We start from the raw sequence: 57,671 nt of genomic DNA on the forward strand, positions 1-57,671 counted from the left end.
CCGTCAGCACCGTCTCCAGCGCCCCAGCACCGCCTCAGCAGCGCCGGTGAAGGGGTATTTACGGATTAGGTCTGGAACCTGCAACCCCCATTTTGAAAAAACTTTGAACTTCCAAGCAGAAACTTATTTAATTTAACAAAAACAACAGACTAACTTTAATAATCGCGTCGAAAACCCGCCGAACAGAGTGTCACAGTAGAGGATGCATACCCCTTTCGCAGGAATCGTACCCAATGCTTGGTAGCCGTTCATGACTCGCAAATAAAACGCCGCCCAAGTTTCCCTGCGCGGCGTCGTATTGTGAGTGATGGTGGTCTAAGTTACTTCAGGTCGAACCGGTCCGCGTTCATCACCTTGGTCCAAGCGGACACAAAGTCGGTGGTGAACTTGGCTTCGGCCCCGGCCTGACCATAGACCTCGGCCAGCGCCCGCAGTTGCGAGTTCGAGCCAAAGACCAGATCGACACGGGTCCCGGTCCACTTGACCTCACCGCTGGCGCGGTCGCGGCCTTCATAGACGCCCTTGCCTGCGGGCTTCCATTCGGTGCTCATGTCCAACAAGTTGGTGAAGAAGTCGGTGCTGAGCGTACCGACCCGGTCTGTGAACACGCCATGCTTGGTATCGCCGAAATTGGCGCCAATCACGCGCAGCCCACCAACCAGTGCGGTCATTTCAGGCGCGGACAAGGTCAATAGTTGCGCTTTGTCGACCAGCAACTCTTCGGGTGAAACGGTATAGTCACCTTTCTGATAGTTGCGGAAGCCATCAGCGATGGGCTCCATCACCGCAAAGCTATCGACATCCGTCTGGTCCTGCGACGCATCAGTGCGGCCCGGAGTAAACGGAACCTCGACATCCTGACCGCCAGCCTTGGCCGCCTGTTCGATGCCTACGGCGCCGGCCAGAACGATCACATCCGCCAGCGAGACCTTTTTGCCGCCCGACTGCGCATCGTTGAACGCGGCCTGAACACCCTCGAGCGCGGACAGCGCCTTGGACAATTTCATCGGCTCGTTCACATCCCAGTCTTTCTGCGGCGCAAGACGGATACGGGCACCATTGGCACCGCCACGCTTGTCCGACCCGCGGAAGGTCGAGGCCGAGGCCCAAGCGGTCGAAACCAGTTCCGACACCGACAGACCGGTTGCCGCGATCTTGGCTTTCAGGTCCGCCACATCCGCATCATCCACCAGATCATGATCTATGGCGGGGACGTTGTCCTGCCAGATCAGCTCCTCGGTCGGGGCCTCTTCACCGATATAGGCCGAGCGGGGGCCCATATCGCGGTGGGTCAGCTTGAACCAGGCGCGGGCGAACGCATCTGCGAATTCTTCGGGGTTCTCATGGAAGCGCTTCGAGATCGGGCCATAGATCGGGTCCATGCGCATCGCCATGTCGGCGGTGGTCATCATGGTTTTGACCTTTTTCGACGGGTCATGGGCCTGCGGGGCCATGTCTTCTTCTTTGACGCCGACCGGCTCCCAGATCCATGCGCCCGAGGGGCTTTTGGTCAGGTTCCAGTCATATCCGAACAGCAGGTCGAAATAGCCGTTATCCCATTGGATCGGGTTCGCGGTCCATGCGCCTTCGATTCCCGAGGTTGTGGTGTCGTCACCTTTGCCCGAGCCAAACTTGTTGATCCAGCCAAAGCCCATTTCCTCGATCGCGGCAGCTTCGGGTTCGGGGCCAACCAGATCGGGATCGCCCGCGCCATGCGCTTTGCCAAAGGTATGACCACCCGCAACCAGAGCCACGGTTTCCTCGTCATTCATCGCCATCCGACCAAAGGTGTCGCGGATGTCACGGCCCGAGGCCAGCACGTTCGGCTCACCATCGGGGCCTTCTGGGTTCACATAGATCAGGCCCATCTGCACAGCGGCCAGCGGGTTTTCCAGATCGCGTTCACCGGAATAGCGGCTGTTCGGGTTGTCGGTGGGGGCCAGCCATTCGGTCTCAGTGCCCCAATAGATGTCTTCCTCGGGGGCCCAAATGTCTTCGCGGCCACCGGCAAAGCCAAAGGTCTTGCCGCCCATGGATTCGATGGCGCAGTTGCCCGCAAGGATCATCAGGTCAGCCCATGAAATCTGGTTGCCGTATTTCTGCTTGATCGGCCACAGAAGGCGGCGCGCTTTATCGAGGTTGCCGTTATCCGGCCAGCTGTTGAGCGGGGCAAACCGCTGGTTCCCGGTCGAAGCACCACCCCGGCCATCCGCCGTCCGGTATGTCCCGGCGCTGTGCCACGCCATACGAATGAACAATCCGCCGTAATGACCATAATCCGCTGGCCACCAGTCCTGCGAATCCGTCATCAGCGCATACAGGTCTTCTTTCAGCGCCTTCATGTCCAGTTTCTTGAACTCTTCAGCGTAGTTGAAATCGGCATCCATCGGGTTCGAGGCCGGTCCGTGCTGATGCAGGATCGACAGGTTCAGCTGGTTCGGCCACCAGTCCCGGTTAGACCGGGTTCCTGCGCCGTGCATGACAGGGCATCCGCCTGCTTTGGGGTTATCACTTCCGTCCATGTCGATCTCCATTCCTGGCAAAATTCCGGCGCAGGTGCGCCGCTAAAAACTCGGTCGATCAAGAGCACATATAGATGACACTTTTATCCATCCTAAAAGCATGACGAAAAATCGCGCAGTCGTGATGGGCAGTAGCGACTCGGTAGGTCTTGTCTAGAACCGTTCTAGCAAAGACAATCCATGCGAATAAGTTTTGTTTATGGATGATTGTGATAACTAAAAGCTATCACAATACAATCATTCCGCGCGCATCAGAGACGTCAGCCCGACCCGGTAGTCTGGATAAAGCAGCTTTACCCCCAACTCATCCTTGATCCTGTCGTTTCTGACCCGCTTGTTCTCGTTGTAAAAACTGCGGGCCATCGGGGTTAGGTCGGCCTTGTCAAAAGAAACGGCGGGGGGCAGAGGCAATCCCTGCAACTCAGCCGCATAGGCAATGACATCCTGTGGTGGAACCGGTTCATCATCGCAGACATTATATATGGCGCCGGGATTTGGCGCGGCCATCGACGCCGCCAATACCTGCGCGATATCGGCCACGTGAATGCGCGAAAAGACCTGACCCGGCTTTATGATCCGCCGCATCCCAACGCGTTTCAGCTTGGAGAACGGACCGCGACCGGGGCCATAGATCCCCGCCAGCCGGAAAATATGCGTGGGCAGACCCGGAATGGTCAGCCATTGCTGTTCCGCCTGCACCCGCCATCTGCCCCTTTGGGCCGTGGGTGTTGCAGGGGTAGTCTCATCTACCCAATCACCCTGATGATCGCCGTAAACGGCTGTGGTCGACAAGTACCCGACCCATTTGAACTGCGCGGCGCGCTCGGTGATTTCGTCCTTCAAGGCCGCCAGAACCGGGTCACCTTCGGCATTAGGCGCCGTCGAGATCAGCAGATGCGTCACCCCGTCCAAATCAACCTGCTGTCCAGGCCAAACAACCGGCTCTGCCCCCGAAGCCCGCAGGGTTGGTGATTGCGCGGGGTCACGGGTGGTTCCGATGATGCGCCAGCCCGCGGGTGCCAAAAGCCGCGACAATTCCTGCGCGGAATAGCCATGGCCGAATGAATAAAGAGTACCAGTCATGCCGCCATTGATGATCCCCAAATCAGCCGGATGCAAGCGCGGGCGACGGGATACTTGATTCGAATCCCACAATGGGCCTTTCTTTTAGGCATGAGCGATAAAACCCCTGATCTGCATGCGGCCTATGCGCTGGAAACGCCGGACGACAACCGGCGGCTTTATGCGGAATGGGCCGGGGATTATGACACAGGCTTTGCCACGCGTGAGGATTATCAGCTCCACATCCACACGGCGCGCGCCTTTGTAGGGGCGGGAGGACAGGGCCCGGTGCTGGATGTGGGCGCGGGGACCGGTCTGTGCGGTGATGTCCTGGTCGGGCTGGGCGTCGGTCCCATCGACGCCACCGATATCAGCGCCCAGATGCTGGATCAGGCCATGCGCAAAGACATCTACCGCGATGCAATCGAGGCCGACCTGAACGAGGGCATCCCTGTGCCGCGCGAAAGCTACTCGGGCATCGTGTCATCGGGCACCTTCACCCACGGCCACCTCGGCCCCGAGGCGCTGTTGCCCTTGCTGCGCGTCGCGCGCCACGGTGCGCAATTCGCCCTGTCGATCAACGCCCAACATTATGAGGCACTTGGCTTTGCCGAGGCGCTTCACAAGCTGGCTCAGGGACAGATCAGAAACCTGTCTCTGCCCGAAGTACGTATCTATGGCGACCTCGCAGTTGGTCCCAACAAGGACGACACGGCGCTCATCGCCTTGTTCGAACGAGTTTAGCGCCCTTTCCAGACCGGGTCGCGTTTCTCGGCAAAGGCGCGGGCACCTTCAAGATTATCCTCGGACCCATACAGAACATCCACGGTTGGCAACTGCCGCCGTGTGATCCGGTTCATCACGTCCTGAAACTTGGAATCCTCGGCTTCGCGCACAATCTCTTTGATCGCGGCATAGACCAAAGGCGGCCCGCTGGCCAGCAAACGCGCCAGTTCCCATGCGCGGTCCATCAGTTGATCACCGGGCACGATCTCGTTGATCAAACCCCATGCCTTGGCCTCGCCTGGATCGAACCAGCGTCCGGTCAGCAGCAGTTCCATCGCGATATGATAGGGGATGCGTTTGGGCAGTTTGACACTGGCGGCATCCGCAACGGTGCCGGATCGGATTTCGGGCAGGGCAAAGCTGGCGTGATCTGCGGCGATGATCATGTCCGCGCTCAGCGCCAGTTCCAGCCCGCCACCACAGGCGATACCGTTCACGGCGGCAATCACCGGCTTGTTCATATCGCGCAGCTCTTGCAACCCGCCGAAACCGCCCACGCCATAATCGCCATCCACCGCGTCGCCATCCGCCGCAGCCTTCAGATCCCAGCCGGGGCAAAAGAACTTGTCGCCGCCACCGGTGATGATTGCCACGCGCAGGTCCGGGTCATCGCGGAAATCCCGAAAGACCTCGCCCATCACCCGACTGGTCGCCAGATCAATCGCATTCGCTTTGGGACGGTCCAGAGTGACCTGCAATATCGCGCCCTCGCGCTGGGTTTTGATCGGGTTCATGTGCGTACCTTTCGGATCAGAGCATCCACCGCCACAGCACCTTTAGGGCCGCAGATAAGCGGATTGATTTCAACTTCGCTGACATGAGTTGCATTGGCAATAACATAGGCCTGAACAGCCTCGACCGTGTCCAAAATCGCGTTCATGTCAGCTGCGGGTTTGCCGCGATAGCCAGCCAACAACGGCGCACAGGCCAGCCTGCCCAGCGCCTTTTCAACTACATTCCGAGGCGACGGGATCAGCAGAGACACCGAGTCCCGCAGGATTTCCGTCAATACCCCGCCCGCGCCCAAGGTCAGAACATATCCATGGGCCGGATCGCAGGTTACACCGACCAGCAACTCTGCCACGCCTTCGGCGGCCATTTCCTCGATCAGAACCTCAGAGGTGCCGATCTGGGCCGCGACGGCCCGTAAATCGCCCGCGCTGACCCCTAACTGAACCGCCCCGTGGTCCGACTTATGGGCCAGTCCAACGCCCTTGACGGCGAAAGGGCCCGCCATGTCACCTGCACAGGCGGCATCGGCCTGCATCACCCGCCTTTTCGGAGTGGGCACGCCGAAGGCTGCAAGCTGGTCCTTGGCCTCCGCCTCGGTCAGAGTGACGTTTGGATTGGCAGTACTGGGAAGGACCACCGGATCAGAGTCCTGACCTGCAGACCGCGCCGCCGCTTCGACAGCCGACAGTGCCTCATGCAGCCCGGCGAAGGGAATAACCCCGCCATCCATCAGTCGCTGCGCGACGTCCTCAGGCATCAGCTCGGGCAGAGTCGCTGTCACTGCAAAGGGCTGCCCGGTTTGTGCCACGCAATTAAGCGCGGCCTGCGTTGCACAGCTCCAATCCGTCTGATCGGTGTGCGGATAGTCCACAATGGCCATAGTCAGTGCCTGTTCTGGCCCCATCATCGCCGACCAGGCGCGCGTCATCGCCTGCGTGTCGCGCCAGATATAGGTGTGGTAGTCCAGCGGGTTCGCCAGCGCCACCATCGGCCCCAATGCCGCGCGCAGATCGGTGCGTTGCGTATCCGTCAACGGCGGAAAGTGCAGATCGCGCCCCTCAGCCATATCCGCGGCCAAACTGGCCTCGCCCCCCGAGCAACTGATCGTACCAAGCCCGTTGCTGTCCAGACGCCCGGTCACATGCAACAGCTTGAGGCATTCCAGAAAGCTGGGGATGTCATCCAAGCGGGCAATCCCCAACCGATCCAGAAACGCCTGCGCACCCGCGTCTTGACCCGCCAGCGAGGCCGTATGCGAAATCGTTGCCGCCTGGGCATGGACCGACCGACCCATCTTCAGCGCGATGATCGGGACACCGCGCTGACGAGCCTTATAGGCCAGCGCCTCCCATTTGCGCAGGTCCCCGAACCCTTCGATATGCACGCCGATGGCCGTAATGCGGTCGTCATCCAACAACGCCGAGGCAATCTGGGCCTGATGCGTCTGCGCCTGATTTCCACAGGTCAGCATGAAGGCCAACGGCAAAGCGCGGCGCTGCATGGTCATGTTGATGGCAATGTTCGAGCTTTGCGTCAGGATCGCCACCCCGCGATCCACAGGCCGCATGCCGTGCTGATCAGGCCAGACAGCCACACGATCCAGGCCATTGACGAAACCGTAACAATTCGGCCCAAAAATCGGCATGTCCCCTGCGGCGGCGATCAACTGATCTTGAAGGCCCGCGCCTGAATGGTCTTCAGCCTGTGCCTCGGTATAGCCCGAAGCGAAACAGACCGCACCGCCCGTCCCCATCGCAGACAGAATCCTGACAGCCTCAATTGTGGCGTGGCGGTTGATGCCGACAAAGGCCATGTCGGGCACATCAGGTAACGACTCGAGTGTCGGGTAAGCACTTTCCCCCGCGACATCGGTTGCTTTGGGGTGCACAGGCCAAATTTCGCCCTCGAATCCAAACTTGCGTGCCTGCTCGATAACAGACGTACACCACGCGCCACCGCCGATCACGGCGATGGTCTTTGGGTTCAGCGCTCGGGCCAGCGCTGTCGTCATGCGCCCAGCGCCCGCAAGAGATCGCGGCTGATGATGTGGCGCTGAATCTCGCTGGTTCCGTCCCAGATGCGTTCGACACGCGCGTCACGCCAGAATCGCTCCAGCGGGTAGTCATCCATCAGACCCATCCCGCCATGCACCTGAATCGCCGCATCTGTCACCCGGGCCAGCATTTCCGAGGCGTACAGTTTGGCCGACGCGATCTCACGGTTGGCGGGCAGCCCTTTGTCCAGACGATCGGCGGCGGCGAGGGTCAGCAAATCGGCGGCATCAATCTCGGTGATCATGTCTGCAATCTGGAATGAGACGCCCTGAAACTTGCCGATCTTCTGGCCGAATTGCTCACGCGTGGCGGCATAGTCCAGCGCATAGTCGAACGCTCGGCGCGCACGCCCAACCGACATTGCGGCAACGGTGATCCGGGTGGCGTAAAGCCAGGTGTTCATCACCTCGAACCCGCCATCAACCTCGCCCAGAACCTGCGCATCCGGCAGGCGGCAATCGTCGAAATCCAGCACCATGTTCTTGTAGCCGCGATGACTGACCGACTTGTATCCATCCCGGATCGTGAAGCCGGGGGTCCCGCGATCGACCAGAAAGGCAGTGATGCGCTTCTTCGGGCCTTTCGGCGTCTGATCTTCACCGGTTGCGATGAAGACGATGATAAAGTCTGCATGTTCCGCGCCCGAGATGAAGTGCTTGGTGCCATTGACCACCCAGTCGCCCCCATCGCGCACGGCAGCGCATTTCATCCCCCGCACGTCCGAGCCCGCACCCGGTTCAGTCATCGCCAGCGCGTCCATCTTTTCACCCCTGACGGCCGGCATCAGGTAACGGTCGATCTGATCCCCCTCGCACGCCATCAGGATGTTTTGCGGCCGTCCGAAGAAATGGTTCAGCGCCATGGATCCCCGGCCCAACTCGCGCTCGACCAGCGCAAACTCCAGATGGTTTAGCCCGGCACAGCCGACGCTTTCGGGGAAGTTGCAGGCATAAAAGCCCAACTCGATCGTCTTGCGTTTGATCTCGGCGGCGATCTCGTGCGGAACCTCGCCAGTGCGCTCGACCAGCTCTTCATGCGGGTAGATTTCGTTTTCGACAAAGCTGCGAACGGTCGCGGCGATCATCTCTTGTTCGTCGGACAGGCCATATTGCATCTGGGGTCTCCACATCTGGGGTTGCGGATATCCTGACGTGGCTTGCCAAGCTGAACATGCAGAAATAGACCTAAATCATGCAAAGATGGATCAAATCGCCTGCTGCGCCGCAGCAATTCGGAGTGCTTCTGTTCGACGGCTTTTCCAACCACTGCCTTGCGAATGCGGTCGAACCCTTGCGGGCGGCGAATTCCATCGCGGGGCGCAAGCTGTATGACTGGCAATTTCTGTCACTGGATCGCGCTCCCGTCACGTCATCTTCGGGGCTGCAAGTCGCACCGCACGACATCTTGCAGAATGCACGCGGCGATACTTTACTGGTCATGCCCTCTTACGGGTATCGGGCCCATGGCGGGTGGCGGACGCTGGCGGGGTTGCGGTCCGCAGCGAGGCGCTACAGCATACTGGCCGGGCTGGATACCGGAAGCTGGTTGTTGGCGTTGGCCGGATTACTGGACGGGCACCGCGCCACAATCCATTGGGAGGAGCTGGACGGTTTCACCGAACGATTCCCCGAAATTGACGCACAGCGCGAACGCTACGTGATCGACGGCGACCGCATTACCTGTTCTGGTGCGATGGCGGCGTTTGATCTGGTGTTGCACCTGATTGGGCAAGATCACGGACAGGCTTTAGCGCTGGAGGTCGCGCAGCTTTTCATGACTCGCGATTCCGCCAGGTCTCATTCCGGCGGGGCGGGTGCGACCAGCAGCTATGTGAACAAAGCGCTGGCCCTGATGCAGGAACATCTGGAAATGCCCTTGCCTATCCCCGAGATCGCCCGCCGGGTTGGACGATCGCAAAAGGCGCTGTCCGTGCGAATGCAAACCGAACTGGGCGCAGGCCCCGCACAGGTCTATCGCCGCCTGCGCCTGAACCTGGCCCGGAAATTGGCAGCCGAGACCGACCTGACCATCGCCGAGATCGCCCTGCGCGCAGGCTATGACGACCCAAGCGCCCTGACCCGAGCCTTTCGGACCGAGTTCGGGACCACCCCGCGCGCAATGCGATCCGGCTAGGTATACATCTGCTTTTTATAGGCCCGCGTCCGCGTCGTCGCCTCGGCAGACCCATCGTGATAGGTGCCAAACCACTTGTCGAAGGGGATTTCCGAGGTGCCGTAGTTGCACTCGAAATACCGGTGATGAAGCTGGTGGAAAAAGTCCCCCGCACGGGCCGCTTCAGTTTCTCCGGCTTTCAACTTTTCAAACCCTGAATGGGACAGAACCGGGCTGATCTGCTGAAAATACGTGTGAAACAGAAGATGCAGAGGGTGGGACGGCACGATCAGATGGATGAAATAGGTCGTGAAATACAGCAGGTTTTCATACCAATGGTTCGATATCCCCGACCACGGGCCGATATTGACGTTGCGATGATGCACGGCGTGGACGTGTTTATAGAGCTTGGGGTGATGCTCCAGCCGATGCACCCAATAGAAATGCAAGCCAGACCACATCGGGATGAACAACATCCAGACGATAAACCAAATCGGCGCGCTGGCCCAAGTGACTGTCGGCACATATCCGTTGGCCATCGCCCAATAGATCACCCATTGATACACGGTTGCCACGGTCATGGCGCTGCCCAGCGTCCACCAGATATTGTCCCAGACCTGATTGCGGAAGGTGAAATTGCCGTTGTCCCGGGTCAGGTCGCGACGGTCGAACTTTTTGTACATGCCCTGCCCCTTGCGCATGTAAAGCCACCAATGCAGCCCGCCCGCCACCAAGATCTGAGGCACCATGTTCAGCAGCCAAATGCGGAACATCCACCCCGGAGCAAAACTCTTCATCGACTCTATCGCAGGGAAGAATATGGCATAGGCAATGATCGCCAGCCCCATACACAGGGTCAGCGAGGTAATCTGCAGCCAAGCTCCACTGTACCACTTCAGCACAGAGGCGGGGCGCGGAGGCCACGCGAACAGCGGGTTCAAACCCACCGGACCTTCGGGGTGATAGTGCCAGCGGGCGGCTTCGGGGTCTTGTGCAGTATCAGTCATGGAAATCCCTTTAGCTGGCGTAGTCCGAACCCTCTGCATCCAGCAGAGCCTTGATTTCCCGCAGATGCGCCTCGGCCTGATCAGGGTAGTCATCCAGTTCATGTGCGGTCTTCTCGGCGATCTCATCGGACAAGACACGCAGGGGCTGGCCGGTTTGCAACGCGCGGATATATGTCTCGGCCGCACGCTCGAAATAATAGAGGCGGTTGAACGTATCCGCCGGATCGCTGCCCGTCACCAACACGCCATGGTTGCCCATGATCATGACCTTCTTCTTCGGGTCCGACAGCATTGAGGCACAGCGCTCACCTTCGCTTTCAAAGGCCAGCCCGCCGAATTCCTGATCTACAACATAGCGGTTGTAGAAGGTGGCCGTGTTCTGGTCGATCGGCGGAAGGGTGCTGTCCGCCAACGAGGCCAGAACGGTCGCAAAGATCGAATGCACATGCATCACACAGCGCGCATGCGGGCAATGGCGGTGGATCGAGCCATGCAGACCCCAAGCGGTCGGGTCGGGCGCACCGGGCTGGCTCATAACGTCGGGATCATTGGCATCCAGCAGCAGAAGGTTCGATGCTTTGATCCGTGCGAAATGCATCTGGTTGGCGTTCATCAGGAACTGCGTTCCGTCCTCGTTGACCGCCAAACTGAAGTGGTTGGCCACGGCCTCGTGCATGTTCAGGCGTTCAGTCCAGCGGAAGGTAGCAGCCAGGTCGACCCGCTCGGGCCAGTGGTCGATATTGGGACGCAATTCGGTGACGGTCATAGCGGGCTCCTCCATCTGGTTTCTCAAGAAGGTGGCGACGCGAGGCGGATTTGACCAACGAAAAATTCTCGCCTATCTCATAAGCTCAGCTAATGGTGAGGTTATGCCAATGCAGACATCGCTTCCTCCGCTGGGCTGGCTGCGCACGTTCGAGGCCGCCGCGCGACACTTGTCGTTCACCGGTGCGGCGCGTGATCTGAACATGACGCAAAGCGCGGTCAGTCAGCAGATAAAATCGCTTGAGGGCTATCTGGGTCAACCCCTGTTTCTGCGCCGTCCCCGCGTGCTGGAGCTGACCGAGGCCGGAATCACCTATCTGCCCGTGGTGCGTGAGGCGTTTCGCACGCTGGTGCGTGGCACGCAGGCCGTCACCGGCGCGCAGCAGAACGCGGTTCAGGTTCAAAGCAACATCACTTTTGCCGTCAACTGGTTGGGACCGCGCCTGCCCCGGTTCCGCGCCGCGCACCCGGATGTGCATTTGAACATCTTCACCGAATTATGGGAGCCGCGCGAAATGGCCGAGGGCGCGGCGGTCGAAATCCGCTATTCCCTGCGCCCGTCCGACACAGTACGCACCGAGTTGCTGTGTACGGATCACTATTACCCGGTCTGCGCGCCGGGCTATGAAGTGCGGCTGGAAGATATTCAGGAACAACCCCTGTTTGACTGCTCGAACCTGCTGTCGAACTGGCAGAACTGGATCAGTGAACAGGGTCTAAATTGGGAAAATTCGCCCATTACCTATTCAACAACCTATCTGGTTAGCCTGTCTGTTGCGATGGCCGGGGGTGGGTATTGTCTGACCCATGACACTATAGCCCGCGACCTGATCAAGCGCGGGCAGCTGGTAGCACCCTTTGAATACCGCGCGCAGATGCCCGAGGCTTATTACCTGCTGCTGTCGCCTCAGGCCGAGGAAACGCCGGGTGCCGTCCTGTTCGCCGATTGGGTAAGGCAGGAAATTGCCCGCGATCTGGCGGGGTAGGCGCTCCCGCCCATCGTCAGGGGCGCTTGCGCGCCCCCTCCTCTGGTTGGGCCGGGCAGCGCTGACGCGCTGCGTGACGGTTTGATGATAGATGTTCGGCAGGGGTTGCACCTTCGGACACATTCAGAAAAGTTGAGCCATGGAATATACGCCTTTCCCAAGTTGGCCCGATACCGCCCCCCGATTGATCGCTGTTGCCGCTGGACGTGATCCAGCCGACATGGTCGTGCGCGGGGGGATCTGGGTGAATGTTCACACACGTGAGGCGCTGCCGGATCACGACATCGCCATTGCCAACGGGCGCATCGCCTTTGTGGGACGGGATGCCGGACATTGCATCGGGCCAGATACACAGATCATCGAGGCCAATGGGCGCTATATGCTGCCCGGTCTGTGCGACGCGCATATGCATATCGAATCGGGGATGCTGACCCCGGCGGAGTTTGCCCGCGCGGTCATTCCTCATGGCACGACGTCGATGTTCACCGACCCGCATGAGATTGCCAATGTGCTGGGACTGGACGGCGTGCGGATGATGCATGACGAGGCGTTGATGCAACCGGTCAACATCTTCACCCAGATGCCATCCTGCGCGCCATCGGCCCCAGGGCTTGAAACCACAGGCTATGAAATCACCCCTGAGGATGTGGCCGAGGCGATGAACTGGCCCGGCATCATCGGGTTGGGTGAGATGATGAATTTCCCCGGCGTGATCCACGGCGACCCCAAGATGCTGGCCGAGATCGCGGCGACTCAGAATGCGGGGAAAACCGTGGGTGGGCACTATGCTTCGCCTGATTTAGGGCCTGAATTCGCGGCTTATGTGGCCGGGGGCCCCGCTGACGACCACGAGGGAACTTGCGAAGCCGACGCCATAGCTCGGGTGCGGCAGGGGATGCGGTCGATGATGCGGCTGGGCTCGGCCTGGTATGACGTGGAAAGCCAGATCACAGCCGTGACCGAGAAAGGGTTAGACCCGCGCGGCTTTATTCTGTGCACGGATGATTGCCACTCGGGCACATTGGTGAATGAGGGGCATATGAACCGCGTGGTGCGCCACGCGATTGCCTGCGGTTGCGATCCGTTGATTGCGTTGCAGATGGCGACGATCAACACCGCCACCCATTTCGGGCTGGAACGCGAGATCGGGTCGATCACGCCGGGCCGGCGGGCGGATATTATCCTGAGTTCTGATCTGGCTGCGTTGCAGATTGAGGTGGTGATCGCCCGCGGCCAGATCGTTGCCGAAAATGGCGCGATTTCAGTAGACTGCCCGCATCTGAACTGGCCGGACAGTGCGCGCAATACGGTGCATCTGGGCCATACCCTGACCGATAAGGATTTTGAGATCAAAGCCCCAGAGGGCGCCAACCGCGTGCGGGCCAATGTGATCGGCGTGGTGGAGAATCAGGCACCGACCAAGGCGCTGAAGGAGGAATTGCCCATCATCGGCGGGTTGGTCGAGGGCGAAAGCGACGTCTGCCAGATCGCTTTGGTCGAACGCCACCGCGCGACCGGAGGAGTCACGAACGCATTTGTCTCGGGCTTTGGGTATCAGGGGCGCATGGCCATGGCCTCGACCGTGGCGCATGACAGCCATCATATGATCGTGGTGGGAACCGACCGCGAACAGATGGCACTGGCGGCGAACCGTCTGGCCGAGGTGGGCGGAGGTATCACCCTGTTCCGCGACGGCGAGGAACTGGCGCTGGTGGAACTGCCCATCGCTGGCCTGATGTCCGACAGTCCCGCCGCCGATGTGGCCGCCAAGGCGGACCGGATGGTTCAGGCGATGCAGGACTGTGGCTGTCAGTTGAACAACGCGTATATGCAGCACTCGCTGCTGGCCCTCGTCGTGATCCCCGAACTGCGGATTTCCGACCTTGGGCTGGTGGATGTGCGGACATTTGAAAAGATCGACCTTTTGGAACCCCTCGCATGACAATAATAAGAACACCCGACGTCCCAAACCCTGAGAAATTCACCGACCCTGCTGCAGCCGTGGCGCGCCTGGAAGAGCTCTACGAAAAGGCCACAAGTTTCCTGTGCGAAAACTTCGCCAAAGCGATGGAGGCAGGCACTCCGACTGAGCGTTTCAGAGCCTATTACCCCGAGATTCGCATCAAAACGACCTCATACGCGCATGTGGACAGCCGGCTGAGCTTTGGTCACGTCTCGGAACCCGGCACCCATGCCACGACGGTCACACGGCCCGATCTGTTCCGGGCCTATCTGACCCAACAAATTGCCCTGCTGATCAAAAACCACGACCAACCAGTGACGATTGGCGCCTCGGATACACCCATCCCGGTTCATTTCGCGGTGGCCAATAACCCCGACCTCGTGGTGCCGCATCAGGGCGCGGCGGGATTCACCTTGCGCGATGTGTTCGACGTGCCGGATCTGACGACCACCAATGACGATATCGTCAACGGCGTGCATGACCACGAAACCGAGATTGGCCCCTTGGCGCTATTCACCGCCCAGCGTGTGGATTATTCGCTGGCCCGTCTGGCGCACTACACTGCCACCGATCCCAGCCACTTCCAAAACCATGTGCTGTTCACCAACTACCAGTTCTACGTGTCCGAGTTCGAGAACTACGCCCGCGAACAACTGGCCGATTCGGAAAGCGGCTATACCAGCTTTGTGTCGACCGGGAATGCGCAGATCACCTCGGCCGATGGCGTTTTGGAGCAGCCGCTGAAGCTGCCTCAGATGCCGACCTACCACCTGAAACGCGCCGATGGGTCGGGGATCACGTTGGTCAATATCGGGGTGGGGCCATCCAACGCAAAAACCGCGACCGACCATATCGCAGTTCTGCGACCACATGCGTGGCTGATGGTTGGCCATTGCGCCGGCTTGCGCAACACGCAGGCGCTGGGGGATTTCGTGCTGGCCCATGCCTATCTGCGCGAAGACAAGGTGCTGGACGATGACCTGCCCGTCTGGGTGCCGATCCCGCCCCTAGCCGAAGTGCAGGTAGCGTTGGAACGCGCAGTGGCCGAAGTGACAGAACTGGACGGCTACGAGCTAAAGCGTGTCATGCGCACCGGCACCGTCGCCTCGGTCGACAACCGCAACTGGGAACTGCGCGACCAGTCTGGCCCGGTGCAGCGCCTCAGCCAGTCTCGCGCGATTGCGCTGGATATGGAAAGCGCCACGATCGCCGCCAATGGATATCGGTTCCGGGTGCCCTATGGCACTTTGCTCTGTGTCTCGGACAAACCGCTGCACGGGGAATTGAAGCTTCCGGGCATGGCCTCGGACTTCTATACCACACAGGTCAGCCGCCATTTGGCGATCGGAATTCGCGCGATGGAACACCTGCGAGGCATGCCGCTTGAGCGTCTGCACAGCCGGAAATTGCGTTCTTTTGACGAAACAGCCTTTCTCTGAAGCAAAAAAGCAACGTTTTCCCCCTATTTTTAGGGTTTTTCGCGCTACTATTCGTTGTGTTCGGCCACAATATCCCGTTACAGTTACGCGGTGAGGCCCAAGACATCGGGCACGTTAAGGAGACCAAGAAATGGCAAAGCCTATGACAAAGACTCAGCTGGTTGCTGCTCTCGCTGAGGAAATGGGGACTGACAAAAAAGCCGCGAACGCCGCGCTGGAGGCCATGACCGGCCTGATCACACGCGAAGTTTCGGCCGGCGGCGCAGTGACCCTGCCCGGCGTTGGCAAAATCTACTGCCGCGAACGCCCCGAGCGCATGGTGCGCAACCCCGCCACCGGCGAGCAGTTCAAGAAAGAAGCCGACAAGGTGGTTAAAATGACCATTGCGAAGGCACTGAAGGACAGCGTCAACGGCTGATCTCAGCTGTCGCAAACATACGATCAAGGGCCGCCGTTTGGGGGCCCTTTTTCTTGGGGATCAGTGCAAACTTAATAACACTTCCAGATCACGACGGCTGAGCCGGTTCATCAAGGCCCGATCGTCTGCAGACAGTTTTGCTTCCTTACGAATATACGTTTCAAGGTACGTCGCGATCTCACTGGTTGGGCGATAGTACAGATCAGGCGAAGATTGACTGAGTTCATCCACAAGCCGAAACAGCAGCTTTTTCTGCCGCTCCGAATCCAGGTCTTTTCGCTTCTCTTGCAACATAACGGGCTTCGCCTTTGTTGTGGTCACTTATGATCTAGCGGGCCGAAAAGTAACTCCAACTCCGGTAAGAATTAAATTGTGCGCCCCGCGTGTGGTGCCCTTATGAGATTCCTAGTTACTACAGCCAGACGGTACATCTTGCGACCCTTACTGATTTAAGGAACAGTGCGCGAAACCAACAAAGGGGATGGGCGATGGATCTGCGCGCCATGGCCATGGGGCTGACATTTGCACTGATCTGGTCGTCGGCCTTTACTTCGGCGCGGATCATCGTGATGGACGCATCACCGCTGTTTTCGCTGGCATTGCGCTTTTTGATTTCCGGGTTGATCGGCGTCGCCATTGCGCGCGCAATGGGACAGAGCTGGCGGCTGACGCCGCAACAATGGTACGCAACCATCCTGTTCGGCATCTGCCAGAATGCCTTGTATTTGGGTCTGAATTTCTATGCGATGCAGACGATTGAGGCGTCAGTTGCGGCCATTATCGCCTCGACCATGCCGCTGCTGGTGGCACTGGCAAGCTGGCTCTTTCTGGGTGATCGTCTGCGACCGCTAGGCGTGATTGGCCTGCTCGCCGGGTTTGCTGGCGTCGCTTTGATCATGAGCAGCCGCATCAGCGCGGGCGTTGATATGGTCGGCGTGATGCTCTGCGGTGTTGGGGCCTTGGCGCTGACCTTCGCCACCTTGGCGGTGCGGGGGGCAACCTCAGGCGGGAATTTCATGATGGTCGTGGGGTTGCAGATGCTGGTTGGTTCAGCCGTTCTGTTCGTCGCGGCTCCCCTGTTCGAGGTGATCCATATCCACCTCACCGTTCCGCTGGTGCTGGCTTTCACCTACACAACCCTGTTCCCCGGCTTGTTGGCCACGCTGATATGGTTCCTTCTGCTGGATCGGATCGGGGCGACTCGTGCAGCCACCTTCCATTTCCTCAACCCCGTATTCGGCGTGACCATCGCCGCGATTCTGCTGGGTGAGAAACTGGGCCCGCTGGATGCTGTTGGCGTTTTGATCACCACCGCTGGAATCCTGGCGGTGCAACTGTCTCGACAGCCTGCTCAGGGCAGCAAAGCCTCGACCTGAGACAGCACTTGCCGGGAATCGGGGCGCGTGGTCGCGCCATAGGTCGCTATAACTTCGCCTTCGGGATCCAGAAGGATTTTGTTGAAGTTCCAACTGGGCTCAAATCCTGTCTGCGCCGCAACCTGTTGATAGAAAGGATGCGCTTTTGCGCCTCGAACCGGGGTGATGTCGGTCATCGGCAGGGTCAGGTTATAGTTGAAATCGCAGAATTCCTTGACCTCTTCCGCCGATCCCAATTCCTGATTGAAGGAATCCGACGGTACCGCCAGCACGACCAGTCCGCGCGGACCATAGTCTTCGTGGACTTGCTGCAGCGCGCTGTATTGCCCGGTAAAGCCGCAATGCGAGGCCGTGTTCACCACCAAAACCGGCTGCCCGCGCCAATCCGCGATCGACAGGGTACCGCCGTCGATGGACGGAAACTCTCCGCTCAACGGCGCAGCCTGCACGGTGCGCCCGGTCAGAATCAAAGCGGTCAACAGCAAGATGCGGAACATGGTGAACCCTCCTCTACCCAAGTATACGCGCCAAATCGTCCCCCGGATCAACGCACGAGGGCGCGAGGCGCATGAAACAGGCTTTGATTTCTGCGCCCCAACCCCCAAATAATGGTGCAACTCAACCGACCGGAGGATCCATGACCCAATACACCAAATCCCCCGAGGCCATCGCTGCCCTCTCGCCCGAAGAATACCATGTCACGCAGAACAGCGGGACCGAGCGTCCGGGCACCGGCAAGCTGCTGAACAACAAGGAACCGGGGATTTATGTGGATATCGTCTCGGGCGAGCCGCTGTTCGCTTCGACTCACAAATACGAATCCGGCTGCGGCTGGCCTAGTTTCACCAAGCCCATCGTGCATGAACATGTAGAAGAGTTCCGGGATACCACCCACGGCATGATTCGCACCGAGGTGCGTTCAAAACACGGCGACAGCCATCTGGGCCACGTCTTCCCCGACGGCCCGCGTGAACATGGCGGGCTGCGCTATTGCATCAACTCAGCCTCCTTGCGGTTTGTCCATCGCGATGACATGGAGGCCGAAGGCTATGCCGACTATCTGATCCATGTGGAGGAAATCCAATGACCGAAGAACGCGCTGTCCTAGCAGGAGGTTGTTTCTGGGGAATGCAGGACCTGATCCGCAAGCTACCGGGCGTGTCCCGCACCAACGTCGGCTATACTGGCGGCGATGTCCCCAACGCCACCTATCGCAACCACGGCACCCATGCCGAAGGGATCGAGATTTTCTTTGACCCCACGCAGATCAGCTACCGTGACCTGCTGGAGTTCTTTTTCCAGATCCACGACCCGACCACGGTGAACCGTCAGGGCAATGACCGCGGGATGAGCTATCGCTCGGCCATCTACTATGTGGACGACGCGCAGAAACAGGTGGCGTTGGACACGATTGCGGATGTGAACGCCAGCGGTTTGTGGCCCGGCAAGGTCGTGACCGAGCTGGAGCCCGTCGGTGATTTCTGGGACGCCGAGCCCGAGCATCAGGACTATCTGGAGCGTATCCCCAACGGCTATACCTGCCATTTCCCGCGCCCCGATTGGGTTCTGCCCAAACGCGACGCGGCAGAATAAGCGATCAGCCGGCGGCGACCCTTGGGCGGCCGCTGGCTTCGACCGTGATCATGGCCTCGACAAACACCTCCTGCGCCTCGACGCGGGCTGTGCGGATGTCGCGGTCAACGATCACGCGGATATCCTCGGCCCCGGCGTCGCGTACCGCGCCCTCAGCCTCGGATCGCAGTACGGATTCCAGCAGCGACAACGCCGCCTCGGAATCGTTGAAATCCTGCGGTCCGTCCTCAAGATGCACCCGGAACTTGCCCTCGGAAGGCGACGTGACCGTACCCGCCCGGCGCAAGGTCAGGCGACCGACGACAGCGCCGATGGCATTCGCCACGCCAGTATGTTCGGGCAAGATCATCTTGCAATGCAAACGCTCCCCGACCGCCGGGTAATAGCTGGGGGCCGAGGCGCCCAACCCGATCACATCCACATTCAGCGCCGCATCCAGCGCCAGCAGGCCCCGATGCCCAGCCAACCCCTTGCAGGTCAGAACATGCCGGGCCAAGTCGGCCGGGGGAATGCCAAAATCCTCGGCTTCTTCGGCAAAAGCAGTCTCTAACAAGGTCAAAGAGGTCTGTTCGGTCAACTGATCCACGATCATCTGCGCCAAAGCCTCGGGCATTTTCGCCAGCACATCACCCGACCCAACCCGTTTGCGCGACACCAGTTCCAGCGCCTTACGCGCGGCTTCGGCATCCCAGGCGTTCAACCTTCCTAGAACGTGGCTTGCATCCGACGGCGTCACGCCCGAGACCTGAACAATCCCGCGATCCACCAGCCGCGTCAGGGCGCCATTCTCCAGCCGTGTGCGCAACAGGTCGCTTAGCGGCAAAACCTGATCGCCAAGACGGTCCAACAACACCGCTTCCCGTGCACCCAGCCCTTCGGCATGGATACCGGGCACGCGGCGGGCAAACCGCGTGTCATGTTCACCTACCGTGGTCGCGCGCAGTTGTTTGTCCAACTCAGCGTGCACCACATCCGGGGCCTCGGCCGCGATCAGCGACACCGGCAATACCCTGCGCGGGCCAAGGACCACGCCGCCTCCCAGCCCCTCGGTCACCACATGGACCTGACTGTCGCCGCCCAGACCATGGGTGCGCATCGCCACCGCCTCGACCATGGTGCGAAAGCCACCGACGCGCGCACCATTGGGATCAATCGCGGGCTTACCGTCGCGGATCACGGCGATGTCCGTGGTCGTCCCGCCAATATCCGACACCAGCGCATTCTCGGCCCCCGTCAACCAACTGGCCCCTACGATCGAGGCCGCAGGCCCGCTGAGGATCGTCTCAATCGGGCGTTCTCGCGCTTGCTCGGCGCTCATCAACGCGCCGTCGCCGCGGACCACCATCATCGGCGCGGTGATTCCCAACGTCAATAACTGATCCTGCGCCCGTCCGATCAGCCGATCAATCATCCCGATCAGCCGTGCATTTAATACCGCCGTCACTGCCCGTTTCGGCCCGTTTAACTTGGCCGACAGGTGATGAGAACATGTGACCGGAGCCCCCGTCCGCTCGGCTATAATCCGCGCCGCTTCCAGCTCATGCGCGGGGTTGCGCGTGGCAAACTGCGCGGCCACGGCAAAGCCGGATATGCCTTTATGAGAGTCTAAAAACGTTTCCAACGCGGCCAAATCCAGCGGAGCAGTCTCACCCCCCGCATGGCTATGACCCCCGGCAATCACCAGCGCCGGATCACCCTTCAACGCGTCGCGCAACCCGTGCCGATCCAGATCGCCCTCTTTGAACCCGATATAGACCAACGCCACGCGCCCGCCCTGCCCCTCGACCAGAGCATTGGTGGCCAAAGTGGTCGACAAAGATGCCATCGAGATCTGCTCGGGGCCAACCGCCGCCTGTTCCAACACAGCCGAAATCGCTTTGCCCACGCCGATTGCCAAGTCTGCCCGCGTGGTCAGCGACTTGGCCGAGGCGATCACCTCAGCCTCATCCCGGATCAGCACCGCATCCGTATAGGTTCCGCCCGTATCAACCCCCAAAGCCAGCGCCATCGGGTTCTCCTTCCTGTTCGCTGAATTGGGTGTAGCGGTTTGGACCGACACGTCCAGCCTGTTTGCGGCACTTAGGGCAGTTGTTGTACCGCCCAGCGCGCGGCATCAGCCACGGCTGGATCAGGATCATCCACCAACCCCTGCGCCACGGGCTTCAGCGCGGGCAAACCGGAATTGCCAATCGCATACAGCACGTTGCGCACAAACCGATCCCGCCCGATCCGCTTGATGGGCGAGCCCGAGAACTTGACCCTAAACGCCGCATCATCCAACCCGGCCAATTCAACCAGCGGCGGGGCCACCAAATCATCCCGCGCCGCATAGCGCAGATCGCTGGCCGCGACAGCAAATTTGTTCCACGGACAGGCCGCCAGACAATCATCGCATCCGTAAATCCGATTGCCCAACTTTCCGCGCAGATCTTCGTCAACCGACCCCTTATGTTCGATGGTCAGATAGGAAATACACCGCCGCGCATCCAACTTGTACGGCGCAGGAAACGCATCCGTTGGACAGGCATCCAAACAAGCGCGACACGATCCGCAATGATCCACCTCGGTCATATCCGCAGGCAGGTCCAATGTAGTAAAAACAGAGCCTATAAAGGCCCAATTTCCCCAATCACGGCTGACCAGATTCGTATGCTTCCCCTGCCATCCCAGCCCCGCCGCATGGCCCAGGGCCTTCTCAGGCACCGGCGCTGTATCAACAAACACCTTCACCTCGCCGCCACCTTCGGCAATCAACCACCGCGCCAACCGCTTGAGGCGTTTTTTCACCAGATCATGGTAGTCCTTGTTCTGCGCATAGACCGAAATCGCACCCCGATCAGGATGGCCCAAAACCTCGGTCGGATCATGTTCAGGCGTATAGCTCTCGGCCAGCATGATCACCGACCGCGCCTCGGGCCACAAAGCCGACGGATCGCCCCGCCAATGGGTCCGTTCGGCCATCCACCCCATCTGTCCGTGATACTCGGAATCCAAAAACGCCTGCAACCGCGCGGGCACTTCCGGCACATCCCACGGCCGACAAATCCGACAGGACACAAACCCCTCACTCAATGCCTGAGCGACCACCTTGTCCTTTAAATCCGATCCGCTCTTCATCTGGCTAAAATATCCTCGGGGGGAATCGCGCCCCGGCGCGATGGGGGGCAGACAGCCCCCCTGCCACCCTATCAGAAATCCAGATCCGCGTAATGCGGCGGAGGCCGAAACCCCGGCACCTGATCCGCCAGTATAGACCGAAACGCAGGCCGAGATTTGATCTTGGCGTACCAATCCTTGACCGCCGCCGAACGGTTCCAATCCACGTCCGAGATATAGTCCAGCGCCGACAAATGCGCCGCGGCCGCGAAATCGGCCAATGTCATCTGGTCGCCCGCCAACCAACGCCGGTGATCTAGCAGCCATGCCATGTAGTCCAGATGATACTTGATGGCCTTGGCGCCCTCTTTGACATTCTTGCTGTCCGGGTATCCCTGGCCGGTCATCTTCTTGTTGACCCGCTCGTACAACAGTTTCGATGTCACCTCGTGATGAAACTTGTCGTCAAACCAGCCGACTAGCCGCCGGACTTCATACCGGGCTTCCGGTGTTTTCGGCATCAAAGCGGGCTCGGGGCGCGTTTCCTCGATATACTCGCAAATGGCGCTGCTTTCCGCCATGACATGCCCGTCCAACCGCAAAACCGGAACTTTACCCGCCGGATTGCGGCGCAGGAAATCCGGGTCTTGCTCCCAGTATTTCTCTTCGACCAGTTCGACCTCAATCTTCTTTTCCGCCAGTGACAGACGGACCTTGCGGCAGTACGGGGACAGGGGAACGTGAAACAGACGCGCCATGAGCTTCCAATCGAACCAGTGAATACCCCTCAGCTTTAGCCCCGAGAGGGTTCGGTTTTCAATCCTCGAAACAATCCGCGCGACCATCTGCGCGGATGGTGGCCGCCCCGTCCAGAATCGCAGCCGCTCGTCTGCGGGTGCGTACCGACGGGTCGGTTACCGACCGATTTCGCGGGGATGGCAGGATCGCCGCAATCCGCGCCGCCTGAACCGAGGACAGTTTGGACGCCGGAACGTTGAAATTGCGCTGCGCCGCTGCCTCAACCCCGAATACGCCATTTCCGGTCTCGGCGACGTTCAAATAGATTTCAAGAATACGTTGTTTGCTCCAGAAAATTTCGACGACCGGCGTCATCGAAGTTTCAAGCGCCTTGCGCACCCAACTGCGCCCTTGCCACAAAAAGACATTCTTCACCACTTGCTGCGTAATCGTCGACGCACCTCGGGCACCACCCCCTTCAATCGCGTCACGAATTGCTTCGACATCAAACCCCCAATGGCGGCAGAAATTGGCGTCCTCTGCCGCTACGACTGACCGCGCCATGATCGGCGAAATCTGTTCGATGGGAACCCAGTCACGCTCGACCTTGCCCAATCTGCGCCATTCGGTCCAGATCGTATGGGTCACCGGAGGGTTGACTACCGAATAGAGTGCAATCAGCGCTACGACAAACGTCGCAATCGCCAATAGCCCACGCGTGACCCAGCGGCGAATCCGCATCACGACGTTGGGTTTGGCTTTCGACGCCTTCTTTTTCTTACCGCTTGTCTTGCGGACTGCTTTCTTTGCCATGCCACAGCTATACGACGTGTAGGTCTTGTTTGAAATGTCTGTTGTAGAGGTCCATGAATAAGAAAACCCGCGTACCGGAGTGGTACGCGGGTTTTGCAATTTGACTGATTGGCGACTTATTCTGCCGGAACGGCTTCAACCTCATTGGTCAGAGGATGGCTGAGCTTGTTCAGCATCTCTTTCGGGCAGACCTGCAGGAAATTGGCCTTTTCCACATCCCAATGTTGCAGGATATCAGCGGCCTTGCGGCTGAAGGTCTCAGACTGATGAGTTTCGATCAGCGTTTTCAGCTGGTCTTCCCAATGGTCCACCGTAACCGGGCAGGTCACCAGCGTTTCCATGTTCATCAGAGCCTGTGCCTTGCCTTCGGGATCGTACAGGTACGCCATGCCGCCGGTCATGCCCGCGCCAAAGTTGGCACCAATGTCGCCCAGAATCACGGCGACACCGCCGGTCATGTATTCGCACCCGTTCGAGCCACAGCCCTCGATCACCACTTTGGCGCCCGAGTTCCGAACCGCGAACCGTTCGCCTGCGCGGCCTGCTGCGAACAGGTGGCCATCGGTGGCGCCATACAGAACAGTATTGCCGATGATCGTGTTGTCATCTGCCTTAAGCGGGCTGACCTGCGGTGGGCGCACAACGATCATGCCACCGGAAAGGCCCTTGCCAACATAGTCGTTAGCATCGCCAGACACTTCCAGCTTGAGCCCCGGAGCCGCAAACGCCCCCAGCGACTGACCGGCCGAGCCCTGCAATTTCACATGCAGGTGGTCGTCCTGGAACGTGTTCCGCATCCCGAAATTCTGCACGATATGGCTGGACACCCGAGTACCAACCGTCCGGTGCGTGTTCTGAATCGCGTAGGACAGCTGCATCTTCTCGCCGTCTTTCAGGAACCGCGCCGCATCGCGCACGATCTCGGCATCCAGTGTATCGGGCACTGCGTTGCGATCCTTGTCGCGGTTATAGACGATGTCATGTGCGCCATCGACGGTAATCAGCAGCGGATTCAGGTCCAGATCGTCCAGATGCGCCGAACCCCGGCTAACCTGCGCCAGCAGATCGGCCCGGCCGATGATTTCGTCAATCGAGCGCGCACCGAGGCTAGCCAGCAGTTCGCGCACTTCCTGAGCGTAGAAGGTGATCAGATTGACGACCTTGTCGGCATTGCCGGTGAATTTGGCGCGCAGGGATTCGTCCTGCGTACACACACCAACCGGGCAGGTGTTCGACTGGCACTGACGTACCATGATACAGCCCATCGCGATCAGGGCAGCGGTGCCGATGCCGTATTCCTCGGCCCCCATCATCGCAGCCATCACGATATCGCGCCCGGTGCGCAGCCCGCCATCGGTCCGCAGAGTCACGCGATCTCGCAGGTTGTTCATCGCCAGAACCTGATGCGCCTCGGTCAGGCCCATCTCCCACGGAAGACCGGCGTATTTGATCGAAGTTGCAGGCGACGCGCCCGTGCCGCCATTGTGACCCGAAATAAGGATAATATCGGCTTTCGCCTTGGCCACACCGGCGGCAATCGTGCCCACGCCCGAGGACGCAACCAGCTTGACCGTCACCTTACAGCGCGGGTTGATCTGTTTCAGGTCATAGATCAGCTGCGCCAGATCCTCGATCGAGTAGATGTCGTGGTGCGGCGGCGGCGATATCAGGGTCACGCCTTTGGTCGAATGGCGCAGACGCGCGATCAGGTCGGTGACCTTCATGCCCGGCAGCTGACCACCTTCGCCGGGTTTCGCACCCTGGGCGACCTTGATCTCAAGCTCCTCACACTGGTTCAGGTATTCGGCTGTCACACCAAACCGGCCCGAGGCCACCTGTTTGATCTTGGCAGACGGGTTGTCGCCATTGGGCTCGGGCACGAAATGCGCCGGATCTTCGCCACCTTCACCCGAGTCAGATTTCGCGCCAATCCGGTTCATCGCCACATTCAGCGTTTTGTGCGCCTCGGGGCTCAGCGCACCCAGCGACATGCCCGGCGTGACAAAGCGCTTGCGGATCGAGGTGATCGACTCGACCTCTTCAATCGGCACCGGTTTGCCCAGCGGTTTGAAATCCATCAGATCGCGCAGGTGGATCGGCGGGTTCGACTGCATCTTGGCCGAGTATTGCTTCCACAGCTCGTAAGATGCGCGGTTACAGGCCATCTGCATCATGTGCATCGAGGTCGCTTCCCACGCGTGGGTCTCACCCGATTTGCGCGCCTTGTAGAAACCACCGATCGGAAGCACGTCCAGACCGCTGTCCCAGCCCTTGGCATGGATTTCCTCGGCCTTGGTCTGAATACCGGTCACACCGATACCGGAAATCCGGCTGGTCATGCCGGGGAAATACTCAGCCACCATCGCACGGCTAAGGCCCACGGCCTCAAAGTTCAAACCGCCGCGATAGGAGGAGATCACCGAAATACCCATCTTGGCCATGATCTTCAGCAGGCCTTGGTCGATTGCCTCCCGATACCGTGCGACGTTTTCGGTCAGCGTGCCATCCAGCAAGCCGCGATCAATGCGGTCGGCCAGCGAATCCTCAGCCAGATAAGCGTTCACGACGGTCGCGCCGCAGCCAATCAGAACCGCAAAATAATGCGGATCAACGCATTCGGCCGAGCGCACGTTCAGCGAACAGAAGGTCCGCAGCCCCTGACGGGTCAGATGCGAGTGCACCGCGCTGGTCGCGAGAATCATCGGCATCGCCACGCGACCTGCGCCCGAACCCATGTCGGACAGCACCAGATGCCCCGCGCCCGAGCGCACGGCCTCTTCTGCCTCGGCTCTAACACGGGTCAAAGCGGCGCTTAACGCGCCCCGACCGGGTTCAAAGCTACAATCTATTTCCGCCAGCGGCGAACCGAGATTTTCTACCAGCTTGTCCCATTGGGTGTTGCCGACAAAGGGGCTGTCCAGCGTGATGATCTCGGTCTGGCTGCTGTCTTCGTCCAGCACGTTTTTCAGGTTACCGAACCGGGTTTTCAGCGACATGACGCGGTATTCGCGCAGACTGTCGATCGGCGGGTTAGTCACCTGGCTAAAGTTCTGGCGGAAGAAATGGCTGAGCGGGCGGTATTGCTTGGACAAAACCGCCGATGGCGTGTCATCGCCCATCGAGGCCAGGGACTCTTTGCCGTCTTCAGCCATGGGGGCAAGGATTTGCTCCAGCTCTTCAACAGAATAACCGGCTGCGATCTGTCGCTTGCGCAGTTCCTCTCCGCTGAACTTCGCGGTTTCGGTCACGCCTGACAGGCTTTCATTCAGATCGTTGATCTTGCCAACCCATTCGCCAAAGGGCAGGGCACGGGCCAGTTTGTCCTTGATCTGCGTGTCGCGGTACAGCTTGCCACGCTTCATATCCACGGCCAGCATCTGACCCGGACCCAGCGCGCCTTTTTCCGTCACCGATGCCTCATCAATCGGCACCATCCCGGCCTCCGACCCGGCGATAACCAATCCATCACCCGTCACAACGTAGCGCATCGGGCGCAAACCATTCCGGTCGAGCCCGGCGCAGACCCAACGGCCATCTGTCATGGCCAACGCGGCAGGGCCGTCCCATGGCTCCATCACCGAGTTGCAGTAGGAATACATGTCGCGCCATGCCTGCGGCAGCTCAACCGCCTGCTTGGACCAGCTCTCTGGCACCAGCATGGTTTTTGCCATCGGAGCAGACCGGCCTGCACGCACCAGAACCTCGAAAACCGAGTCTAATGCGGCCGAATCCGACGATCCACCTGCGATGATCGGCTTGATATCCTCGGCATAGTCACCAAAGGTCGAGGACGCCATGCGAATCTCATGGCTCTTCATCCAGTTGATGTTGCCTTTCAGCGTGTTGATCTCACCATTGTGCGCCAGCATGCGGAAGGGCTGAGCCAGCCACCACTGCGGGAAAGTATTGGTCGAATAGCGCTGGTGATAAATCGCAAAGGCGGATTCGAAACGCTCGTCAATCAAGTCGGGATAGAAAACCGCTACCTGCTCGGCCAGCATCATTCCTTTATAGATGATCGAACGGCACGACAGCGACGCCAGATACAGGCCGGAAATTCCTGCCGCCAACGCCGCCTTTTCGATCCGGCGACGGATCACGTAGAGCTCGCGCTCAAAGGTGTCTTCGTCCACACCTTTGGAGTTCGAGATCAGGATCTGCTCAATCTCGGGCCGGGTCGCATTGGCCTTTTCACCCAGGCAGGTCACATCGACCGGCACGTGACGCCAGCCATAGATGTAGTAACCCATGCGCAGCACTTCGGTTTCCACGATGGTCCGGCACTGTTCCTGCGCACCAAAGTCCGTACGAGGCAAGAAGACCTGACCGACCGCGATCAGCTCATCAAGATTGGGTTCGTGACCGGTACGGCGAATCTGGTCATAGAAGAAGGGTACAGGGATCTGCACATGGATACCCGCGCCATCTCCGGTCTTGCCATCGGCATCCACAGCGCCCCGGTGCCAGATCGCCTTGAGCGCATCAATCCCGGCGTCGACCACCTTGCGCGACGGCTTGCCGTCGACAGACACGACAAGGCCTACGCCGCAGGATGAATGTTCTTCCTCCTCGGAATAGAGACCGTTTTCGGCCATCCACTGACGTTTGGCTTCTTCGGCGCGCACCCAATCGGCATCATATTTGGTCATTGGCTGTCTCCTTCTTCCGAGGGGGCGTACATGGCCTCGACCTCGGCTTTGGTCATTTGCTGGCGTTCACCTGCGAACGCGTACCCTTCGGGCTTTTTGTCGAAATAAAGTTCCAGTTTCAGCGTGTGGCCGGTATCTGGGAACAGGCCTGCGGCGATTTGCGTGTGTCCGTGCATTTCACCTGGAAGCGTGATCCGGTACCACAGCGCCGAGCCGCAGTCAGCGCAGAAGGCGCGCTCGGCCCAATCGGACGAGGTGAAGGTCTTGACCGGCCCAAGCGCGGCGTAGCCCTCTTCGGCCTGAAAAGTAACCAGCATCGAACTTGTCCAGCGTCGGCATTGGTCGCAATGGCACGCGCCCAGCGCATCGCGCGCGGGCGTAGCGGTCACCGTGACCGCGCCACACATGCATTGGCCTTGCAACTCGGGCATTTCGAGGCTCCTGATCGCTGGGTTTATTCGGCTGCGACTGCAGCCTTGGCGTTGAACCGGTCGATGATCGCATCGGCACAATCGCGCCCGTCGCGGATCGCCCACACCACCAAAGAGGCCCCGCGCACGATGTCACCGATGGCATAGACGCCGTCCATCTCGGTCTCGCCGGTCTGGAAGGCGGCCTTGACGGTACCCCAGCGTGTCACCGGCAGGTCGGGCTGGCCGAACAGGCTGGGCAGGTCTTCGGGCTCAAACCCAAGCGCCTTGATCACCAGATCTGCGTCTTCGACATAGTCCGCGCCTTCGATCACCTCGGGGGCCTGACGGCCGGTTGCGTCGGGCTGGCCCAAGCGCATCTTCTGCACCTTCACGCCTGTGACTTTGTCGTCGCCGGTAAAGCCCTTGGGCGCGCTAAGCCACTCAAACACCACACCTTCTTCCTCGGCGTTCTGAGTCTCGCGCTGCGAACCAGGCATGTTCGCGCGGTCGCGGCGATACAGGCATTTGACCGATGTCGCCCCTTGACGGATCGAGGTTCGCACACAGTCCATCGCGGTGTCGCCGCCGCCGATTACGACAACCTTTTTGCCAGCCGCGTTCAGGCGACCATTGTCGAAGTCTTCAACCGCGTCGCCGAAGCTTTTGCGGTTCGAGGCCGTCAGGAAGTCAATCGCCTTCTCGATCCCGGCCAAACCGCTGCCCGGCATGGACAGGTCGCGCGACTTGTAAACGCCAGTGGCGATGATCACTGCGTCGTGCTTCCCACGAATTTCTTCGAATTTCGTGGCGTCGACGTCGCAATTCAGTTCAAATGTCACGCCACCATCTGCCAGCAGATCGTTGCGACGCTGCACGATGTCCTTTTCCAGTTTGAAACCCGGAATACCATACATCAACAAACCACCGGCGCGGTCATAGCGGTCATAGACCGTTACCTGAATACCGGCGCGGCGCAGCATGTCGGCAGCCGCCAGACCACCAGGACCCGCACCGATGATGCCGACGCTTTCGCTGCGCTCGGTGCCCGGAACAACGGGCTTAACCCAACCTTTGTCCCATGCGGTATCGGTGATGTATTTCTCGATCGTACCAATGGTCACGGTGCCATGGCCGGACTGTTCAATCACGCAATTGCCTTCACACAGACGGTCCTGCGGGCAGATACGGCCACAGATCTCGGGGAAGGTGTTGGTAGCCTGACTGGTCTGATAGGCCTCTTCCAGACGGCCAGTGGCGGTCAGGTGCAACCAGTCGGGGATATTGTTGTGCAACGGGCAATGCGACTGACAATAGGGCACACCACATTGGCTGCAGCGGCTGGCTTGCTCTTCTGCTTTGGCCGAGGCGAATTCGGCGTAAATCTCGTCAAAGTCTTCCTTGCGCGTGTCTGCGGCACGCTTTTCGGGCATGGCGCGATCGACTTGCACAAATTTCAGCATCGGTTGCTTGGCCACGGGTCAGACTCCATGAATTGGCTTGGTCGAGCTTCCTTAAAAGATGCAGGATGAGATGAAAAGTCATAAATACTGACCTATTTAGCAATTTCCGAAGCAAATTTTCCCATGATGCCCAAAAACTCTGAAAAAATAGATCCGATTCGGACCTATAAGTGTCCTTTCCTTTTCGACGCAGCACTTATACCCATGAATCGCATAAAACACGTGGCAATGGCACGGGCAGGTTCATGAGTCTTTTTCAACTGATTCTTGTGGCAATCATTCAGGGCGTCACCGAATTCCTGCCGATCTCATCCTCGGGCCACCTGATTCTTCTGCCCAGCCTGACCGGCCTGCAAGATCAGGGTTTGGCCATAGACGTAGCGGTTCATGTGGGAACTTTGGGTGCCGTGGTCCTGTATTTCTGGCCCGACGTAAAGTCCGCGGCGGCGGGGCTGCCCCGCGCGCTGCGCGGTAAGACGGACACTGAACAAGCGCGACTGGCCTTGGGGCTGATCGTTTCGACCATCCCGACCGTAATCCTTGGGGCGGTCCTGTTTCAAAGCGGACTCAGCCAATCCCTGCGCTCGATGGCGGTAATCGGATGGACCATGCTGGGCTTTGGGCTGTTGCTTTATTGGATGGATCAGAAAGGCCCGCAGACAAAAGAAGCCAAGGACTGGGGACTGAAAGATGCAGCCATCATGGGGCTGTGGCAGATGCTGGCGCTGATCCCCGGCACGTCGCGGTCCGGCATCACAATCACCGGCGCACGGCATCTTGGGTATACGCGGGAAGAGGGCGCACGGATCGCAATGCTGATGTCGATCCCGACGATCCTGGCCTCGGGCATCCTGCTGTCGATCGATGTGATCAAAGAGGCCGACCTGCGGCTGGCCATCGACGGCGCCATCGCCGCCCTCTTTGCCTTTGCCGCAGCCTTGCTGGCGTTGTCCATCATGATGCGCTTGCTACGTAGTGTCAGCTTTACGCCTTACGTAATCTACCGCGTGGTGCTGGGCGTGATCCTGCTGATCATCGCGTATAGCTGATCAGGTGCGCAGATTGTCGGCCGATCTCTGGATCTCGTCATACTGACCCGAGGGGCGGAACTTCCACAGATAGTCCGGAAGAACCGATTCCAGCGTGGCGGGTTCAATCCCCAGATCGGCAAAACCTTTGACCTCATCCGAGACCACATTGTCGCGCCGAAGGTTCTTTAGCTGATCGCGGGTCAGGATGTTGTTGGGGAACAATTGGAAACTGACGAACTTCACAATATCCAGAACGCCGGCCATTATCCGGGCCACAAAGAATGGCATCCCGAGAATGATGCGGCGGCGATGGATCACATCAAGCATCTGCTGCATGAGCGCGCGGAAGGATTTCACCTCGGGCCCGCCCAGCTCATAGGTGCCAGACTTGGCTTGTCCCAGAACGCCCTGCACAGCGGCTTTGGCCACATCATCCACATACACCGGCTGGAATTTCGTCTCAGCGCCCACCAGCGGCAGGAATGGCCCCATGCGGGTCATCCCGGCAAAGCGGTTGAAGAACTGATCCTCGGTCCCGAAAATGACCGAGGGGCGCAAGATCACGGCACCGGGCATATGTTCCAGTACGCCGGCTTCACCCTGTGCCTTTGTCTGCGCATATTCGCTGTCCGAGTCCGCATCCGCGCCGATGGCCGAGATATGGACCATCGTCGCGATCCCCTGCTTGGCCGCAATCCGTGCGATCCGTTCGGCACCTTCGGCCTGAACGGCGTCAAACGCGTTCTTGCCCAGCTCGTTCAGCACACCCACGCAGTTCACCACCGCATCCGCGCCCTGCATAGCCGCTGCGACCGAGGCATCGTCGCGGATATTGCAAAGAATAGGTTCGACCTGCCCGACCACGCCATAGGGTTTGACAAACATCGCCTCGTTCGGACGGCGCACCGCTACCCGAACACGCCACCCTTCGCCTGCCATGCGCCGCGCGACATACCGGCCGACAAACCCAGATCCGCCATAAATCGTGACCAGTTTTGACATAGAAGGGCTCCTGTTTTTAGGTCCAGATCCGATCTACCGCCCAAAAGGTCGCGGAACAAGGCGCAATAACGCCGCGTGCAAGGGAAAAACCCCACCATTCTCAGGGGTGTTCCGAATGCGGTCAAAAAACTTTCAAAAAACTTCCCGAATCCGGTTGACGCCCCTCGCCAGTGGGCTTAAACGCCCCTCCACGACACCTGCCCAGGTGGCGGAATTGGTAGACGCGCTAGCTTCAGGTGCTAGTGTCCGTATGGACGTGGAGGTTCGAGTCCTCTCCTGGGCACCATCTCTTCCGAAAACTCGCTGTTTTGTCCGGACGCAAATGTCCGTTCTTGCAACATGCTGTACTATCAGTCTGTTTCGATGAGCGCTTTCATTTCGCTGTTCCGCTTTTTTGCTTGCTTCTGAACGCGTTGAATAAACGTTGGTAACAGGTTCGGACCTTGTTGCGATCTGTATGACTCACTTGCTTCGTCGCCAATTAGTTCAGCGTATTTTACCCATGTGCGAAAACTGAAAACATCCCTCAGACTGAGAAACGTTTTCGAGTTCGTCTTCCGCAAGGATGTCGGGAGCTTCAAGTTTTTGAAATAGCGCGTCTCTTTCGCAACCCAATCATCTGGTACCTTGAACTCACTGAATGCTTCAGCTTCGTTGAATTTAAAATCCGGGTATTCCTGCACGAACTCGGAGCATCCGTGCGAAATTTTTGTACGAATCCCCTTTACCCCGTTCCGAATTTTGAGGCTTTCGAAAGCTACCATGCAGTCCTTAGCTTCTTCGATGCTCTGGCAATAAATATACCCTTTATACGGGTATTTGATGCCGTCTCTCAGCTCAATCATGCACTTCCTTGCATTGTCGTTCGGCAGATTGAGCAAAAGCAAAAGGAAATAGGTCTGGAACATCTCGTCTAAATTTGAAGGCAAGATTTGCACTTTGTAGCAATCGTGACAAAGCCGCGATATCACCTTGGTTTCTTTGAAGAACTTGATCCTCGTATCGCAGTGCGTTTGTTGGCCCTTTATTGTCATGACCCGGCCTGAAAAGGCCTGAGCAATCGGGACGGCAGTAGCCATGCCTGCAGAAGACAAGACAGACATCCAATGATGATAACTTTCGCAAATTTGCGAGCGATCCAGCATGTCCTGACGCCAATCTGGACCTAGGTCTTCATTTATCCGGGCCTGCGTCGCGCCAAAGGTACCGCTTGCATTCTCGGAATTTTCCCAAAGGTCCAAAAGAGTAACGAGACGCCTGATGGCAGGACCGTCTTTGGGATTAATCAAAACCCTGTCTTCAAGCTTCCTGACCTGAGCGCCAATCGACATCTCACACCTCCTGCCTGCGGAAATCTCCTACAGGCATGGTGATCGCTTTGATCCGCATTGCGGTCAACTCATTTGCTCACGGACGCAAACAATAGATCCCCCCAAGCTAAAAAGGTCAGGACACCTCCTGTTCCGCCACGACCTCGGCAAATCCGGTGAAGAACTTGCCCCACAGTTTTTTGGCTGCCCCTGCAATCAAACGGCTGCCCAATCTGGCGGCTCATTTTCTTTTGACTTGATGCAGCGCAGCACTCCTGCAACCTATACGGTATGGTGCCACTGATTTGTTGCGAGTTGTTATGAAATCTTTGATCTATTTTTTGGCCTTGTTGCCGACACTTCTACATGCTGAAACTTTTACCATTGAAACCAATGTCAGCGCCGTGACTGTGTACCCGGAAGGGGCTCAGATCACCCGAACAGGCGCATTCGATGTGCCAGCGGGCCGTCATCGACTGGTTCTGTTGGGCACACCGAAAAGCGACGATGTAGGCTACCATATCGCGACAATGCAGTTTCGCGCAGATGGATTAAGTCAGACGGCTCTGATCTCACGCTACGCAGACGTGCCTTGGCGAGACTATGTCGGCGAGGCCGTCAAACAGGTAGAAGAACGTATCGAAGACATAGAATCTCAAATCCAAGCGGTCGAGGATGAGGCTGACACCGCCCGATTGAAGGCCCAAGCTGCCGGTCACACGATTGCGTTCCTCACCAATCTGGGGCGTAACGTAGGCTCGGCCGAGTCGGATCCCGAAAACCTGCGCAGCATTGCCCGCATGGTTGGCGACGAAACCCTTGATGCTGAAAACACCGCGCAGGCAGCAGAACTTGAGGCGCGAGAAACTGAAACCCAACTGGCAGAGCTTGAGGCCGAGTTGGAAACGGCGCACGCTGATCTGGCCGCGCTTGTGCCGGAAGCGGATGAACGTATCTTTATCGCCGTAGATGTTATTGCCGAAGAAGATACAAACGGAACACTATCGCTGTCATATCTCACTTATGAAACTGCATCATGGCAACCGGCTTATGTCTTTGATCTGAAAATCGGAAATACCCCGAAGGTGCAGATCAAACGCAGCGTCTTTGTGGCTCAAACGACTGGTGAAGACTGGAACGACATCGCCCTGAGCGTTTCCACACTGCAACCCGACGATCAAAGCACTGCGTCTAGGATTCGAACCAAACGCCGCTCTATCCGTGAAAAGCCCAAAACGCTGGAAGAACCAGTCGTAGAGGCGCCGGTTGTGGTCGAAGAAACCGCGAGAAGTTGGAACCCGAGCGCCGCGTCAGTCCAAGGAACGGGCACGACCTATACGCTGCCAGTGCCGATCTCGATTTCCAGTGGATACGGGGCCGCCAAACTGGAACTGGATAGCATGTCTCAACCTGCAGAACTTTTTGCCTTGGCCAACCCCAGCCGGGACGACACGGCCTATCGCACTGCGCGTTTCACGAATCCGTATGCACAAAACCTAATCTCCTCGGAATATGCCAGATGGCATGTCGATGGCGTTCTGGTCGCAATCGATGCCAGCCCCGAAATCGGACCTCGTGAAGAGGTGGAATTGGGATTTGGTCCTCTTTATGCTCTATGCTCTGACTTTGAAGCACCAAATCCTGGGACGGCGCAGTGGTGACGTTGGGTTGATATCACGCTCGAACGAAAGAGTTGAACGCGCTCAAATTCACATCGAGAATCTCTCGGACCAAACTTGGCCCCTACGTCTGCTCGAGAGCGTCCCCTTTTCCGAACAGGATGATCTGAATATCACCTGGAGCGCAAATCCCAGCCCTGCCGAAGAAAATGTCGATAACCGGCGGGGAGTTCTGGCGTGGGAAATGGAGTTGGCCCCCGGACAGGCAGAAACCATTCAAATCGAGACAGAACTAAACTGGCCCGAGGGTATGATCCTACGGTGATTCAATTGCACAAAAAGAGAAGGGCCTGACCGGCCCTTCACATCGCATTGCGCCTATCGAAAATCAAACAACCACGAACTTCTTTTCATGCGGGTCATAGCATTGCAGCCCGCCTTCGCCGATATCGGTCCACAGACCGTGCAGGCTCAGTGATCCGTCCTCGACAGCCGAAGCAATGAACGGGAAGGTCAGCAGGTTTTCCAGCGAGGCAACAACCGCATGCCGCTCGAATTGGCGCGCCTGGTCTGTGCTGTCCTCGATATCGGCCACCAGATCGTATTTCGGCTTGAGGATATCCATCCAGCGCCCGACAAAGCTGTCCTTGGCTTCAAGCTGCGGGGCCTGGCCCTTGCACATGTCGATACAGCCCTGAACGCCGCCACATTGCGAATGGCCCAGCACGATCAGATGCGCCACTTTCAGCGCGGTCACGGCGTATTCGATGGCGGCGCTGGTGCCGTGGTGATCTCCGTCCGGGGCGTATGGGGGGACGAGGTTGGCGATGTTACGGTGAATGAAGAAATCGCCCTGATCCGCGCCGAACATCGACGTCACGTGCACCCGGCTGTCGCAACACGAAATAACCATCGCGCGCGGGCGCTGACCCTCGGTTGCGAGGCGCCGGTACCAGACCTGATTTTCGGAATAGGTGGTGGCTTTCCAGCCGTGATACCGTTTGACCAGATAGCTCGGCAGAGGTTTGGCGCGTTCCATTCTTACGTCCTTAGTCTTGTGTCTGACGAGTGCTGTAACCCGAATTCACCGAAAATTCGAGCCATTATCCCGCAGCACTGCAAGGTTTTGCAAAGGAATTTCACGCCACAGTAGGGCCACACCGTGGGGGTGCAAGGAATTGGGGTGAATGTGGTGGAAAAGATAATCACGCTTGAACACAAGGAATCCGTCCGCTTGGACCCGGAGCGTCTGAACGGATTGTGCGGACAGTTGGGGGATCAGAATGCATTGGACGTGTTGTGTCGCACGGTCGAGGAACTGGCCGTGCGCCTGTCAAATTGCGAACGCTACTGGCGGCGGCGCGATTGGGTGAGCTTGCGCAAATGCGCGCGTTCTCTGGTGGCGATTTCCGAACAGGTTGGGATGACCGCTTTGGCGCGCGTAGCAGGGGACGTGGCGCATAATGTTGATGTCGGCGATGCCGTGGCCACGGGGTCAACGCTGTCGCGCCTGATCCGCGTGGGTGAAAAATCGCTGACCGTGATCTGGGACCAGCAGGATCTTTCGGTCTGACGGGGCTTGCGGACGGATCGTGGGTGACTAGGCTGGGCGCAATTCGAACCAGTTGAGATCGCCATGACCCTGTCTTTTGCCCCCGCCTCTGACCCGTCCCTGCCGCTGCATGTGATCGCGCAGTCCGATCTGGAAAGCTGGATTTCGGATCAGCCCGGTTCCGTGGCGACTTGGGTGGAACACAGCGGGTTCACAGCCGGTTTGGGGCAAACGCTATTGATCCCTGATGCAGACGGTGCGCCGTCCATGGCGCTGGCCGGCTACGGCAAACCAGCAGGACGGGCGCGCAAACGGTTCCCACTGGCCGCAGCGGCCGAAGCGTTGCCCAAAGGCACCTATCGCATTGCCTCGGGCCTGTCGGATGATGTGCTTGAGACCGAATGCCTAGGATGGTTGCTGACCGGATACAGTTTCGACCGCTATGCTAGTCAATCCGCCGCCAAAGCGCGCCTCGTCGCACCGGATGGCTTGGATGTCGCCCGGTTAGAGGTTCTTGCCAAGGCCGAGGCGTTGATCCGCGATCTGGTCAACACGCCTGCGTCGGATATGGGGCCGGACCAGTTGCAGGCTGCATCTGAGGCGCTGGCGCAGGAATTCGGTGCCTCCTGTTCGGTGATTGCAGGCAATGACCTGTTGGACCAGAATTTTCCCATGATCCACACGGTGGGTCGTGCCGCCGCGCAGGCGCCTCGGCTGATCGAGATGAACTGGGGCGACGCAGGACCGAAACTGACTCTGGTCGGTAAGGGTGTCTGTTTCGATACTGGCGGGTTGAACCTGAAACCCGGTTCCTCAATGGGGTTGATGAAAAAGGATATGGGCGGGGCAGCCAACGTGCTGGGGCTGGCGCGGATGATCATGGCGCTGAACCTGCCGCTGCAACTGCGTGTTCTGATCCCAGCGGTTGAGAATTCGGTGGCTGGGAACGCTTTTCGACCCGGCGATATCCTGACCTCGCGCAAGGGTCTGACGGTCGAGATCAATAATACCGATGCCGAAGGGCGTCTTGTTCTGGCGGACGCGCTGGCGCTGGCGGATGAGGGGAAACCAGACCTTGTTATTTCGATGGCGACGCTGACCGGGGCGGCGCGTGTGGCTGTTGGTGCCGATCTGGCGCCCTTCTACACCGACAGCGACAAGGCTGCCGACGCCTTGACCCACGCGGCGCGCGCAGCTGCCGACCCAGTCTGGCGGATGCCCTTCCATGAGCCTTACGAAGGCATGATCGAACCCGGCATCGCCGATCTGGACAACGCCCCTGCGGGTGGATTTGCCGGGTCGATCACTGCCGCCCTGTTCCTGCGCCGTTTTGCGGTCGACAGTCCCTATATACACTTCGACATCTATTCGTGGCAGCGCAGCAAAGAACCCGGACGCAGCAAGGGCGGGCTGGGTCAAGGCCCACGTGCCCTTTTGACCGCCCTGCCCGAGATGCTGGGCCTATGACCCAACACCGCATCATACAGCCGGTCGTCGATCTGATGCGCAGCCCAGATGGGCCCCGGGATCGGCAACTTTTGTATGGGGAAACGGTCGCAGTCACTGATACAGTAGAGGGTTGGAGCCGGATCACATCAGACAAGGACGGTTATCCCGGCTGGGTCCGGTCGGGCCAGCTTGGCCCGGACACCCCCGCAACCCATTGGATTACCGCCCCAGCCACCCATGCTTATACCCAAGCGGATATGAAAAGCCCGGACATCGCGTCACTGAGCTTCGGCGGCAAGATAGCCGCCCGGTCCGAAGTGAACGGGTTTCTGGAAACCGAACTTGGTTTCATTCCCGCCGTTCACGCCAAACCCATCGGCGTCACCCTGACCGACCCAGTCGCCGTGGCCGAGCTGTTTCTGGGCACACCGTATCTGTGGGGCGGCAACAGCCGAAGCGGGCTGGATTGCTCGGGCCTAGTGCAGGCCGGATTGCTGGCCTGCGGGATGCCTTGCCCGGGTGATAGCGGAGATCAAGAGCGCGCGGTCGGGCAAACTCTGCCAGACGGCACCCCGCCTCAACGTGGTGATCTATTGTTCTGGAAGGGCCATGTTGCATGGGTCTATGCCGAGGACATGCTTCTGCACGCCAATGCCTTCCACATGGATGTGACCTTTGAGCCGATGGCGCAGGCCATTGCGCGGATCAAAGATCAGGGTGACGGACCGGTGACCAGCCACAAAAGGCTCTAATCAAGGTCAACCGAGCGGATCAGCTTGCGTTCTAGAACCCGCAGCACGGTACGCAAATCCTGGCCGCGCTTCAGGATGCGGCCATCCATGCCGACCACCGAATACATCCCCTGTTTCTGCCGTAAACGCGGGTGCTTTTCGACCCGGTATATCGGGTGTTCGGCCGTGCGGCGAAAGATCGAAAACACGGCCATATCGCGGAGGTTGGAAATGCCGTAGTCCCGCCATTCTCCGGCGGCGACCATCCGACCATAGACGGACAGGATATGAGACATCTCGTGGCGGTTGAAGGCGACGGGCATCTGGGCCGAGTTACCAGAGAACCGGCTGGGAGGCTGCATGTTCATACCCCAAGCCTTGCCGGAAAACGCATCTGAATCAAGCCCACGCAGCGCAAGGTGTGGCAATTTTGAAGCGCCCTAGCGTCTGCGACCCACTTGCCGGCAAATCAAAATGACCGGTAGCAGTCCCACAGCCAGAATGACCAGCGACGGCACCGCAGCCCCCTCAAGCCGTTCGTCCGAGGCCAGCCGATAGGCCTGCACCGCCAGTGTGTCGAAGTTGAACGGGCGCATGATCAGGGTCGCGGGCAGCTCTTTCATCACGTCCACAAACACGATCAGCAGCGCGGTCAGCAGCGATGGTGTCAGAATCGGCAAGTGCACGCGGCGCAACGTGCCCAGCGGGCTTTGCCCCAAGGACCGAGAGGCCGCGTCCATATTGGCGTGGACCGTGCTTTGACCGCCCTCATAGGCACTTAGCGCAGCGGCCAGGAACCGGACCATATAGGCCGCAACTAGCAGCCAGATCGAGCCGGTGACAAGCAACCCGGTCGAGATATCGAAAGTCTGCCGCATCCACGCATCCAGAGCATTGTCGAAACTGGCAAAGGGCACGATCAGTCCGACTGCGATAACTCCGCCCGGCACCGCATAGCCCAGCCGCGCCATATACCCTGTGCTAGAGGATACCCGACCAGGCCGAAGCCGTTGAAAGAACCCAACGCAGATCGCAGCAAAAACCGTCACGACCGCAGCCGTCCCTGCCAAAATCAGCGAGTTTTGAATGAACCCGATATAGCGCCGTGACAGCAGGTTTTGTTCCGATTCCATCCCCATCTGCACCAGAATGAACACAGGCAGCAGGAACCCCAGCAACACCGGGATGATGCACAGCGTGAACGCCGCTGCCGCCTGCCATCCCTTTAATTGGGCCGAGGGCAGCGCGGCGTGGTTTTTGCCCGCCTGATAATATTTCGCTTTGCCGCGTTGCATCCGTTCAGCCACGGCCATGACCAGCGCAAAACCCAGCAGGCACAAAGCCAGTTGCGCGGCGGCAGCGCGGTCTCCGATAGAAAACCAACTCGTGTAAATGCCAGTGGCAAAGGTCTGCACGCCAAAATAGGCGACGGTGCCGAAATCTGCGATGGTCTCCATGATCGCCAGCAACACGCCCCCTGCAATCGCCGGGCGCGCCATTGGCAACGACACGCGCCAGAATGCGCCCCAAGGGCTGTTACCCAGCGCGCGGGCCGCCAGAAATGCAGTGGCGCTTTGCTGCAAAAAAGCCGCGCGAGCCAGCAGATAGACATACGGGTACAGCACGAGGATCAGCATAACCGCCGCGCCTTCGGTCGAGCGGATCTCGGGGAACCAATAGTCGCGCGGACCCCAGCCGGTCATGTCGCGCAGGGTGGTCTGAACGATACCGGGGTGGTCCAAAATAAACGTATAGGCATAGGCCAGAACATAGGCCGGAAAAGCCAGCGGCAGCACCAGAGCGATTTCCAGAAACCGAACTCCGGGAAAGCGCGTCATCGTTACCAGCCACGCCGCACCGACACCGATGGCAAACGTCCCCATCGCCACCAAAACAACCAGCACCGCAGTGGTCAGCGCATAGCCCGGCAAGACCGTGTCCATCAGGTGCGAGATCGTGTCCGTCCCGCCCGTCACCGCCGCCAGAACAACTGCGAGCATAGGCAGCAGACAGGCCGCCGCCACCAGACAGGCTACGGTCGCCACCAACCGGGTGCCCAACGCGCCGCGATTGCGCGTTCCATGTTCTGAGAATTCGACGTCGGCCATGATCCCGGCTTGTTACTGGCTAAGGCGCAGGTTTCGTCTTTAATCGACCAAAACGGTCGGAAACACCAGTGGGCAGGGATACAAATCTGCGACACATACTGCCGCAGACCTGCTTGGCGTCATTCGTAAACGCGCTGATCCTCGATCACCAGCCCGTCCTTGGGCAGTGATCCCGGCGCGACGACCTCGATCGCGCCTTTCAGTTTCAGCAGCTCGACAACCGATTTGGCATAGGCCATGTCATCGCCACCGGGGCTTTCGATCTGAACGGTCATCATGTCCATCTCACCCTGGCGGGCGGCAATGACGCGAGCTTTGACGATCTCGGCATGTTTATCGACCAGCGCGGCCACCTGTTCGGGGCGCACAAACATACCCTTGATCTTGGTGGTCTGATCGGCGCGGCCCATCCAGCCCTTGATCCGTGCATTGGTGCGCCCGCAAGATGACTGGCCAGGCATGATCGCCGATAGATCGCCCGTCGCGAAACGGATCAGCGGATAGTCGGGGTTCAAAGAGGTCACGACGACCTCACCCACTTCACCCTCTGCCACTGGGGTTCCAGTGCCGGGGGTCACGATCTCGACAATGACATGTTCGTCGATGATCATCCCTTCCATGGCGGGGCTTTCGTAGGCGATGTTACCCAGATCGGCGGTCGCATAGCATTGCAGGCACGAGATTCCACGATCCGCGTATTCCTGCCGCAGTGACGGGAACAAGGCCCCGCCCCCTACGACGGCGGTGGTGAAATGAAGCTGGACGCCCATCTCATCCGCCTTGTCCAGTATGACCTTCAGATAGTCCGGCGTCCCGGCATAGGCGGTGCAGCCTACATCGCGCGCCGCCGTCACCTGCAGCTCGGTCTGGCCGGTGCCTGCGGGCAAAACAGCCGCCCCGACCGCGCGCGCGCCGCTTTCAAAGATCATACCCGCGGGCGTCAGGTGATAGCCAAAGCAATTCTGAACGATATCGCCCGGCCCTACACCAGCAGCGTGCAGGAACCTGCCCATACGCCACCAGTCGGGATCGGTGCTACCCGGTTCATAGATCGGACCCGGAGACTGAAACACATGGTGAAAATGCCGCGCAGGTTTGACCGTGAACCCCCCGAACGGTGGACGCGCAGCCTGCGCCTGCGCCAGATGGGATTTGCGCAGAACCGGTAGTTTGGGCAAGTCCTCAACCGATGTGACACCATCTGTCTCCACATCCGCAAGATGCGTTTGAAAACCGGGGGCAGACAGGGCCCGTGCAAGTTGTTTTTGTAGCGCCTCGGCCTGATCGGCGGCGCGTTTGTCGGCTGATCGGGTTTCGAGTGCGTCGAAATAGGTCATCGCCAGATCCTCCATCCGCTTACAGCCACCTCTTGCGGCGGCGATAGGACCGCACATCGCGGAAGCTTTTGCGGCCCTCATCCGACATACCGAGGTAGAATTCCTTCACATCCGGGTTTTCTCGCAGTTCCGCTGCCGGGCCATCCATCACCACACGACCCGATTCCAAGATGTAGCCGTAATGCGCAAACCGCAGCGCCACGTTGGTGTTCTGTTCGGCCAACAGGAAGGACACACCCTCTTTCTCGTTCAGGTCCTTCACGATTCCGAAAATCTCTTCGACCAGCTGCGGGGCCAGACCCATCGAGGGTTCGTCCAGCAGGATTGTCTCGGGCCGCGACATCAATGCGCGCCCCATGGCGACCATCTGTTGCTCACCGCCCGAAGTATATCCGGCTTGGGATTTGCGGCGTTCGGCCAGCCGTGGGAAATAGGAATAGACAAGCTCAAGGTCTTTCTGGATCGCCGCCGCACCGTCCTTGCGGGTATAGGCACCGGTCAGCAGGTTTTCCTCGACCGTCAGGTGTTCGAAACAATGGCGGCCTTCCATCACCTGGATGACGCCCTTTTCAACCAAATCCGCCGGGTCGCTTTCATGCACGCTGGTGCCGCGATACTTGATCGTGCCTTTCGTCACCTCGCCGCGTTCGGAATGCAGCAGGTTCGACACCGCCTTGAGCGTCGTCGTCTTGCCTGCCCCGTTTCCACCCAGCAGCGCGGTAATACCGCCCTTGGGCACGGTCAGGCTTACGCCTTTGAGGACGAGGATCACGTGGTTGTAGATCACCTCGATATTGTTGACCTCAAGCAGGGTTTCGGTCTGCACTTCGGTGTTTTGAGCCGCATCCAGCATCAGCGCGTGTCCTCAAGCCTTGTGTTTAGGTCGGGACGGCGAGAGCCCGCCGTCCCGTGTTTCAGATCACCGGATCAGCAGCGCGAACCGATGTTGTTTTCCGACGCATATGCACCCGAATCCTCGTTGATCAGCGGACCGATCACGTCGCCATCGGTGGCTTTGAACTCGGAAATCAGGCTCCAGGTCTTGTTGGTCGCATCCCACTGGGTCACACCGACCAGAGCGTCGCCGCCGTGGTTTTCACACGAAACCGAGAAGGTCGGGCCAAAGTTTGGCAGACCCAGTTCGGTCATTTTGGCTTCGGTGATTTCCAGCGCTTCCATGCCGTCGCGCATCATCGCAGGGGTGATGTCAGCGGTGCCGTGGATTTCCTGCGCTTTCTTGGCAGCTTCGGCAGCCAGCATTGCGGCATAAAGACCACGGTTGTACAGAACCGTACCCACCTGATCGCCCGCGCCAGCGGCTTTACCGGCATCGACGACATATTTCTGCAGGTCATCAAAGACCGGGAAATCGGTGCCCACGTTGTGGAAGGTCAGCGCCTTGTAGCCATTCGCAGCTTCACCCGCTGGCAGCACGTCGTTTTCCGAGCCCGACCACCAGATGCCGATGAAGTTTTCCATCGGGTAACGGATGTTGGCAGCTTCCTGCACCGCCACCTGGTTCATCACGCCCCAGCCCCACATCAGGACGAAATCGGGACGGTCACGGCGGATTTGCAGCCACTGCGACTTCTGCTCCTGACCCGGATGATCCACCGGCAGGGCAACCAGCTCGAACCCGTGCTTGGCAGACAGCTCTTCCAGTGTGCGGATCGGCTCCTTGCCGTAGGCCGAGTTGTGGTAGACCAGCGCGATTTTCTTGCCGCTCAAGTCGCCATTGTTTGTATCCAACAGGTAGTTGATCGCGCCCGAGGCCCCATCCCAGTAGTTCGCAGGATAGTTGAACGTATGGCTGAACACATCGCCGTTTTTGGCCGAGGTGCGTCCATATCCCATCGTGTGCATCGGAATGCCATCTGCGGTGGTTTTGGGAATCAGCTGATAGGTGATACCGGTCGACAGCGGCTGATACACCAGCGAGCCTTCGCCCTTGGTGGATTCATAGCATTCCACACCTTTTTCGGTGTTATAGCCGGTTTCGCATTCGATCACCTTGGTCGCCACGCCACCAATACCGCCATCGCGTTCATTCAGCAGGGTAAAGTAATCAGCATAGCCATCCGCGAACGGGATACCGCCCGCCGCATAAGGCCCGGTCCGATAGCTGAGCGACGGGAATACGAGGTCGGCCATAACCGGACCTGCCGCCATTGCGGCGCCCAGCGCCATGGTTGCCAGTTTCAATTTCATCGGGTGTCTCCTCCCTTGGTTGGTCCGATGGTGAGTTCGGGCTTTGCACCCGTTATCTGATTGGGCCGGACCGCTTAGTGCGGGAACGGCCAGAGTCTGAGTTTCTCTTTGGCCACGCGCCACAGCTGCGCCAGCCCATGCGGTTCAAGGATCAGGAACATGATGATCAGCGCGCCAACGATGACGAGATTCAAATGAGCCACGATATCGGTGGGCCAGCCCAGCATGTCCGCGCCGACGACCTTCAGGACAACGGGCAACAGCACAAGGAACGCAGCCCCGGCAAAGGATCCAAAGATGGATCCCAGGCCACCGATAATGATCATGAACAGCACCAGAAACGATTTCTGAATACCGAAGACTTCGCCGACCTCGACCGCGCCCAGATAAACCGCAAAGAACAACGCACCCGAAATACCCACAAAGAACGAGCTGACAGCAAAAGCCGTCAGCTTAGCCCGAAGTGGATTCACACCAATGATCTCTGCCGCGATGTCCATGTCCCGGATCGCCATCCATTTACGTCCTGTGGTACCACGCGTCAGGTTGCGAGCGACGACGGCGCAGACTGCTAGGAAGATCAGGCAAAACAGATAGGTTGCCCATGCAGGCGCATTCGGGCCGGTAATGATGATACCAAACACATCGCGTTCCGGCGCATTAATTTGCCCCGAGGCCGAATAGTTGTAGAACCACGGCACCCTGTTGAACAGCCAGACAAGGAAGAACTGCGCCGCCAAAGTCGCCACGGCCAGATAGAACCCTTTGATCCTAAGGCTTGGAAGGCCAAACAGCACACCGACCAACGCGGTGATACCTCCGGCAAGGATGACATGGATGAACATGCTGACATCCGGGAAGGCCGTCATCAGCTTATAGCAAGCATAAGCCCCTACAGCCATGAACCCGCCGGTGCCCAGCGAAACCTGCCCGCAATAGCCCACCAGAATGTTCAGTCCGATCGCCGCAATCGCATAGATCAGAAACGGCAGCAGCAGCGCATTTGCCCAATAGTCGTTGATGATGAACGGGATAATCCCAAACGCCACGGCAAGCACCACATAGTACCGATACCGGTCGAACTTGATCGGGAAGGTCTGGCTGTCATCCACGTAAGAGACTTTGAAATCTCCGGCCTCACGATAGAACATGTCTTACTTTCCCCATTCTTCCTGCGCCCGGTTGCGGGCTGCGGCATCCAGTTGGTTCGATCCTTTGGCATATCCCGTCGCCTCGGACGCACGGACCAGCTTGAGGTAGGCCAGGATGCCCATGACCAGTCCGGCAAAAGCCAAGATCGCTGCGATTGTCACCTGCCCGTCCGTCAGATCATCCGACGTCAGAGCGATATACCCAAAGGCCCAGAACCCGGCCCATGCGATCACGTTGGTGATGGCGAGGAACTTTTGCATCGCTACACCCTCTCGATGATCTTCTCACCGAACAGACCCTGCGGCCGGAACACGAGGAAGATCAGCGCCAGCACATAGGCAAACCAGTTCTCAGTCGCACCACCCACAAGCGGGCCGATAGCAAATTCGAACAGTTTCTCGCCCACACCGATGATCAACCCTCCGACAATCGCTCCGGGGATCGACGTGAACCCGCCCAGCATCAGCACCGGCAGCGCCTTGAGCGCGATCAGCGATAGCGAGAACTGCACACCCGATTTCGTGCCCCACATGATGCCTGCGACAAGGGCCACGAATCCGGCAACCGACCAGACCATCACCCAGATGAAGTTCAGCGAAATCCCCACGGACAGCGCCGCCTGATGGTCATCGGCCACCGCACGCATCGCACGGCCTTGCTTGGTGTACTGGCTGAACGCCACCAGCGCCGCCACCAGCAGCGCCGCGATCACCGTTGCAACAATGTCCAGATTGTCGATGAAGAAGCCGTAGCCAAATATGTTGAACGTGCTCTCATCAATCCACAGGTTAATGCCCTGCGGCAGGCCCACATCCAGCGTTTTGATCTCGGACCCCCACATCAGGTCAGCAACACCCTCAAGCAGATAGGCCAGACCAATCGTTGCCATGAACAGGATGATCGGCTCCTGCCCCACCAAATGGCGCATCACAAAGCGCTGCACTGCCCAGGCCAGCAGAACCATCACCGCCATGGTCAGAATAATCGCCAGTAGCGCAGGCACGTTCCAGCCAAAATAGTGGATATGCGTGCCGAACGTGGCGTTGATCAGATGCGCAAACGGCACCTGCCCGTTCATGATGCCCACCAGAGTCATCGCCGCAAACAGCGCCATAACCCCTTGGGCATAGTTGAAAATCCCCGAAGCCTTGTAGATCAGTACAAAGCCCAGCGCGACCAGAGCATACAGGACCCCGGCCATCAAGCCATTCAGGATGACCTCCATCGCGAATACCAACTGATCAGGCATGTCCGCCCCCTCTCATGTCTGTCAGATGTTTAGTCATGGCTCACCCCCAGATAGGCGTCGATGACTTCCTGATTGTTGCGCACCTCATCGGGTGTGCCGTCACCGATCTTGCGGCCATAATCCATCACCACCACGCGGTCGCTCAGATCCATGACCACGCCCATGTCGTGTTCGATCAGCGCGATGGTGGTGCCAAACTCATCATTAACGTCCAGGATAAAGCGGCTCATGTCCTCTTTCTCTTCAACGTTCATGCCCGCCATCGGCTCGTCCAGCAGCAACAGCTTGGGTTCCGCCGCCAAAGCCCGCGCCAGTTCGACCCGTTTCTTCAGACCGTAGGGCAGGCGGGACACAGGCGTCTTGCGGATGTGTTGGATTTCCAAGAAATCGATGATCTTCTCGACCGCCTCGCGATTTTCCGTCTCTTCCGCCTCGGCTTTGCCCTTCCACCAAGCCTGCTGAAAAATATTGGTCTTCATGAAGCCCAAACGCCCGGTCATCACATTGTCCAAAACGCTCATCCCCTCGAACAGAGCGATGTTCTGGAACGTCCGCGCGATGCCCTGCTGCGCCACCTCAAAGGGTCGCATCTGTGGGCGTTTTGATCCGTGAAACCAAACCTCACCCTCCTGCGGCACATAGAACCCCGAAATCACGTTCAGCATCGAGGACTTGCCCGCCCCGTTCGGTCCGATAATGGCCCGGATCTCACCCTCGCGAATGTCGAACGAGATGTCCTTGATCGCCACCACACCGCCAAAGCGCAGGGTGATGTTCTTCATCTCCATCACCACACCGCCGATCTTGCGGCCGTCTTCGGTGACATATCCTTCGGAACTATCCAGCATCAGATCCTCCCTGAGCTGCGAAAAAACGGGACGGCGGGCGGGGCGATGACCGTCAGGTCGAGCGGCGCTCGAACGGCCCTCATTCCGCCGCCACCTTGTGCGAGGTCGCAGCAACAACCGGCGCGTCCACAATTTCCAGCGTGGCCGAGATCGACCCCTTACGCCCGTCCTCATAGGTTACTTCAGTCGTAGTCGAAACGCTGGATGATCCGTCATAAAGCGCATCAATGATGTCGTGGAATTTCTCTTCCACAAACCCGCGCCGCACCTTTCGGGTCCGAGTCATTTCACCATCGTCCGCATCCAGCTCTTTGTGCAGGACCACAAAGCGATGCACCTGACAGCCCGACAGCATCTCATCTGCCGCAACCGACTTGTTGACCTCTTCCACATGCGACTTGATCGTCTCTAACACACGCGGATGACTGGTCAGTTCCTGATAGGACCCATAAGCCACATTGTTCCGCTCGGCCCAGTTACCCACCGCCGTCAGGTCGATATTGATGAAGGCCACGCAGCGATCCTTGCCATTACCAAACAGAACAACCTCCAGAATATCGGGATAGAACTTCAGTTTGTTCTCGACATATTTCGGCGCAAACATCGACCCGTCGGCCATTTTGCCCACGTCCTTGGCACGGTCGATGATCCGCAAATGGCCGGACCCTTCCTCGATGAACCCTGCATCGCCCGTGGCCACCCAACCCTCAGCATCCTTGGTCGAGGCGGTCGAATCCGGGTTGTTGTAATACTCGACAAACACGCCGGGCGAGCGATAGTGAATCTCGCCCTTGTCGTCGATCTTCAACTCGACATCCGGCGCAGGAACACCAACCGTATCCGCGCGCACCTCACCGTCCGGCTGTACGGTGATAAAGACGGTGGCTTCGGTCTGACCATAAAGCTGTTTCAGATTGATCCCCAGCGAGCGGTAGAAATCAAAAATCTCAGGCCCAATGGCTTCACCCGCCGTATAGCCGACGCGGAACCGGCCATAACCCAGCGTATCCTTCAACGGACCATAAACCAGCATGTTGCCCAGCGCGTATTTCACCTTGTCGCCAAACCCGACCGGCTTACCATCCAGCAACAGACCGCCCACTTTCTTGGCGTGATCCATGAAGTGTCGGAACATGCGTTGCTTCAGCTTGCCCGCATCCTCCATCCGGATCATCACATTGGTCAGCTGCGTCTCAAACACGCGCGGCGGGGCAAAGAAATAGGTCGGCCCTATCTCGCGCAGGTCGGTCATCATCGTGTCGGCGCTTTCGGGGCAGTTCACGCAGAAGCCGCACCAATAGGCCTGACCGATCGAGAAGATGAAATCGCCCACCCACGCCATCGGCAGGTAGGACAGAATATCTTCGTTGCGGGTCAGATGGTCGAACTCGGCCGAGTTCTTGGCGCTTTCGATAACGTTGCGGTTCGATAGAACCACACCCTTGGGCTTGCCCGTCGTGCCCGAGGTATAGAGCATCACGCAGGTATCGTCATAGGTGATCGCCGCGATACGCTTGTCCAGTTCCGCGTCAAACCGCGCGTGACCGGCGCTGCCCTCGGCCATGATGTCGTCCAGCGCGTTCATCTGGGAATGGTCGTATTTCCGCATCCCGCGCTTGTCAGTGTAGAGGATATGCTTGACCTGATGCAGCCCCTGCTGAATCTCGATGACCTTGTCGACCTGCTCCTGATCGCCGCAGACGACATATTTCGCGCCGCAATGTTCCAGCACATAGGCCATCTCTTCCGCGACCGAGTCCTGGTACAGCGGCACCGGAACCGCTCCTACCATCTGCGCGGCCACCATCGACCAGTAATGCGCCGGGCGGTTGCGGCCAATGACGGCGATATGGTCGCCCTTCTCAACGCCGATCTCCAGAAATCCCAACGCCAGCTTGCGCACCTCGGCGGCGGTCTCAGCCCAGGACCAGCATTGCCAGATCCCGAATTCCTTTTCCCGGTAGGCCGGGGCATCCCCGAACTGCGTCGCATTGCGATGTAACAGCGCGGGAAGAGATACCATCCCCTCCGCGCCCGACTGCGTCTGAGCCAATCTTTCTCTCCTCCCCACCCGACCCCTCCCTTGGGTCGGAAATGGCGGGTTCGGGATGGTGCCCGAACGCCAATGCCCCACGAAGGGACAGGCGGAGGATCAGCGGCAAGTTTTGCCTGATGTTTTCTCAATCCTTACGAATTGTAACAGGGGTAGAGGGGTGATCAATTGGATGGATCGCTGGATCACATCAGTTACGGTTTCGTCGCCACGCCACGATATTTCCGCGCATTTTGATAATGAGCTATTTCAGCGTACCTTGTTTCGTACTGCTTCAGTAAATGGTCAACTCGGTTGACCACAGTTCGTATGGGGGAAACACATGTCTATCCAAAAAGTCGCAAGAGAATTCTTTGAGGCCTGCGATACGGGCAAAGGCTGGGACGCCTGCAAAAACTTTTGCCACGAAGGCGCGACGTTTTCAGCACAAGCCGACGCATTGGCCGACGTCACTTCACTGGAAGGCTACGCAGACTGGATGAAAAACCTGCTGACTCCGATCCCGGATGGTCATTACGAGCTCAAGTCATTTTCTGTTGATGAAGAGCGTGGAATTGCAAGCATATATGCCGTGTTCCATGGAACTCATTCCGTGGATGGCCCAGTGCCAGCTACCGGAAAAACTCTGGCCGCCGAATACGTCTATGCCATTGAGTTTGACGGTGACAAAATCAAACACATGACCAAGATTTGGAATGATGCGCATTCCTTGAAACAGCTCGGCTGGGCCTAATACTTTCGGATCAGGGGCACAGGTCACACATCACGCTTTTCCTACCACCGCGTGCTCTCTTTTGAACAAGGAGGGCATGCGCCCTGCCACGATACTACAACCAATCCCGTAAAATCGGGATCAACGGCACATCTGCAGCGGGCATCGGGTAGTTGCGCAGATCATTTGCACGCACCCATTTCAACGCCTGACCTTCTTTTGATTGAGGTATCCCCTCCCACTTGCGGCAGGCAAATAGTGGCATGAGCAAATGAAAGTCGTCATAGCTGTGGCTCGCGAAAGTCAGGGGCGCAAGACACGAAGCCCAGGTGTTGATGCCCAGTTCTTCCTCCAACTCGCGGATCAGGGCGACCTCGGGGGTTTCGCCGGGTTCAACCTTGCCGCCGGGAAACTCCCACAGACCGGCCATGGACTTCCCCTCCGGACGCTGCGCCAGCAGCACCCGGCCTTCGACGTCGATCAGGGCGACGGCCGACACCAAAATGGTCTTCATGAACGATAATCCGCGTTGATCTCGATATAGCCGTAAGTCAGATCACAGGTCCAAACGGTGGATGCGCCCTCGCCCAGTCCCAGATCGACCGCGATCACCAGATCCTGACCTTTCATGTAAGCGGCGGCGTCTTCCTCGCGGTAATCAGGGCTGACCCAGCCTTTCTCGGCCACCAGAATGTCGCCGAAAGAGATACTCAGCAGGTCGCGGTCGGCGGCGGCACCGGACTTGCCGATGGCCATAACGATGCGGCCCCAGTTCGGGTCTTCGCCCGCAATGGCGGTTTTGACCAGAGGCGAGTTGGCAATCGCCAGCCCATGCACCTTGGCATCCGCGTCCGAGGCCGCCCCGGTCACACGAACTTCTAAGAATTTCGTGGCGCCTTCACCGTCGCGCACCACCTGCTGCGCAAGGTCCAGCATCACCGTTTCAAGCGCCTGCGCAAACGCTGCATTGCCTGTGGCATCCACGCCCGAGGCCCCGGTGGCGCAAAGCAGCAGCGTGTCCGAGGTCGAGGTATCACTGTCCACCGTGATGCAGTTGAAGGTGCGGTCGGTCTGCGCGCCCAGCATCGCTTGTAGCGCCGATTGTTCGACTTGCGCATCGGTAAAGATATAAACCAGCATCGTCGCCATATCCGGCGCGATCATGCCCGAACCCTTGGCAATCCCCGCAATAGAGACTGTTTTTCCATCAATCTCGATCTGCGCCGAAGCCCCTTTGGGGAAGGTATCGGTCGTCATGATCGCCCGCGCGGCGTCTTCAATGGCGTGGCGGCTGAGACCCGCTTTGAGCGCCTCAAGCTGCGATACGATGCGATCATGGGGCAGCGGCTCGCCGATCACGCCGGTGGACGATGTAAACACCCGATCAACCGCGACGCCGGTGGCTTTGGACACGGCCTGCGTCACCTCGGCCACCGAGGTCTGACCGTAGTGCCCGGTGAACGCATTGGCATTACCCGAGTTCACCAAAATCGCAGCCGGACCATCGCTGGCCCCGCCGATCTTGTCCTGACAATCCAGCACCGGGGCCGCGCGGGTGGCGGAACGCGTGAACACCCCAGCCACCGAAGTACCGGGATCCAGCACCGCCAGCATCACATCGGTGCGGCCCTGGTAGCGCACACCCGCCTCAACAGTGGCAAAGCGCACGCCGTCAATTGCGGGCAGGTCGGGGAATGCCGCCGGAGCCAGCGGCGAAACTTTGGTAATCGTTGCCACGGACGGTTACTCCTGAAGCAGTTCGATCTGACGCAGTGCCTCGGGTCCGACACCCTCGGTCGTGGGGCGCTCGATCTCGGCCTGCTGGGTCAGCTCGTCGATGCGAGCCTGAATGATCTCCTGCTGAAGACCTTGGGACAGTTCGGCGCGGACAGCCTCAATATCCGGGGCTTCGGTTTTGCGCTTGTCGTTCAGGGTGACAACGTGCCAGCCGAACTGAGTTTTCACAGGGTCCGAAACCTGGCCCTTTTCCAGACTGACAACGGCAGCCTCGAAGGCAGGCACCATGCGACCCGGGCCGAACCAACCCAACTCACCCCCATTCGGGCCGGACGGGCCGGTGGATTTCTCGCGCGCCAGTTGCGCGAAATCGGCACCGTCATCAAGCTGAGCCTTGATTTCATTCGCTTCTTCTTCGGTTTCGACCAGAATGTGGCTGGCGTTATATTCATCCGCGCCCTGGAAATCAGCATATTGCGCATCATAGGCGGCCTGGATCGCCTCATCCGTCAGATTTTCCTCGATCAACGCATTCACAGTCTGCACCGCACGCAGAGATCGGGTTTCATTCTCGATGCCCAATGCGTTCAGCCGGGTCAGCGCGTCCTGCTGTTGGCCCAGCAATTGCTGCTGGATCAACTGATCGACAATCAGATCATAGAGAACATCGTCTTCGATCTGCTGATATTGCTCGGGCAAGGCTGCGGCAGTAGCGATGATGTGACCCAATGTGATCTCTTCCCCGTTCACACGGGCCACGACCGCGCTGGGATCGGGCTGGGTTTCGGCGGCCAGTGGCAGGGCCAGCACGGCAGTCAGGGCCAGCGATGGCAGAAAAGTGAGGCCTTTGGGCATGGATTCATCCTATTTTCTAGCCGCGACGGGGCGCAGCGTTGACACTGTGGAACCTGCCGCTTACATCGCTTTGAAGCCTTGGACAGGGCCGCCTTTCACCCCCCGTATCTATGGGTTGCGCGCAAGGTGGGCAAGCCTGTCGCAACCAAGACAAGAACAGATCCGCTGGAGTGAACATGCTGGGACTCGGAACGCTCGCCAAAAAGGTGTTCGGAACACCGAACGACCGCAAGATCAAGGCGACCCGCCCCCTGATCGACCAGATCAACGCGCTGGAACCCGAGTTCGAGAAATTGTCGGATGACGGTCTGAAGGAAAAGACCGAGGAATTGCGTAAACGGGCGTTGGACGGCGAGAGCCTGGATGACCTGCTGCCCGAAGCCTTTGCCAACGTACGCGAAGGCGCCAAGCGCGCGCTGGGTCTGCGCGCCTTTGACGTGCAGTTGATGGGCGGCGCGTTCCTGCATCAGGGCAACATTTCGGAAATGAAAACAGGTGAGGGCAAAACGCTGGTCGCCACGTTCCCGGCCTATCTGAACGCTCTGACCGGCAAGGGCGTGCATGTGGTCACCGTGAACGAATACCTGGCCAAGCGCGACTCGGACTGGATGGGCAAGGTTTTTGGCGCTTTGGGCATGACCACGGGTGTGATCTGGTCTGGTCAGCCAGATGCGGAAAAGAAAGCCGCCTATGCCTGTGACATCACCTATGCCACCAATAACGAGTTGGGGTTCGACTATCTGCGCGACAACATGAAGTCCGATCTGGCCGAGATTTATCAAAAATACCACAATTTCGCGATTGTGGACGAGGTCGACTCGATCCTGATTGACGAGGCGCGCACGCCGCTGATCATCTCGGGCCCGTCGCAGGACCGGTCTGACATGTATACTACGATCGACGGGCTGATCCCTTCGTTGCAGGACGACCACTATTCGCTGGACGAGAAATCGCGGAACGTGACCTTCACCGATGAAGGCAACGAGTTTCTTGAAGAACAACTGATCGCAGCCGGACTGATCCCCGAGGGCCATTCGCTGTATGATCCCGAAAGCACCACGGTCGTTCACCACGTGAACCAAGGTCTGCGGGCGCACAAACTGTTCCAGCGCGACAAGGACTATATCGTGCGCGACGGCAATGTCGTTCTGATCGACGAATTCACCGGGCGCATGATGCCGGGTCGCCGTCTGTCGGAAGGTCTGCACCAGGCCATCGAGGCCAAGGAAGGTGTACAGATCCAGCCTGAGAACGTGACGCTGGCCAGCGTGACCTTCCAGAACTATTTCCGCCTTTATGACAAGTTGGGCGGCATGACCGGCACTGCCCTGACCGAGGCCGAAGAATTCCAAGAAATCTATGGCCTGGGCGTGGTCGAGGTTCCGACCAACAAGCCAATTGCACGTGTAGACGAAGATGATCAGGTCTATCGCACTGGTGCCGAGAAATACGGCGCGATGATCGAAGAAACCAAAGAAGCGCAGGAAAAGGGCCAACCAGTTCTGCTGGGCACCACCTCGATCGAGAAATCCGAACTGCTCAGCCAGATGCTGACCAAAGAAGGCATCCAGCACAACGTTCTCAACGCCCGCCAGCACGAGCAAGAGGCGCAGATCGTCGCCGATGCGGGGCGTCTGGGCGCAGTCACCATCGCCACCAACATGGCCGGTCGCGGAACCGACATCCAGTTGGGCGGCAATGTGGAAATGAAAGTGCTGAAGGCGCTGGCCGAAAACCCCGAGGCCGACCCCGCCGAACTGCGCGCGGCCGAAGAAGCAACTCACGCCGAGGAAAAAGAAAAGGTTCTGGCCGCTGGTGGTCTGTTTGTTATGGCATCAGAACGCCACGAAAGCCGCCGCATCGATAACCAGCTGCGTGGCCGTTCGGGCCGTCAGGGTGATCCGGGCCGCACAGTATTTTACCTCAGCCTCGAAGACGACCTGATGCGCATCTTTGGCTCGGAACGTCTGGACAAAGTTCTACACACCCTGGGCATGCAAGAGGGCGAGGCCATCGTTCATCCCTGGGTCAACAAATCGCTGGAGCGGGCGCAATCCAAGGTCGAAGGCCGCAACTTTGACATGCGCAAGAACGTCCTGAAATTTGATGACGTGATGAACGACCAACGGAAAGTGGTGTTCAGCCAACGGCGCGAGATCATGTCTGCCGATGACCTCTCAGATGTGGTCTCGGACATGCGCGAACAGGTCATCGACGATCTGATCGACGAATACATGCCGCCGAAATCCTATGCTGATCAGTGGGACACCGATGGATTGCACGAGGCGATCAAGGACAAGCTGACCATCGACGCGCCCGTACAGGATTGGGCCGCGGAAGAAGGCGTGGATGACGAACAGGTGCGCGAGCGTTTGGTCAAGGCCGCCGACGAGATGATGGCGCAAAAGGCGGCCGCTTTTGGCCCCGAGAACATGCGCAACATCGAAAAGCAGGTTCTGCTGAACACCATCGACAGCAAATGGCGTGAACACCTGCTGACACTGGAGCATCTGCGCTCGGTCGTTGGGTTCCGGGGCTATGCCCAGCGCGATCCGCTGAACGAGTATAAGAACGAAAGCTTCCAGCTGTTTGAAAGCATGTTGGACAGTTTGCGCGAAACCGTGACTCAGCAATTGTCGCGCGTGCGCCCTCTGACCGAGGAAGAACAGCGCGAGATGTTGGCGCAGATGCAGGCCCAACAGGCCCAAGCGCAGCAGGCGGTCGATCAGGCCGCAGGCCAGGCCGAAGCTGTGGCCGAGGCCGAAGCCTCGGGTGATGCGCGACCCGGTTTCGATGAAAACGATCCAAGCACATGGGGCAACCCGTCACGCAACGACAGATGCCCCTGCGGTTCGGGCAAGAAGTTCAAACATTGCCACGGACGCCTGACCTGACATCACCTTAGTTCAGACACAATTAACCCGCGTCACGGCCACATATTGGCCGTGATTGACCCGCAGGGTGCGACTCGCTCCTTCAACTGGGGAGGGTGTTTTGTTTGTAATTAAGAACTACGTGACCACTGGGGGTACCGTTGCCTGTGCCCTGGCCATTGGTTACCTGATGCAGAATGGAACGCCTGCGGAACCTGACGTCCCGCAGACGCAGATCAGTTCTGTCATGGATCACACGGCGATCATCGCAGGGCTGGAGGATATCGTTCTGACCTCCTCGACTCCGGCCCACGAAACGCCGGACGACACCACAACCGGACATCGCAAGCTGCACGCCAACGGGTCTGCCCCCTCGGGCCCGACGGACTGCGCTATCGGCGCACGGGCGCGGGCTGTACCCGGTGCTGCAGCGCAACTGACCGTCCTTGCCCCTTGCCACGCGGGCGAACGGATTGACGTGCATCACAGCGGCCTGACCGTCACGCAACAAACAGACGCGACCGGTCGTCTGGAAGTGACAATCCCGGCGCTCAGCGAATATGCGATCTTCCTGATCTCGGTCGGGGATCAGGCGGGCACTGTTGCGACCACACATATCCCCGATATCACCCATTTCGATCGCGTGGCCCTGCACTGGCAAGGCAATACGGACCTGCAAATCCATGCGCTGGAGTTTGGCGCAAGCTATGGCAGCACCGGCCATGTCTCGGTTGACGCCAAAACACAGGGCGCCGGGCAAGTTGTCCATCTGGGTCAACCCGACCTGAACGACGCGCAGAACGTTCAGGTCTATTCCTACCCTGCAGGGCAATCCGATCAGACCGGCTCGATCACCCTGTCGGTCGAGGCCGAAGTGACCCGGGCAAATTGCGGCCAGGAACTGCACCTGCAATCGCTGGAACTGCGCGGCGATCAGCGCCTCAGCGCGCGCGACCTGTCCGTCACTCTGCCGGAATGTTCGAAAGCGGGTGAGTTTCTGGTGTTGAATAATCTGCTCGAAGACCTGAAAATCGCGGCAAAGTAAAACCGCAGGCAGGCTCGGGCATCTTATGACATTTCTTCGTGTGGCGACCGCCGCACTCTTCTCCTTGGCATCTGCGTCGCAGGCGGCTGCGCAAGACATCACCCTGACCTCGCATGACGGCAAGGTCGAGGTAATCGGCAATCTGCTAAGCTATGACGGCGAGTTCTATCGCATCGACACCCGGTTCGGCGCGCTTACCGTTGACGGCTCGGGCGTGACCTGCACGGGCCCCGCCTGCCCCAGCCTCACAGATTTTGTGGCCGAGGTTCGCCTGTCCGGCGCGTCAGTTATGGCCGAGAACATATTGCCCGCGCTTTTGGTGGCCTTTGCCCGACACGAAGGGTGGGCCGCGACCCCACGACATCTGGAGGGCGGGCAATTTGCCTATGAGCTGACCAAACCCGACCGCGCGGCGCCGCTGGGTCGGTTCGTATTCACCCCCACAACCACCGACCAGGGGTTTGCCGATCAAGTGTCAGGTTCGGCCGACATCGTCATGGCCCTGCGCGAGGTTCGGCCAACCGAGCAAGACAGCGCCATCAAGGCCGGTTTGGGCGATCTGTCCCTGGCCCGGCGGTCCCGCATCGTGGCGCTGGACGCGTTGGTGCCGGTGGTGTCACCGGACAACCCGATCCGACAAATCTCACCCGCTGATCTGGTCCGCATCTTCACCGGAGAGATCACGAACTGGACCAGCCTGGGCGGACCCGACGCGCCAATTGCCGTGCATCTGCCGGACACCGACCCGTCGCAAGCCTTGCAGGACAGTTTGCTGACACCGGTAAACGCCTCGCTGCCCGCAAGGATCAACCAGCA

General features: G+C 58.9%; 51 protein-coding genes and 1 tRNA gene (1 of these 52 running past the window's edge). 20 read left to right on the forward strand and 32 right to left on the reverse strand.

From position 1 onward, the window contains the following. Nucleotides 1-320: 320 nt before the first annotated feature. Together katG and GOV80_RS15270 are read right to left on the reverse strand one after the other, a co-directional pair. Nucleotides 321-2,522: a catalase/peroxidase HPI gene (gene katG, locus GOV80_RS15265; protein WP_170786028.1), complete on the reverse strand. Its 2,202-nt coding sequence runs from the start codon at nucleotides 2,520-2,522 to the stop codon at nucleotides 321-323. 237 nt (nucleotides 2,523-2,759) lie between these two features. Then, a complete protein-coding gene (locus GOV80_RS15270; RefSeq protein ID WP_170786030.1) occupies nucleotides 2,760-3,605 on the reverse strand; it encodes an SDR family oxidoreductase in 846 nt (281 codons plus the stop codon). Nucleotides 3,606-3,695: 90 nt separating this feature from the next. On the opposite strand from GOV80_RS15270, the gene GOV80_RS15275 reads away from it, so the two are divergent. Then, the gene (locus GOV80_RS15275; protein ID WP_170786032.1) at nucleotides 3,696-4,328 is read left to right on the forward strand and encodes a class I SAM-dependent DNA methyltransferase; all 633 of its coding nucleotides are present in this window, start codon (nucleotides 3,696-3,698) and stop codon (nucleotides 4,326-4,328) included. Here GOV80_RS15275 and GOV80_RS15280 read toward each other — a convergent pair. From GOV80_RS15280 to GOV80_RS15290, 3 genes are read right to left on the reverse strand one after another with little or no spacing between them, the layout of a single operon-like run. Beyond that, nucleotides 4,325-5,104 (reverse strand): carnitinyl-CoA dehydratase, encoded by a 780-nt coding sequence (locus GOV80_RS15280; protein WP_170786034.1) that lies wholly within the window; start codon nucleotides 5,102-5,104, stop codon nucleotides 4,325-4,327. The two genes, GOV80_RS15275 and GOV80_RS15280, sit on opposite strands and share 4 nt — an antisense overlap. After that, nucleotides 5,101-7,113 (reverse strand): acetate--CoA ligase family protein, encoded by a 2,013-nt coding sequence (locus tag GOV80_RS15285; RefSeq protein ID WP_170786036.1) that lies wholly within the window; start codon nucleotides 7,111-7,113, stop codon nucleotides 5,101-5,103. Before GOV80_RS15285 ends, GOV80_RS15280 begins: the two co-directional genes overlap by 4 nt. Next, a complete protein-coding gene (locus tag GOV80_RS15290; protein WP_170786038.1) occupies nucleotides 7,110-8,270 on the reverse strand; it encodes an acyl-CoA dehydrogenase family protein in 1,161 nt (386 codons plus the stop codon). Before GOV80_RS15290 ends, GOV80_RS15285 begins: the two co-directional genes overlap by 4 nt. Nucleotides 8,271-8,347: 77 nt before the next feature. Here GOV80_RS15290 and GOV80_RS15295 point away from each other — a divergent pair, with 77 nt between their 5' ends. Next, the gene (locus GOV80_RS15295) at nucleotides 8,348-9,289 is read left to right on the forward strand and encodes a GlxA family transcriptional regulator (protein ID WP_170786040.1); all 942 of its coding nucleotides are present in this window, start codon (nucleotides 8,348-8,350) and stop codon (nucleotides 9,287-9,289) included. On the opposite strand, the gene GOV80_RS15300 is transcribed toward GOV80_RS15295, so the two are convergent. Next, nucleotides 9,286-10,275 carry a sterol desaturase family protein gene (locus GOV80_RS15300; protein WP_170786042.1) on the reverse strand — a complete coding sequence of 330 codons (990 nt, stop codon included), beginning with the start codon at nucleotides 10,273-10,275 and terminating at the stop codon, nucleotides 9,286-9,288. The two genes, GOV80_RS15295 and GOV80_RS15300, sit on opposite strands and share 4 nt — an antisense overlap. 10 nt (nucleotides 10,276-10,285) lie before the next feature. Next, entirely contained in the window at nucleotides 10,286-11,041 is a 756-nt protein-coding gene (locus tag GOV80_RS15305; protein ID WP_170786044.1) for a class II aldolase and adducin N-terminal domain-containing protein, read from the reverse strand. 109 nt (nucleotides 11,042-11,150) lie between these two features. On the opposite strand from GOV80_RS15305, the gene GOV80_RS15310 reads away from it, so the two are divergent. From GOV80_RS15310 to GOV80_RS15325, 4 genes are all read left to right on the forward strand, one after another. After that, a complete protein-coding gene (locus tag GOV80_RS15310; RefSeq protein WP_170786046.1) occupies nucleotides 11,151-12,026 on the forward strand; it encodes a LysR family transcriptional regulator in 876 nt (291 codons plus the stop codon). A gap of 139 nt (nucleotides 12,027-12,165) precedes the next feature. After that, nucleotides 12,166-13,968 carry an adenine deaminase gene (gene ade / locus GOV80_RS15315; RefSeq protein ID WP_170786048.1) on the forward strand — a complete coding sequence of 601 codons (1,803 nt, stop codon included), beginning with the start codon at nucleotides 12,166-12,168 and terminating at the stop codon, nucleotides 13,966-13,968. After that, complete coding sequence (locus GOV80_RS15320; RefSeq protein ID WP_170786050.1) at nucleotides 13,965-15,428, forward strand: AMP nucleosidase; 1,464 nt, start codon at nucleotides 13,965-13,967, stop codon at nucleotides 15,426-15,428. The genes ade and GOV80_RS15320 overlap by 4 nt, the downstream gene beginning before the upstream one ends. A gap of 130 nt (nucleotides 15,429-15,558) precedes the next feature. Further along, the gene (locus GOV80_RS15325; protein ID WP_039533371.1) at nucleotides 15,559-15,846 is read left to right on the forward strand and encodes an HU family DNA-binding protein; all 288 of its coding nucleotides are present in this window, start codon (nucleotides 15,559-15,561) and stop codon (nucleotides 15,844-15,846) included. A 60-nt stretch (nucleotides 15,847-15,906) separates the two neighbouring features. Here GOV80_RS15325 and GOV80_RS15330 read toward each other — a convergent pair whose 3' ends face one another. Next, on the reverse strand, nucleotides 15,907-16,140 hold the full coding sequence (locus GOV80_RS15330) for a hypothetical protein (RefSeq protein WP_170355542.1): 234 nt from the start codon (nucleotides 16,138-16,140) through the stop codon (nucleotides 15,907-15,909). A 194-nt stretch (nucleotides 16,141-16,334) separates the two neighbouring features. Here GOV80_RS15330 and GOV80_RS15335 point away from each other — a divergent pair, with 194 nt between their 5' ends. Further along, on the forward strand, nucleotides 16,335-17,222 hold the full coding sequence (locus tag GOV80_RS15335) for a DMT family transporter (RefSeq protein ID WP_170771522.1): 888 nt from the start codon (nucleotides 16,335-16,337) through the stop codon (nucleotides 17,220-17,222). Here GOV80_RS15335 and GOV80_RS15340 read toward each other — a convergent pair. Beyond that, the gene (locus GOV80_RS15340; protein WP_170786051.1) at nucleotides 17,198-17,719 is read right to left on the reverse strand and encodes a glutathione peroxidase; all 522 of its coding nucleotides are present in this window, start codon (nucleotides 17,717-17,719) and stop codon (nucleotides 17,198-17,200) included. The two genes, GOV80_RS15335 and GOV80_RS15340, sit on opposite strands and share 25 nt — an antisense overlap. Nucleotides 17,720-17,859: 140 nt before the next feature. Between GOV80_RS15340 and msrB the strand changes: the two genes are divergently transcribed. Further along, entirely contained in the window at nucleotides 17,860-18,309 is a 450-nt protein-coding gene (msrB, locus tag GOV80_RS15345) for a peptide-methionine (R)-S-oxide reductase MsrB (RefSeq protein ID WP_170786053.1), read from the forward strand. After that, nucleotides 18,306-18,815, forward strand: a complete 510-nt coding sequence (gene msrA, locus GOV80_RS15350; RefSeq protein WP_170786056.1) for a peptide-methionine (S)-S-oxide reductase MsrA — start codon at nucleotides 18,306-18,308, stop codon at nucleotides 18,813-18,815. The genes msrB and msrA overlap by 4 nt, the downstream gene beginning before the upstream one ends. 4 nt (nucleotides 18,816-18,819) lie before the next feature. Here msrA and GOV80_RS15355 read toward each other — a convergent pair whose 3' ends face one another. The 7 genes from GOV80_RS15355 to GOV80_RS15385 form a co-directional block, all read right to left on the reverse strand. Next, nucleotides 18,820-20,823, reverse strand: a complete 2,004-nt coding sequence (locus GOV80_RS15355) for a hydantoinase/oxoprolinase family protein (protein WP_170786058.1) — start codon at nucleotides 20,821-20,823, stop codon at nucleotides 18,820-18,822. Nucleotides 20,824-20,894: 71 nt separating this feature from the next. After that, a complete protein-coding gene (gene queG / locus GOV80_RS15360; protein ID WP_170786060.1) occupies nucleotides 20,895-21,932 on the reverse strand; it encodes a tRNA epoxyqueuosine(34) reductase QueG in 1,038 nt (345 codons plus the stop codon). Between the two features lie 71 nt (nucleotides 21,933-22,003). Continuing rightward, nucleotides 22,004-22,669, reverse strand: a complete 666-nt coding sequence (gene fzlA, locus GOV80_RS15365; RefSeq protein ID WP_170771511.1) for an FtsZ-binding protein FzlA — start codon at nucleotides 22,667-22,669, stop codon at nucleotides 22,004-22,006. Between the two features lie 58 nt (nucleotides 22,670-22,727). Beyond that, nucleotides 22,728-23,462 (reverse strand): monofunctional biosynthetic peptidoglycan transglycosylase, encoded by a 735-nt coding sequence (gene mtgA / locus GOV80_RS15370; RefSeq protein ID WP_170786062.1) that lies wholly within the window; start codon nucleotides 23,460-23,462, stop codon nucleotides 22,728-22,730. Nucleotides 23,463-23,578: 116 nt separating this feature from the next. Then, nucleotides 23,579-28,111, reverse strand: coding sequence for a glutamate synthase large subunit (gene gltB, locus GOV80_RS15375; protein ID WP_170786064.1), 4,533 nt, complete (start codon nucleotides 28,109-28,111; stop codon nucleotides 23,579-23,581). Beyond that, nucleotides 28,108-28,542 carry a GFA family protein gene (locus tag GOV80_RS15380; RefSeq protein WP_170786066.1) on the reverse strand — a complete coding sequence of 145 codons (435 nt, stop codon included), beginning with the start codon at nucleotides 28,540-28,542 and terminating at the stop codon, nucleotides 28,108-28,110. The genes gltB and GOV80_RS15380 overlap by 4 nt, the downstream gene beginning before the upstream one ends. Nucleotides 28,543-28,565: 23 nt before the next feature. Next, entirely contained in the window at nucleotides 28,566-29,999 is a 1,434-nt protein-coding gene (locus GOV80_RS15385) for an FAD-dependent oxidoreductase (protein ID WP_170786068.1), read from the reverse strand. 230 nt (nucleotides 30,000-30,229) lie between these two features. Between GOV80_RS15385 and GOV80_RS15390 the strand changes: the two genes are divergently transcribed. Next, the gene (locus tag GOV80_RS15390; RefSeq protein ID WP_170786070.1) at nucleotides 30,230-31,033 is read left to right on the forward strand and encodes an undecaprenyl-diphosphate phosphatase; all 804 of its coding nucleotides are present in this window, start codon (nucleotides 30,230-30,232) and stop codon (nucleotides 31,031-31,033) included. On the opposite strand, the gene GOV80_RS15395 is transcribed toward GOV80_RS15390, so the two are convergent. Further along, the gene (locus tag GOV80_RS15395) at nucleotides 31,034-32,017 is read right to left on the reverse strand and encodes a complex I NDUFA9 subunit family protein (protein WP_170786072.1); all 984 of its coding nucleotides are present in this window, start codon (nucleotides 32,015-32,017) and stop codon (nucleotides 31,034-31,036) included. A 199-nt stretch (nucleotides 32,018-32,216) separates the two neighbouring features. Between GOV80_RS15395 and GOV80_RS15400 the strand changes: the two genes are divergently transcribed. Further along, a tRNA-Leu gene (locus GOV80_RS15400) sits at nucleotides 32,217-32,303 on the forward strand. A gap of 64 nt (nucleotides 32,304-32,367) precedes the next feature. Here the strand turns inward: GOV80_RS15400 and GOV80_RS15405 are convergent. Further along, on the reverse strand, nucleotides 32,368-33,348 hold the full coding sequence (locus GOV80_RS15405; RefSeq protein ID WP_170786074.1) for a hypothetical protein: 981 nt from the start codon (nucleotides 33,346-33,348) through the stop codon (nucleotides 32,368-32,370). Nucleotides 33,349-33,647: 299 nt separating this feature from the next. Here GOV80_RS15405 and GOV80_RS15415 point away from each other — a divergent pair, with 299 nt between their 5' ends. Next, nucleotides 33,648-34,988, forward strand: a complete 1,341-nt coding sequence (locus GOV80_RS15415) for a mucoidy inhibitor MuiA family protein (RefSeq protein WP_170786076.1) — start codon at nucleotides 33,648-33,650, stop codon at nucleotides 34,986-34,988. Continuing rightward, a complete protein-coding gene (locus GOV80_RS22745; RefSeq protein ID WP_419555658.1) occupies nucleotides 34,936-35,271 on the forward strand; it encodes a DUF4139 domain-containing protein in 336 nt (111 codons plus the stop codon). Before GOV80_RS15415 ends, GOV80_RS22745 begins: the two co-directional genes overlap by 53 nt. A gap of 63 nt (nucleotides 35,272-35,334) precedes the next feature. On the opposite strand, the gene GOV80_RS15425 is transcribed toward GOV80_RS22745, so the two are convergent. Beyond that, entirely contained in the window at nucleotides 35,335-35,985 is a 651-nt protein-coding gene (locus GOV80_RS15425) for a carbonic anhydrase (protein ID WP_170771492.1), read from the reverse strand. Nucleotides 35,986-36,129: 144 nt separating this feature from the next. Between GOV80_RS15425 and GOV80_RS15430 the strand changes: the two genes are divergently transcribed. The 3 genes from GOV80_RS15430 (at nucleotide 36,130) to GOV80_RS15440 (ending at nucleotide 38,699) form a co-directional block, all read left to right on the forward strand. Beyond that, nucleotides 36,130-36,519 carry a hypothetical protein gene (locus GOV80_RS15430; RefSeq protein ID WP_170771590.1) on the forward strand — a complete coding sequence of 130 codons (390 nt, stop codon included), beginning with the start codon at nucleotides 36,130-36,132 and terminating at the stop codon, nucleotides 36,517-36,519. 63 nt (nucleotides 36,520-36,582) lie between these two features. Continuing rightward, complete coding sequence (locus GOV80_RS15435; RefSeq protein ID WP_170786080.1) at nucleotides 36,583-37,965, forward strand: leucyl aminopeptidase family protein; 1,383 nt, start codon at nucleotides 36,583-36,585, stop codon at nucleotides 37,963-37,965. Beyond that, a complete protein-coding gene (locus GOV80_RS15440; protein ID WP_170786082.1) occupies nucleotides 37,962-38,699 on the forward strand; it encodes a C40 family peptidase in 738 nt (245 codons plus the stop codon). The genes GOV80_RS15435 and GOV80_RS15440 overlap by 4 nt, the downstream gene beginning before the upstream one ends. Here GOV80_RS15440 and GOV80_RS15445 read toward each other — a convergent pair. The 10 genes from GOV80_RS15445 to GOV80_RS15490 form a co-directional block, all read right to left on the reverse strand. Then, nucleotides 38,696-39,046, reverse strand: coding sequence for a DUF2794 domain-containing protein (locus GOV80_RS15445; protein ID WP_170771486.1), 351 nt, complete (start codon nucleotides 39,044-39,046; stop codon nucleotides 38,696-38,698). The two genes, GOV80_RS15440 and GOV80_RS15445, sit on opposite strands and share 4 nt — an antisense overlap. 72 nt (nucleotides 39,047-39,118) lie before the next feature. Then, nucleotides 39,119-40,786 carry an ABC transporter permease gene (locus GOV80_RS15450; RefSeq protein WP_170786084.1) on the reverse strand — a complete coding sequence of 556 codons (1,668 nt, stop codon included), beginning with the start codon at nucleotides 40,784-40,786 and terminating at the stop codon, nucleotides 39,119-39,121. A gap of 119 nt (nucleotides 40,787-40,905) precedes the next feature. After that, nucleotides 40,906-42,123: a phenylacetate--CoA ligase family protein gene (locus GOV80_RS15455; RefSeq protein WP_170786086.1), complete on the reverse strand. Its 1,218-nt coding sequence runs from the start codon at nucleotides 42,121-42,123 to the stop codon at nucleotides 40,906-40,908. A gap of 19 nt (nucleotides 42,124-42,142) precedes the next feature. Next, nucleotides 42,143-42,976: an ABC transporter ATP-binding protein gene (locus tag GOV80_RS15460; protein WP_170771463.1), complete on the reverse strand. Its 834-nt coding sequence runs from the start codon at nucleotides 42,974-42,976 to the stop codon at nucleotides 42,143-42,145. Between the two features lie 74 nt (nucleotides 42,977-43,050). Continuing rightward, the gene (locus GOV80_RS15465) at nucleotides 43,051-44,331 is read right to left on the reverse strand and encodes an ABC transporter substrate-binding protein (RefSeq protein WP_170771461.1); all 1,281 of its coding nucleotides are present in this window, start codon (nucleotides 44,329-44,331) and stop codon (nucleotides 43,051-43,053) included. Nucleotides 44,332-44,405: 74 nt separating this feature from the next. Beyond that, the gene (locus tag GOV80_RS15470; protein ID WP_170771459.1) at nucleotides 44,406-45,482 is read right to left on the reverse strand and encodes a branched-chain amino acid ABC transporter permease; all 1,077 of its coding nucleotides are present in this window, start codon (nucleotides 45,480-45,482) and stop codon (nucleotides 44,406-44,408) included. A 3-nt stretch (nucleotides 45,483-45,485) separates the two neighbouring features. Further along, a complete protein-coding gene (locus GOV80_RS15475) occupies nucleotides 45,486-45,743 on the reverse strand; it encodes a hypothetical protein (protein ID WP_170771457.1) in 258 nt (85 codons plus the stop codon). A 2-nt stretch (nucleotides 45,744-45,745) separates the two neighbouring features. Next, nucleotides 45,746-46,732, reverse strand: coding sequence for a branched-chain amino acid ABC transporter permease (locus GOV80_RS15480; RefSeq protein WP_170786088.1), 987 nt, complete (start codon nucleotides 46,730-46,732; stop codon nucleotides 45,746-45,748). Nucleotides 46,733-46,761: 29 nt separating this feature from the next. Then, nucleotides 46,762-47,580 carry an ABC transporter ATP-binding protein gene (locus GOV80_RS15485; protein WP_170771453.1) on the reverse strand — a complete coding sequence of 273 codons (819 nt, stop codon included), beginning with the start codon at nucleotides 47,578-47,580 and terminating at the stop codon, nucleotides 46,762-46,764. A 79-nt stretch (nucleotides 47,581-47,659) separates the two neighbouring features. Beyond that, nucleotides 47,660-49,603: an AMP-binding protein gene (locus GOV80_RS15490; protein WP_170786539.1), complete on the reverse strand. Its 1,944-nt coding sequence runs from the start codon at nucleotides 49,601-49,603 to the stop codon at nucleotides 47,660-47,662. Nucleotides 49,604-49,955: 352 nt separating this feature from the next. Here GOV80_RS15490 and GOV80_RS15495 point away from each other — a divergent pair, with 352 nt between their 5' ends. Next, complete coding sequence (locus GOV80_RS15495; RefSeq protein WP_170786090.1) at nucleotides 49,956-50,366, forward strand: ester cyclase; 411 nt, start codon at nucleotides 49,956-49,958, stop codon at nucleotides 50,364-50,366. Nucleotides 50,367-50,460: 94 nt separating this feature from the next. Here the strand turns inward: GOV80_RS15495 and mutT are convergent, their stop codons facing one another. From mutT to GOV80_RS15510, 3 genes are read right to left on the reverse strand one after another with little or no spacing between them, the layout of a single operon-like run. Continuing rightward, complete coding sequence (gene mutT / locus GOV80_RS15500; protein WP_170786092.1) at nucleotides 50,461-50,859, reverse strand: 8-oxo-dGTP diphosphatase MutT; 399 nt, start codon at nucleotides 50,857-50,859, stop codon at nucleotides 50,461-50,463. Then, the gene (argJ, locus tag GOV80_RS15505; RefSeq protein ID WP_170786094.1) at nucleotides 50,856-52,082 is read right to left on the reverse strand and encodes a bifunctional glutamate N-acetyltransferase/amino-acid acetyltransferase ArgJ; all 1,227 of its coding nucleotides are present in this window, start codon (nucleotides 52,080-52,082) and stop codon (nucleotides 50,856-50,858) included. The genes mutT and argJ overlap by 4 nt, the downstream gene beginning before the upstream one ends. 6 nt (nucleotides 52,083-52,088) lie before the next feature. Then, nucleotides 52,089-52,937, reverse strand: coding sequence for a peptidylprolyl isomerase (locus tag GOV80_RS15510; protein ID WP_170771443.1), 849 nt, complete (start codon nucleotides 52,935-52,937; stop codon nucleotides 52,089-52,091). 176 nt (nucleotides 52,938-53,113) lie between these two features. On the opposite strand from GOV80_RS15510, the gene secA reads away from it, so the two are divergent. From secA to GOV80_RS15525, 3 genes are all read left to right on the forward strand, one after another. Next, nucleotides 53,114-55,831 carry a preprotein translocase subunit SecA gene (gene secA, locus GOV80_RS15515; RefSeq protein ID WP_170786096.1) on the forward strand — a complete coding sequence of 906 codons (2,718 nt, stop codon included), beginning with the start codon at nucleotides 53,114-53,116 and terminating at the stop codon, nucleotides 55,829-55,831. A 100-nt stretch (nucleotides 55,832-55,931) separates the two neighbouring features. Next, complete coding sequence (locus tag GOV80_RS15520) at nucleotides 55,932-56,855, forward strand: hypothetical protein (protein WP_170786098.1); 924 nt, start codon at nucleotides 55,932-55,934, stop codon at nucleotides 56,853-56,855. A gap of 25 nt (nucleotides 56,856-56,880) precedes the next feature. Continuing rightward, nucleotides 56,881-57,671, forward strand: partial view of a substrate-binding domain-containing protein gene (locus GOV80_RS15525; RefSeq protein WP_170786100.1) — the 5' portion only. Its footprint extends 760 nt past the window's final position; only the first 791 of its 1,551 coding nucleotides appear in the window; its start codon is at nucleotides 56,881-56,883; the stop codon falls past the right edge of the window.

The sequence above is a fragment of the Ruegeria lacuscaerulensis genome, from assembly GCF_013034685.1.
GTDB lineage: Bacteria > Pseudomonadota > Alphaproteobacteria > Rhodobacterales > Rhodobacteraceae > Ruegeria > Ruegeria lacuscaerulensis_B.

Bases quoted from the DNA above. Each gene is read 5' to 3' on its own strand.
- katG (WP_170786028.1), bottom strand. From the start codon at position 2,522: ATGGACGGAAGTGATAACCCCAAAGCAGGCGGATGCCCTGTCATGCAC.
- GOV80_RS15270 (WP_170786030.1), bottom strand. From the start codon at position 3,605: ATGACTGGTACTCTTTATTCATTCGGCCATGGCTATTCCGCGCAGGAA.
- GOV80_RS15275 (WP_170786032.1), top strand. From the start codon at position 3,696: ATGAGCGATAAAACCCCTGATCTGCATGCGGCCTATGCGCTGGAAACG.
- GOV80_RS15280 (WP_170786034.1), bottom strand. From the start codon at position 5,104: ATGAACCCGATCAAAACCCAGCGCGAGGGCGCGATATTGCAGGTCACT.
- GOV80_RS15285 (WP_170786036.1), bottom strand. From the start codon at position 7,113: ATGACGACAGCGCTGGCCCGAGCGCTGAACCCAAAGACCATCGCCGTG.
- GOV80_RS15290 (WP_170786038.1), bottom strand. From the start codon at position 8,270: ATGCAATATGGCCTGTCCGACGAACAAGAGATGATCGCCGCGACCGTT.
- GOV80_RS15295 (WP_170786040.1), top strand. From the start codon at position 8,348: ATGCAAAGATGGATCAAATCGCCTGCTGCGCCGCAGCAATTCGGAGTG.
- GOV80_RS15300 (WP_170786042.1), bottom strand. From the start codon at position 10,275: ATGACTGATACTGCACAAGACCCCGAAGCCGCCCGCTGGCACTATCAC.
- GOV80_RS15305 (WP_170786044.1), bottom strand. From the start codon at position 11,041: ATGACCGTCACCGAATTGCGTCCCAATATCGACCACTGGCCCGAGCGG.
- GOV80_RS15310 (WP_170786046.1), top strand. From the start codon at position 11,151: ATGCAGACATCGCTTCCTCCGCTGGGCTGGCTGCGCACGTTCGAGGCC.
- ade (WP_170786048.1), top strand. From the start codon at position 12,166: ATGGAATATACGCCTTTCCCAAGTTGGCCCGATACCGCCCCCCGATTG.
- GOV80_RS15320 (WP_170786050.1), top strand. From the start codon at position 13,965: ATGACAATAATAAGAACACCCGACGTCCCAAACCCTGAGAAATTCACC.
- GOV80_RS15325 (WP_039533371.1), top strand. From the start codon at position 15,559: ATGGCAAAGCCTATGACAAAGACTCAGCTGGTTGCTGCTCTCGCTGAG.
- GOV80_RS15330 (WP_170355542.1), bottom strand. From the start codon at position 16,140: ATGTTGCAAGAGAAGCGAAAAGACCTGGATTCGGAGCGGCAGAAAAAG.
- GOV80_RS15335 (WP_170771522.1), top strand. From the start codon at position 16,335: ATGGATCTGCGCGCCATGGCCATGGGGCTGACATTTGCACTGATCTGG.
- GOV80_RS15340 (WP_170786051.1), bottom strand. From the start codon at position 17,719: ATGTTCCGCATCTTGCTGTTGACCGCTTTGATTCTGACCGGGCGCACC.
- msrB (WP_170786053.1), top strand. From the start codon at position 17,860: ATGACCCAATACACCAAATCCCCCGAGGCCATCGCTGCCCTCTCGCCC.
- msrA (WP_170786056.1), top strand. From the start codon at position 18,306: ATGACCGAAGAACGCGCTGTCCTAGCAGGAGGTTGTTTCTGGGGAATG.
- GOV80_RS15355 (WP_170786058.1), bottom strand. From the start codon at position 20,823: ATGGCGCTGGCTTTGGGGGTTGATACGGGCGGAACCTATACGGATGCG.
- queG (WP_170786060.1), bottom strand. From the start codon at position 21,932: ATGAAGAGCGGATCGGATTTAAAGGACAAGGTGGTCGCTCAGGCATTG.
- fzlA (WP_170771511.1), bottom strand. From the start codon at position 22,669: ATGGCGCGTCTGTTTCACGTTCCCCTGTCCCCGTACTGCCGCAAGGTC.
- mtgA (WP_170786062.1), bottom strand. From the start codon at position 23,462: ATGGCAAAGAAAGCAGTCCGCAAGACAAGCGGTAAGAAAAAGAAGGCG.
- gltB (WP_170786064.1), bottom strand. From the start codon at position 28,111: ATGACCAAATATGATGCCGATTGGGTGCGCGCCGAAGAAGCCAAACGT.
- GOV80_RS15380 (WP_170786066.1), bottom strand. From the start codon at position 28,542: ATGCCCGAGTTGCAAGGCCAATGCATGTGTGGCGCGGTCACGGTGACC.
- GOV80_RS15390 (WP_170786070.1), top strand. From the start codon at position 30,230: ATGAGTCTTTTTCAACTGATTCTTGTGGCAATCATTCAGGGCGTCACC.
- GOV80_RS15395 (WP_170786072.1), bottom strand. From the start codon at position 32,017: ATGTCAAAACTGGTCACGATTTATGGCGGATCTGGGTTTGTCGGCCGG.
- GOV80_RS15405 (WP_170786074.1), bottom strand. From the start codon at position 33,348: ATGTCGATTGGCGCTCAGGTCAGGAAGCTTGAAGACAGGGTTTTGATT.
- GOV80_RS15415 (WP_170786076.1), top strand. From the start codon at position 33,648: ATGAAATCTTTGATCTATTTTTTGGCCTTGTTGCCGACACTTCTACAT.
- GOV80_RS22745 (WP_419555658.1), top strand. From the start codon at position 34,936: ATGCTCTATGCTCTGACTTTGAAGCACCAAATCCTGGGACGGCGCAGT.
- GOV80_RS15425 (WP_170771492.1), bottom strand. From the start codon at position 35,985: ATGGAACGCGCCAAACCTCTGCCGAGCTATCTGGTCAAACGGTATCAC.
- GOV80_RS15435 (WP_170786080.1), top strand. From the start codon at position 36,583: ATGACCCTGTCTTTTGCCCCCGCCTCTGACCCGTCCCTGCCGCTGCAT.
- GOV80_RS15440 (WP_170786082.1), top strand. From the start codon at position 37,962: ATGACCCAACACCGCATCATACAGCCGGTCGTCGATCTGATGCGCAGC.
- GOV80_RS15445 (WP_170771486.1), bottom strand. From the start codon at position 39,046: ATGAACATGCAGCCTCCCAGCCGGTTCTCTGGTAACTCGGCCCAGATG.
- GOV80_RS15450 (WP_170786084.1), bottom strand. From the start codon at position 40,786: ATGGCCGACGTCGAATTCTCAGAACATGGAACGCGCAATCGCGGCGCG.
- GOV80_RS15455 (WP_170786086.1), bottom strand. From the start codon at position 42,123: ATGACCTATTTCGACGCACTCGAAACCCGATCAGCCGACAAACGCGCC.
- GOV80_RS15460 (WP_170771463.1), bottom strand. From the start codon at position 42,976: ATGCTGGATGCGGCTCAAAACACCGAAGTGCAGACCGAAACCCTGCTT.
- GOV80_RS15465 (WP_170771461.1), bottom strand. From the start codon at position 44,331: ATGAAATTGAAACTGGCAACCATGGCGCTGGGCGCCGCAATGGCGGCA.
- GOV80_RS15470 (WP_170771459.1), bottom strand. From the start codon at position 45,482: ATGTTCTATCGTGAGGCCGGAGATTTCAAAGTCTCTTACGTGGATGAC.
- GOV80_RS15475 (WP_170771457.1), bottom strand. From the start codon at position 45,743: ATGCAAAAGTTCCTCGCCATCACCAACGTGATCGCATGGGCCGGGTTC.
- GOV80_RS15480 (WP_170786088.1), bottom strand. From the start codon at position 46,732: ATGCCTGATCAGTTGGTATTCGCGATGGAGGTCATCCTGAATGGCTTG.
- GOV80_RS15485 (WP_170771453.1), bottom strand. From the start codon at position 47,580: ATGCTGGATAGTTCCGAAGGATATGTCACCGAAGACGGCCGCAAGATC.
- GOV80_RS15490 (WP_170786539.1), bottom strand. From the start codon at position 49,603: ATGGTATCTCTTCCCGCGCTGTTACATCGCAATGCGACGCAGTTCGGG.
- GOV80_RS15495 (WP_170786090.1), top strand. From the start codon at position 49,956: ATGTCTATCCAAAAAGTCGCAAGAGAATTCTTTGAGGCCTGCGATACG.
- mutT (WP_170786092.1), bottom strand. From the start codon at position 50,859: ATGAAGACCATTTTGGTGTCGGCCGTCGCCCTGATCGACGTCGAAGGC.
- GOV80_RS15510 (WP_170771443.1), bottom strand. From the start codon at position 52,937: ATGCCCAAAGGCCTCACTTTTCTGCCATCGCTGGCCCTGACTGCCGTG.
- secA (WP_170786096.1), top strand. From the start codon at position 53,114: ATGCTGGGACTCGGAACGCTCGCCAAAAAGGTGTTCGGAACACCGAAC.